This is a genomic window from Brevibacterium sp. FAM 24630 (assembly GCF_049804075.1).
Taxonomy (GTDB): Bacteria; Actinomycetota; Actinomycetes; order Actinomycetales; family Brevibacteriaceae; genus Brevibacterium.
Map to the genome: position 1 here is coordinate 115344 of NZ_JBNBZD010000008.1, position 54954 is coordinate 170297.

At 65.0% G+C, this 54954-nt stretch carries 37 protein-coding genes and 1 tRNA gene (1 of these 38 cut by a window edge); 15 read left to right on the forward strand and 23 right to left on the reverse strand.

Annotated elements, in window-relative coordinates; genetic code table 11:
* From ACPUD7_RS08380 to mraZ, 4 genes are all read right to left on the reverse strand, one after another.
* Positions 1-1399, reverse strand: partial view of a peptidoglycan D,D-transpeptidase FtsI family protein gene (locus ACPUD7_RS08380; protein WP_425119612.1) — the 5' portion only. Its footprint begins 383 nt before the window's first position; the window shows 1399 of its 1782 coding nt (coding positions 1-1399); it begins with the start codon at positions 1397-1399; its stop codon lies off the left edge, out of view.
* Positions 1400-1474: 75 nt separating this feature from the next.
* Entirely contained in the window at positions 1475-2032 is a 558-nt protein-coding gene (locus ACPUD7_RS08385) for a hypothetical protein (protein WP_425119613.1), read from the reverse strand.
* On the reverse strand, positions 2029-2991 hold the full coding sequence (gene rsmH, locus ACPUD7_RS08390) for a 16S rRNA (cytosine(1402)-N(4))-methyltransferase RsmH (RefSeq protein ID WP_135541326.1): 963 nt from the start codon (positions 2989-2991) through the stop codon (positions 2029-2031). The genes ACPUD7_RS08385 and rsmH overlap by 4 nt, the downstream gene beginning before the upstream one ends.
* A 168-nt stretch (positions 2992-3159) precedes the next feature.
* The gene (gene mraZ, locus ACPUD7_RS08395) at positions 3160-3591 is read right to left on the reverse strand and encodes a division/cell wall cluster transcriptional repressor MraZ (protein WP_135541328.1); all 432 of its coding nucleotides are present in this window, start codon (positions 3589-3591) and stop codon (positions 3160-3162) included.
* 511 nt (positions 3592-4102) lie between these two features.
* Between mraZ and ACPUD7_RS08400 the strand changes: the two genes are divergently transcribed.
* Genes ACPUD7_RS08400 through ACPUD7_RS08410 form a run of 3 tightly spaced genes read left to right on the forward strand, consistent with a single transcriptional unit; the run spans position 4103 to position 8980 of the window.
* A complete protein-coding gene (locus ACPUD7_RS08400; protein ID WP_425119614.1) occupies positions 4103-5092 on the forward strand; it encodes an AAA family ATPase in 990 nt (329 codons plus the stop codon).
* A 4-nt stretch (positions 5093-5096) separates the two neighbouring features.
* Positions 5097-6398: a DUF58 domain-containing protein gene (locus tag ACPUD7_RS08405; protein ID WP_135541332.1), complete on the forward strand. Its 1302-nt coding sequence runs from the start codon at positions 5097-5099 to the stop codon at positions 6396-6398.
* Entirely contained in the window at positions 6395-8980 is a 2586-nt protein-coding gene (locus ACPUD7_RS08410; protein WP_425119615.1) for a transglutaminaseTgpA domain-containing protein, read from the forward strand. Before ACPUD7_RS08405 ends, ACPUD7_RS08410 begins: the two co-directional genes overlap by 4 nt.
* A gap of 155 nt (positions 8981-9135) precedes the next feature.
* Here ACPUD7_RS08410 and ACPUD7_RS08415 read toward each other — a convergent pair whose 3' ends face one another.
* From ACPUD7_RS08415 to dinB, 3 genes are all read right to left on the reverse strand, one after another.
* A complete protein-coding gene (locus ACPUD7_RS08415) occupies positions 9136-9717 on the reverse strand; it encodes a YdcF family protein (protein ID WP_425119617.1) in 582 nt (193 codons plus the stop codon).
* Positions 9718-9982: 265 nt separating this feature from the next.
* On the reverse strand, positions 9983-10390 hold the full coding sequence (locus ACPUD7_RS08420) for a DUF3040 domain-containing protein (protein ID WP_135541982.1): 408 nt from the start codon (positions 10388-10390) through the stop codon (positions 9983-9985).
* 131 nt (positions 10391-10521) lie between these two features.
* Positions 10522-11757, reverse strand: coding sequence for a DNA polymerase IV (dinB, locus tag ACPUD7_RS08425; RefSeq protein WP_425119618.1), 1236 nt, complete (start codon positions 11755-11757; stop codon positions 10522-10524).
* A gap of 60 nt (positions 11758-11817) precedes the next feature.
* Here dinB and ACPUD7_RS08430 point away from each other — a divergent pair, with 60 nt between their 5' ends.
* Together ACPUD7_RS08430 and ACPUD7_RS08435 are read left to right on the forward strand one after the other, a co-directional pair.
* On the forward strand, positions 11818-12363 hold the full coding sequence (locus tag ACPUD7_RS08430) for a hypothetical protein (protein ID WP_240690046.1): 546 nt from the start codon (positions 11818-11820) through the stop codon (positions 12361-12363).
* Positions 12360-13703: a polyprenyl synthetase family protein gene (locus ACPUD7_RS08435; protein WP_425119619.1), complete on the forward strand. Its 1344-nt coding sequence runs from the start codon at positions 12360-12362 to the stop codon at positions 13701-13703. Before ACPUD7_RS08430 ends, ACPUD7_RS08435 begins: the two co-directional genes overlap by 4 nt.
* Before the next feature lie 52 nt (positions 13704-13755).
* Here ACPUD7_RS08435 and ACPUD7_RS08440 read toward each other — a convergent pair whose 3' ends face one another.
* Positions 13756-14106, reverse strand: a complete 351-nt coding sequence (locus tag ACPUD7_RS08440) for an Rv2175c family DNA-binding protein (RefSeq protein WP_425119620.1) — start codon at positions 14104-14106, stop codon at positions 13756-13758.
* 125 nt (positions 14107-14231) lie between these two features.
* Between ACPUD7_RS08440 and ACPUD7_RS08445 the strand changes: the two genes are divergently transcribed.
* Together ACPUD7_RS08445 and ACPUD7_RS08450 are read left to right on the forward strand one after the other, a co-directional pair.
* Entirely contained in the window at positions 14232-15431 is a 1200-nt protein-coding gene (locus tag ACPUD7_RS08445; protein ID WP_425119621.1) for a lytic transglycosylase, read from the forward strand.
* Positions 15428-17497 (forward strand): protein kinase domain-containing protein, encoded by a 2070-nt coding sequence (locus ACPUD7_RS08450; protein WP_135541990.1) that lies wholly within the window; start codon positions 15428-15430, stop codon positions 17495-17497. Before ACPUD7_RS08445 ends, ACPUD7_RS08450 begins: the two co-directional genes overlap by 4 nt.
* Before the next feature lie 169 nt (positions 17498-17666).
* On the opposite strand, the gene ACPUD7_RS08455 is transcribed toward ACPUD7_RS08450, so the two are convergent.
* From ACPUD7_RS08455 to gcvH, 4 genes are read right to left on the reverse strand one after another with little or no spacing between them, the layout of a single operon-like run.
* Entirely contained in the window at positions 17667-19061 is a 1395-nt protein-coding gene (locus tag ACPUD7_RS08455) for a class II 3-deoxy-7-phosphoheptulonate synthase (protein WP_135541992.1), read from the reverse strand.
* A 10-nt stretch (positions 19062-19071) separates the two neighbouring features.
* On the reverse strand, positions 19072-19557 hold the full coding sequence (locus ACPUD7_RS08460; protein WP_425119622.1) for a bifunctional nuclease family protein: 486 nt from the start codon (positions 19555-19557) through the stop codon (positions 19072-19074).
* A 10-nt stretch (positions 19558-19567) separates the two neighbouring features.
* The gene (locus ACPUD7_RS08465) at positions 19568-20713 is read right to left on the reverse strand and encodes an FHA domain-containing protein (RefSeq protein WP_425119623.1); all 1146 of its coding nucleotides are present in this window, start codon (positions 20711-20713) and stop codon (positions 19568-19570) included.
* Entirely contained in the window at positions 20713-21117 is a 405-nt protein-coding gene (gene gcvH, locus ACPUD7_RS08470) for a glycine cleavage system protein GcvH (RefSeq protein WP_425119624.1), read from the reverse strand. The genes ACPUD7_RS08465 and gcvH overlap by 1 nt, the downstream gene beginning before the upstream one ends.
* A 311-nt stretch (positions 21118-21428) precedes the next feature.
* On the opposite strand from gcvH, the gene ACPUD7_RS08475 reads away from it, so the two are divergent.
* Positions 21429-21502 (forward strand) — tRNA-Pro (locus ACPUD7_RS08475).
* 175 nt (positions 21503-21677) lie between these two features.
* On the opposite strand, the gene ACPUD7_RS08480 is transcribed toward ACPUD7_RS08475, so the two are convergent.
* The 4 genes from ACPUD7_RS08480 to ACPUD7_RS08495 all read right to left on the reverse strand — a co-directional run bounded on the left by ACPUD7_RS08480 (position 21678) and on the right by ACPUD7_RS08495 (position 24713).
* Complete coding sequence (locus ACPUD7_RS08480) at positions 21678-22916, reverse strand: site-specific integrase (protein ID WP_096158832.1); 1239 nt, start codon at positions 22914-22916, stop codon at positions 21678-21680.
* Positions 22903-23115 (reverse strand): helix-turn-helix transcriptional regulator, encoded by a 213-nt coding sequence (locus ACPUD7_RS08485; protein WP_240516312.1) that lies wholly within the window; start codon positions 23113-23115, stop codon positions 22903-22905. The genes ACPUD7_RS08480 and ACPUD7_RS08485 overlap by 14 nt, the downstream gene beginning before the upstream one ends.
* Positions 23112-23738 carry a hypothetical protein gene (locus ACPUD7_RS08490; RefSeq protein ID WP_096158833.1) on the reverse strand — a complete coding sequence of 209 codons (627 nt, stop codon included), beginning with the start codon at positions 23736-23738 and terminating at the stop codon, positions 23112-23114. Before ACPUD7_RS08490 ends, ACPUD7_RS08485 begins: the two co-directional genes overlap by 4 nt.
* 99 nt (positions 23739-23837) lie before the next feature.
* Positions 23838-24713, reverse strand: a complete 876-nt coding sequence (locus ACPUD7_RS08495) for a single-stranded DNA-binding protein (RefSeq protein WP_096160802.1) — start codon at positions 24711-24713, stop codon at positions 23838-23840.
* Positions 24714-25496: 783 nt separating this feature from the next.
* Between ACPUD7_RS08495 and ACPUD7_RS08500 the strand changes: the two genes are divergently transcribed.
* Positions 25497-26903: a salicylate synthase gene (locus tag ACPUD7_RS08500; RefSeq protein WP_096157079.1), complete on the forward strand. Its 1407-nt coding sequence runs from the start codon at positions 25497-25499 to the stop codon at positions 26901-26903.
* A 183-nt stretch (positions 26904-27086) separates the two neighbouring features.
* Here ACPUD7_RS08500 and ACPUD7_RS08505 read toward each other — a convergent pair whose 3' ends face one another.
* From ACPUD7_RS08505 to ACPUD7_RS08535, 7 genes are all read right to left on the reverse strand, one after another.
* Positions 27087-27824: an alpha/beta fold hydrolase gene (locus ACPUD7_RS08505; protein ID WP_096157080.1), complete on the reverse strand. Its 738-nt coding sequence runs from the start codon at positions 27822-27824 to the stop codon at positions 27087-27089.
* Positions 27814-29292 carry an ABC transporter ATP-binding protein gene (locus tag ACPUD7_RS08510; protein ID WP_425119625.1) on the reverse strand — a complete coding sequence of 493 codons (1479 nt, stop codon included), beginning with the start codon at positions 29290-29292 and terminating at the stop codon, positions 27814-27816. Before ACPUD7_RS08510 ends, ACPUD7_RS08505 begins: the two co-directional genes overlap by 11 nt.
* 14 nt (positions 29293-29306) lie before the next feature.
* Positions 29307-30017: an energy-coupling factor transporter transmembrane component T family protein gene (locus ACPUD7_RS08515; protein WP_096157082.1), complete on the reverse strand. Its 711-nt coding sequence runs from the start codon at positions 30015-30017 to the stop codon at positions 29307-29309.
* On the reverse strand, positions 30014-30643 hold the full coding sequence (locus tag ACPUD7_RS08520) for an MptD family putative ECF transporter S component (RefSeq protein ID WP_096157083.1): 630 nt from the start codon (positions 30641-30643) through the stop codon (positions 30014-30016). Before ACPUD7_RS08520 ends, ACPUD7_RS08515 begins: the two co-directional genes overlap by 4 nt.
* Before the next feature lie 237 nt (positions 30644-30880).
* The gene (locus ACPUD7_RS08525; protein WP_073884835.1) at positions 30881-32143 is read right to left on the reverse strand and encodes an MFS transporter; all 1263 of its coding nucleotides are present in this window, start codon (positions 32141-32143) and stop codon (positions 30881-30883) included.
* A gap of 85 nt (positions 32144-32228) precedes the next feature.
* Positions 32229-33968, reverse strand: a complete 1740-nt coding sequence (locus ACPUD7_RS08530; protein WP_425119626.1) for an ABC transporter ATP-binding protein — start codon at positions 33966-33968, stop codon at positions 32229-32231.
* Positions 33965-35782, reverse strand: a complete 1818-nt coding sequence (locus ACPUD7_RS08535; protein WP_073884833.1) for an ABC transporter ATP-binding protein — start codon at positions 35780-35782, stop codon at positions 33965-33967. The genes ACPUD7_RS08530 and ACPUD7_RS08535 overlap by 4 nt, the downstream gene beginning before the upstream one ends.
* Before the next feature lie 171 nt (positions 35783-35953).
* Here ACPUD7_RS08535 and ACPUD7_RS08540 point away from each other — a divergent pair, with 171 nt between their 5' ends.
* The 6 genes from ACPUD7_RS08540 (at position 35954) to ACPUD7_RS08565 (ending at position 54857) form a co-directional block, all read left to right on the forward strand.
* Entirely contained in the window at positions 35954-36658 is a 705-nt protein-coding gene (locus tag ACPUD7_RS08540) for a hypothetical protein (protein WP_073884832.1), read from the forward strand.
* A 280-nt stretch (positions 36659-36938) separates the two neighbouring features.
* The gene (gene glyA / locus ACPUD7_RS08545; protein WP_096157085.1) at positions 36939-38198 is read left to right on the forward strand and encodes a serine hydroxymethyltransferase; all 1260 of its coding nucleotides are present in this window, start codon (positions 36939-36941) and stop codon (positions 38196-38198) included.
* A 25-nt stretch (positions 38199-38223) separates the two neighbouring features.
* Positions 38224-46737 carry an amino acid adenylation domain-containing protein gene (locus ACPUD7_RS08550; protein WP_425119627.1) on the forward strand — a complete coding sequence of 2838 codons (8514 nt, stop codon included), beginning with the start codon at positions 38224-38226 and terminating at the stop codon, positions 46735-46737.
* Positions 46673-48247, forward strand: coding sequence for a condensation domain-containing protein (locus ACPUD7_RS08555; protein ID WP_425119628.1), 1575 nt, complete (start codon positions 46673-46675; stop codon positions 48245-48247). Before ACPUD7_RS08550 ends, ACPUD7_RS08555 begins: the two co-directional genes overlap by 65 nt.
* On the forward strand, positions 48244-53730 hold the full coding sequence (locus ACPUD7_RS08560; protein WP_096157087.1) for a non-ribosomal peptide synthetase: 5487 nt from the start codon (positions 48244-48246) through the stop codon (positions 53728-53730). Before ACPUD7_RS08555 ends, ACPUD7_RS08560 begins: the two co-directional genes overlap by 4 nt.
* The gene (locus ACPUD7_RS08565; protein ID WP_425119629.1) at positions 53727-54857 is read left to right on the forward strand and encodes a saccharopine dehydrogenase NADP-binding domain-containing protein; all 1131 of its coding nucleotides are present in this window, start codon (positions 53727-53729) and stop codon (positions 54855-54857) included. The genes ACPUD7_RS08560 and ACPUD7_RS08565 overlap by 4 nt, the downstream gene beginning before the upstream one ends.
* Positions 54858-54954: the final 97 nt, after the last annotated feature.

Consider the following 54954-nt stretch of genomic DNA (forward strand, 5'->3'; position numbering starts at 1 on the left):
TCGACAGGGCCCGGCCCTGCGGGGAGATCATGCCCTCGACGAGGCGGGAGGGCACGTGGACACCGCCGTTGGCGATGGTCGAGATGACGTCGGTGGTCTGCAGCGCGTTCGCGGCCATGCCCTGACCGAACATCACGGTGTACTTCGTGCGGCCGTCCCAGTCCTTGTACGGGTGGAGGATGCCTCCCGTCTCGGCGGGGAAGCCAATCCCCGTGGTCGAGCCGAAGCCGAACCTCTTCATGTATTCGTAGCGCTGCTCCTCGGTGAGCTTCTCGCCGGCGAGGATGGTGCCGGTGTTCGAGGACTGCGCAAGGATTCCGGCGAACGTGAGCTTCTCGTCGGGGTGTTCGTGGGAGTCGCGGAACTCTTCGTTGTTCGGCGCCTTCCATTTGTCGGGAACCGTGAATTCCTGTTCGGGGGTGACCAGTCCTTGGTCGAGCAGGGCGGCGGCCGTGACCATCTTCGCCGTCGAACCGGGTTCGAAGACGTCGGTGAAGATCCGGGAACCGCGGTCCTCGCCGTCGACCTTGCCCGGAGAGTTCGGGTCGACGGTGGGCGCATCGGCGGCGGTGAGGACCCGTCCGGTCTTGACCTCTTTGATGACGATGGACGCGGATTCGGCCTTGTGCTTCTTCCGCTGCTCTTCGATGGCCTGCTGTGCGTAGTACTGCAGGTCCGGATCGATCGTCGTCTGCAGCCCTTCGCCGTCGACGGCGTCCTTGATGTTGTTGTCCCCGAGCGGGATGATCTCTCCGCGCGCACCGCGTTCGTACTGCTGCTGGCCGTCTCTGCCGGACAGCTGATCGTCGTAGGCCATCTCGAGGCCGGCCTGCGCGGTGCCGTCGGAGCTTAAGAATCCGACGAGATTGCCGGCCACCCCGCCGGCGGGATAGGAGCGCACGGCGTACTCCTCGGCGGAGATGCCGAGGACCTCGAGCTTCTGCACGTCCCGCCAGGTCTCCGATGTCAGTCCTTTGGCCACGGGGTTCCAGCGTTTGTCACCGACGAGTTTCGGGTAGATGAGTCCGGGGTCGGTGTTGAGGGGTTTCGCCAGCGCCTCGGCGGCACCCCATGCGCCGACGAGTTTTCCGTCGACCTTGTATTGGGCGACGTTCTGCTGGTCGACGACGAGCTGGTAGCGGGAGACGCTGTCGGCGAGCACCGTGCCGTCGGAGGCGAGGATCTGTCCCCGATCGGCCGGCAGGGTCTGGGTGACGAGGCGGTTGGACAGGGCCTTCTCCGCAAGCTTCATCGAGTCCATTCCCTGAATGGACACGAGCCGCACGGAGGTGATGAGCAGAGCGAGGATCGACAGCGCGGCGATGAAGCCTATGCGCAGGCGCAGATTGGGTCCTGCGTTCTTGCGCTTCTTCTTCAGTCGGCTCGTGGCTGGGCCCATTGCACTTGTCCTCGGTCCTTGGCATGGTCGGCGAATGGTTCGGTCAGGCCGTTCCCTGGTCCCGGTGAGCTCGGACTACTTCGGTGACTCCTGGCTCGGAGCCGCGATGTCGTTGCTCGGGCTGCCCCCGACGACCGGGAGCTTCTCATCCGATCGTAGATTGGGTCGGAGGTCTTCGCGTGTATCGGCGCGCGGCCCGGGCACGACTGTGGGCTCTTTCTCACCGCTGACGTCGATTCCCGGGACATCGATGATCTTCCCGGTCTTCGCGTCGAGGAATTCCGGGGAGGAGTCGCGGACGAGGCCGAGCTCTTCGGCGGCGAGGGCGATGTTCTGCGGGGACTCGCGGTAGGAGTTGTCCTCGACGAGGCGGTCCTTCTGCTCGGCCAGCGCTTCCTTCTCCGAGGTCAGCTGGTCGACCTTGTAGGAGGTGTGGGACACGAAGATGTTGAGCAGCAGCACGGCCACGAGTGTGGCCACGAGGATCCCCACGCACAGCAGCGAGAAGGGCAGACGCGATTTCGGCAGCTCGAACTTCAGCAGACGCAGCTTCGCCGCGCTGCCTGCTTCTTCGAGGCGGCGGTGACGTTCGGGGAAGTTGTGCTGGCGGGCTCTTGCCGTGGAGTTGCTCACGATCGTGCCTCCCTGATCTTCTGCACTGCCCGCAGTCGGACGCTGGCCGCCCGCGGGTTGGTCTCTGCTTCTGCTTCGTCCGCCTTCTCTGCGCCCCGAATGATCTCGGTCAGCCAGGGTCGGAGGTCTTCGGGGACCACCGGCAGGTCCGGCGGCGCCGAGGAGGTCGTGGCCTTGCGCAGCGTCTTCTTCACGATGGTGTCTTCGAGCGACTGGTAGGACTCGATGACGGCCACTCCCCCGATGTGCAGGGCTTCCAGTGCCGCTGGCAGCGCAGTGCGCAGCACCCCGAGTTCGTCGTTGACCTCGATGCGCAGGGCCTGGAAGGTGCGTTTGGCGGGGTGGGACTTCTTCTTCGTCTGCGGGATCACCCGGCCGAGCATCGCGGCGAGCTGGTCCGAGGTCTCCCACGGTGTGTGTTCACGGTCGGTGACGATGATCTTCGCGATCCTGCCCGCCAGCTTCTCTTCGCCGTATTCGCGCAGGATCCGTCGCAGCTCGGCTTCGGAGTAGGTGGCGAGCACCTCGGCGGCGGTGAGCTCCTGCGTGCGATCCATGCGCATGTCCAGGGGCGCGGGCCGGGAGTACGAGAATCCGCGATCGTCTTCGTCGAGCTGCAGGGAGGACACTCCGAGGTCGAGCAGGATCGCGCTGATCGCGGCGATGCCGAGGTCGTCGAGGACTTCGGGCAGCTCATCGTCGACGGCGTGGACGATGTCGGTGCGATCGGCGAAGGGGGCCAGGCGTGTGGTGGCGATGTCGATGGCCTGCAGGTCGCGGTCGATGCCGACGAGGTGGACATCGGGAAAAGCCTGGAGGACGGCTTCGGAGTGGCCGCCCATGCCCAGTGTGCCGTCGACGACGACGGGGGTGATTCCGGCTTCGCGAGCGGCCTCGACACCGACGCCGATGAGTTCGACCACGCGTTCGAGGAGCACCGGTACGTGCTGAGCTGTCATGCGTTGGTCCTTCGTCAGTGGGTGGTTCGGGGGTGCGTGCTGCTGGAGCCAGAACCTTGCCCGCCGCGGCCCTGCCACCGGGGAAGTGTGTCAGGACGTCCGAGCTTCGGAAACGGGGAAGTTCCCCGAAACTCGAGCACGGCGGGCAAGGATCAAGCCCGAGCAGAATCAGATCACTCCGGGGATCACCTCCTCTTCGCGTTCGGCGAAGGCCTGCTGAGCGCCGACGAGGTAGTCCTCCCAGGTCGGTGCGTCCCAGATCTCGACTCGGTTGCCCATGCCGATCACTGCGACCTCCCGATCAAGTGATGCGTACTGCCGCAATATGTTCGGGACCGTGATGCGCCCCTGTTTGTCCGGTTGGTCCGCAAAAGCCGCCGACAGGAACACACGCTGGTAATCGCGGGCTTCCTTATTCGTCTTCGGCGCGTTCTGGATTCGCTCGTGCTCGGCTTCGAACTCCGTGGTGGGGAACAGGGTGAGGCAGTTCTCCTGGCCACGAGTGAGGACGAGTCCGGGCGACAGCTCCTCGCGGAACTTTGCGGGCAGGATGAGGCGACCTTTGTCGTCGAGCTTCTGCATATGAGTGCCCAAGAACATGTCGTCTCACCCCTTTCGGAAACCCATTGGCTCCGATAGCAACCACAGTACTCCACTTCCCTCCACGTATTCCAGCCTCCAGTCCGACCGACGTAGAAACTCTTATGTTTTCCCAGGTCAGATAGGTGGAGGAAAGTGGGGAAAATTTTCCGTCGGTGCGTCGCCGGCGTGGTCGAAAGCCATGAAACCGTGGTCCCCTGGTGCCGGTTGACCGCTTCGGAGGAGGCCGGTCGAGTGGCCGAGATCCGCGAGTTCTCGCGGATCTCACCGGATCCTCCCGCCGAGGTGGAGCACAGTGGGGAGGAAAGTGGAGGGTCCGCGTGGAGGAAAGTGGGGAGAGCAGTGGGGAACGAAGTGGGGAGGGTTCCGGGGAGTGCGGTGTGGAGGGGTCCGGGGAGCGCAGTGGGGGAGGTCGCGGGGAGGGTTCTGGGGACGGTTCTGGGGAGGGTCCTGGGGAGCCTGAAAGAAGCTCGTGTGGCTGGGGCCGCGGGCATGAGGAACAATGGAGGGTATGTCGATCAGCCAAGAAGGTACACAGACCAATTCCGTGATCGGTGCCGAACACATCGAATGGGTGCAGCACCTGACCTCGCGGGCGCGCACTGCGATGAACGCGGTGCTCGAAGGCAAGGACGAAGCGGTCGGGCTCTCGCTCATCGCGCTGCTCGCCGGCGGCCATGTCCTCCTCGAAGACGTTCCGGGGGTCGGCAAGACCCTCCTCGCCCGTGCCATGGGCAAGGTCGTCGACGGCTCCGTGCGCCGCATCCAGTTCACTCCGGACCTGCTGCCCACCGACGTCGTCGGCGTCAACCTGTTCAACCAGGAGACCCGCCACTTCGAGTTCCGGCAGGGCCCGGTGTTCGCGAACATCGTCATCGCCGATGAGATCAACCGCGCTTCGCCCAAGACCCAGTCGGCGATGCTCGAGTGCATGGCCGAAGGACAGGCGACGATCGACGGGCAGACCTACCAGATGCCGACGCCGTTCATCGTCGTCGCCACCCAGAACCCGATCGACATGGAGGGCACCTACGCCCTGCCCGAGGCGCAGCGCGACCGGTTCCTCACCCGGATATCGCTCGGCTACCCCGCCACGGCCGATGAAGTCGACCTGCTGGACAATCAGATCCAGAACGATCCGCTGGAGTCCGCGACGGCGGTGACGAACCTCGAGCAGATCACGCAGGCACGCACCATCGTCCGGCACGTCTCGGCGAGTCGTCAGCTGCGCGAGTACATCGTGGCGATCCTCCAGGCCACCCGCGATGATCAGGCGATTCTGCTCGGCAGCTCGCCGCGCGGCGGCGTTCATCTGCTGCGTGCTGCCAAGGCCCGGGCGGCACTGTCGGGGCGCACCTTCGCCACCCCCGATGATGTGCAGGCTCTGGCACCGTACATCCTCGCCCACCGCATCATCCCCCGCGATGGCGACGACTCGGATCTGGCCGCGGACCTCATCGGCCGCGTACTGGCCCGCGTGCCCATCTCGGCGAACCAGTGACGGCATGCGACTGAGCACCTCGGGAATCATCTTCGTCCTTGCCGGGGCGGCCCTCATCATCACGGCCTACCGCTTCGCCCTGCCCGGACTGCTTCCGGCCGGGCTGCTCCTGCTCGGGCTCGTCGTGCTCTCGGCGCTGCTCGTCCTGTGGGGCACCCGACGCGTGTCGATCGCGATGAGCACCAACGTGCATGAGGTCTCCCTGCCGGGCGGCCGGGACCGCTATCCGCTGGCGGCCGAAGGCAAGGAGGTCGAGATCGAGGCGCAGGTGACCAATATCGGTCAGCTCGCGATCCCCTCGGCGACCATCGACTTCGTCGCCGCCGAGGGTTTCGGCGACTCCACCTCCGGTGAGGTGCCGGCCTTGAGCCAGCGGGCTTCGCAGACCGTGCTCACCTCGTTCACACCGCACCGGCGTGGGGTCTCCGGCATCGAGTCGGTGCTCCTGACCGTCTTCGGCCCCTTCGGCCTGGTCAAGATGAAGCGGAAGGTCCATGGGGCCTTCCCCGTCGCCGTGTCCGTTCCGCACCTGGGCGCACGCATTCCGAAGGATTCGTCGATCCGGCCCGCCCGCCTCGACGACGGCAAGATCCGCTCCGGACACACCACCCGCGACTTCCACACGCGTGAGTATGTGCCCGGTGACGATCTGCGGCACGTCCACTGGCCCTCGACCGCGAAGTCCGGTGAACTCATGGTCCGCCACGAGGCCGATGAGGAGACGCTGTACGCGCTCATCCTCGTCGACCTCGCCGCCGATGCCGACGCCGCGGAACCCAGTGACCTCGAGATCGAATTCCTGCTGGCGGCGACAACGGCTGCCGGAACCGCTTTCCTGCGAGCCGACTACGAAGTCAATGTCGTCGCCCCCAGCTACCAGATCAGATTCAAAGGAGCGCGCGACATCGACAAGCTGCGTCTTCTCTCCGCCCTTGTTCGCCCGGGCAGAGTCGAGCTTCCCGCACATGACAACCCGAACCACATCGTCATCTGTTCCGTCGGTGATGAGCGCGGTCAGGAGCTCGCCTCGCACTTCTCGCGTCGCGTGCCCGTGACTCTGCGCACGCTCAGCGAGATCGGCGACATGACGATGATGGGCCTCAGCGAGGACCTGCCGGAGTCATGGACGACGTTCGAGTCGAAGCGCCCGACCGCCAGAGGGCAGGGCAAGGGAACGGGCGGACGCCCAGGTACCACCGGTAGGCCGGGCACGAACTCCGGCGCGCAGGGCGCTGGCTCCGACCCAGCGGGCGCGGCTCCCGGCACGTCCGGGACGAGCTCCGGAACAGAGGGGGTGCGCCGATGAGCCTCGATGCTCCTCCCACGCGTTCGCATGGCGATTCCGCGGCCGAACCACCGTCTCAGTCTGCTTCCGATGCCGTGACGACGAACGATTCGCGTCCGCCGACCGGCTGGCTCGAGGCGATCATCGTATTCGCTGCGATGACGCTGACCGCTGTGGCCGTGTCCGCGGTGTTCAAGGATTTCGCCTGGCTGGCGCCCGTCCTCGTGTCGGTCGGTCTCGTCGTCCTCGTCGGCGCCGTGTTCCGCAGCGTCCCGGTGCTGCGTTCGAGCGGCACCGCGGTCATCGCCCAGTGTGCGGCCGGGCTCGTCGCCGTCTTCGTCGTCTGCGCGAAGGGCACTCTGCTGCTCGGCTTCATCCCCACGGGCAGCTCGTTCGGGAAGGTCATCGACCAGCTCTCGGCCGGTGTCAGCGATCTCTACGCGACCGCTCCCCCGGCCGCGAGCACCCCGGGCTTCACCGCGATGCTCACGATCGCCTTCACCCTCATCACGATCCTCATCGACGGCCTCGTCGCCGACCTCCGGGCTCCGAAGGTCGGCGGTGTGCTGCTGCTCGTGCTGTGGATGATCCCCGTGTACTTCGCCTCACAGGAGGTGCGGTGGTGGCATATCGTGGCGATCCTCGCAGCCTTCCTGCTGCTCATGCTCAGCCCGTATCTGCCGGCCACACGCTGGCGCGGCGGGATGACCGCGGTTCTCGCCGGTGCCCTGGCTCTGGCGATCGGCCTCGGTCTGCCTCTGCTGCTGCCGCCGGTGCCGAGTCTGCCCGACCGAGCGTCGAAGGGGCAGGGCGATCTGACGGTGACGAACCCGTTCCTCAATCTGCGGCAGAACCTCGGCGATCGTGACGATGCGACTCTGTTCAGCTATCAGACCACCGGGGAGGACTCCGATCCGGTCCGACTGACCTCGATCGATGACTTCGACGGAGAGAACTGGGCGCCGAGCCCGTTCAGCCTCGATCCCTTCGCGATCGCCACCGACGGGATGCCCTGGCCCGAGGGAATGCCGCGGGATAAGAACTTCAAGGAAGAGACGATCGACGTCGCCATCGGCGATGAGTACGACCAGCAGTATCTTCCTTCGCCCTATGCTCCGCAGCAGCCCGAAGGCGTGGACCGTCGATGGATCTTCGATGAGAAGACACTGACCGTGGTGGGCAATGGCGAGAAGACCGGCGGTCTGCAGTACTCGATGGACTACCTGTCGCCGAATCCCGACGTCAAGGACCTCCAGTCCGCGACGCCCGTGGACAAGAAGGACTTCGACACCGAACTCGAGGTTCCCGATTCCCTGCCTGCCAGCGTGCAGGAGACCGCCGAGCGGGTCACCGCCGATGCGGAGAACCAGTGGGAAGCGGCAGTTCTGCTGCAGGCGTACTTCCGCGGCGGCGACTTCGAGTATTCGATCGACGCCCCGGAGCGGGCCAGCGGAGACGCGATCTCGGACTTCCTCGCAGACAAGAAGGGCTACTGCGTCCAGTTCTCCTCGGCCATGACGATCATGGCGCGGACGATGGGGATTCCGGCGCGCATCGGCGTCGGCTTCGCCGGAGGTGAGAAGGCCGACGGCGGTTTCGATGTGAGCATGCAGGATTCGCATGCCTGGCCGGAGCTCTATTTCGAGGGCGCCGGTTGGGTCCGCTTCGAGCCCACGCCCGGTGGACCAGCCGGTGATCCTCCGAAGTGGACGCTGGCCAGCGGTACCGCTGAGAACGAGGACAGCGACGAATCGGAGTCGGCGAGCCCGAGCGAAGAGCCGACAGAGGAGACCTCCGCCGCCGGGAACGACGAGTCCGAGGAGGCAGGCGATGAGGAGACGAGCACTCGGGCCGCCGAACCGGCCGGGGCAAACCTGACCACCTACGTGTGGGTGGGCGTCATCGTGCTCGCTCTGCTCCTGCTCGCGGCCATTCCCGCCATCTGGCGGTCGATTCTGCGTTCGCGTCGGACGAAGGATCCGCACGACCTTGAGGCGGTCTGGACGGAGGTGCGGGCCCTGGCCACCGACTACGGGCAGAGCCTGGACCCGAGCCGGACGCTGCGTTTCAACGAGCTCGTCCTCGCGGGAACGCTGCCGACCGCCGCCTCCGGGTCGACCGGTACGACAGGTGGCGCTGGCACAGCAGGTGGCGCCGGTTCGAGCAGGGCAGGTGGCGCCGGTTCGAGCACGGCAGGTGGCGCCGCATCAGGCGGGGCCGGTCCTGCCGCCGTCGAGGTCGACCCCGAGACCGGTGAACCCCTCCGCAGATCCGCCGCCGAGGTGGCCGCAGGTTCCTCCGGCACCACTGAGGAATCCGATGGTCGTGTGGGGGCCGCTGAACGTTCGGATGAACGGCTGCGTCGTCTGCAACGCCCGGCACCGAACGAACCGGATGATCGGGGCCGGGACGATTCCGCGCTGTCGGCTTTCGTCGACGCTCTCGAGGCGAAGCGCTACGGGGCCGCTGCCGAGTCGCTCGACGACTCCGAGGTGCGCGCGCTCATCGATGAGGTCGGTACAGACCTGTCCGAGCGAGCGACTTCTGGCAATCGGATCTCAGCGAAGATCTGGCCGGCAAGTCTCTTCAACCGTCCGAAATGACGACGCAGAAGCGCTGAGGGCCGAGACGCCCCGACTGCAGAGAAGCGCTGACGAGCCGAAGGAGGCGGTCCCGTTCGGGGCCGCCTCCTTCCATCTGCAGACACACGCTTCCCCGCGTCTGCGGACGGCGACAGTTGCCGCACGCACCCGGGCGTCTACAGCGAGTTCGACCGGTCGAGTTCTCGCAGGGCCAGCAATCCCCTGACCGCGGCGATCGGTTTGACGACAGGCAGTTCACCGAACCGATAGTCGCCTCCCCGCACGAGTCGTCGACCGAGGTCGGGCCTCAGCTGCCAAAGATGGTCGCGCGCCTTCTCGGCGTGATGGGAGTTCGACACGATGCTGATCGTCGATTCGGCTCGCAGCTCCTCGTCGATGAGCGGGATCGCGTTGAGGATGTTCTCCCACGTCGTCGCGCTCTGCGTCTCGAGGCGCATCCTGCCGGTGAATCCCAGCTCCTCACGAGCGAAGCGTTCGAGGATCATCGCTTCGGGCCGCCGTCCGGCGACGGCTCCCCCGCAGAGGATGAGCACGGCCGATCGCGCCCGCGGGTCGACGGTCCGCAGCCCGGCACGGACTCGGAATCGGTTGATCCCATTCGCTCGTTCGCCTCGGTTCCCATAGCCGAGCACCACGATGATCTGATCACCACCAGCCACCCATTCGGCTGTGCCGGCAGCGCGTCCGGCCACCCATTCGGCTGTGCCGGCAGCGCGTCCGGCCACCCGTTCAGCCACTCCGCCAACTGCGCGTCCGGCCCCTGGCCCGGCCGCACAGCGATTAGCACGCCCGGTCGCACGGCCAGACACACCACGACCGTCCCCGAGCCGCCGACGACTCGACCTCTGATGAGTCAACTCCCCGAAGGAGAAAGCGACTCCCGCCACTGCACCGACGATCCCGGCACAGAATGCGAAACGCGCGAACCCCTTGCGGACGAAGTCGGCGGGCACAGAAAAAGGCACCCTCATTCTGAGAGTGCCTTGATCGTGAGGATCGGGGTCATTCGCCGCGCTGGCGCTTTTCCCACCGGTCTTCGAGTCGGCTCATGAAACCGGCATTGCCCTTCTCGCTGGTCTTCGCTCCGGCAGTCCGGCCCTCCGTCTGCGTCGTGTGGACGTGACCGGGACGGCTGAACGCCCAGTACATGCCCGCGACCATGAGACCGAATCCGACGACGCCGAGGGCGATCCACCAGGTCGAGTCCGACACCAGCGTGATCGCGAGGATCGTCGCTGCGAGTCCGGCCAGAGTGACGAGGATGCCGAGGACGAAGCGCTTAGCGGAGAATCCCGGGCCCGTTGCCGCGGCTTGGGTTTCCGAGATATTGCGTGCAAAACGAGGGTCTTCACTGCGCAGCTGCTTCTCCAGTTGATCCAACAGCTGCTGTTCGTGATCGGAGAGTGGCATCTCGAACCCCCGTTTCCCTACTCAAGTCTTTGACTCAATCATAGTCTCTGAGCACCGAAAAAACATCTCGGGGGCCGCTGATCGCCCGGATTCCCACTGGGTCTTCAGACTATGGTCCAGCTCACCGTCTGTCAGGGCTCCTGCCGCTTGCGCAGAAGTGAGGCCTGAGAGATCGCCTCGGTCCCGAAACGCCGCCTCACCTCGTCCAGGGCCACCTCCGCTTCTCGGCCCGAATGCTCCGGTTCATCCAAGGTGGCCTGCCGTCCCGTGACGGCGAAGTCGATGAGGCCGGCCGCTCGCACCCCGAGCAGTCTGACTCCCTGCGTCCGCTGCTCGCGCAGCTTGCGCATCGCCGGCCGCAGCGCCTCGTACATCTCTCGCGCCAGATCGCTCGGAGCCGAGAGCGTGACCGACCGCGACAGAGTGGTGAAGTCGCCGAGGCGGTATTTCAGCCCCAAGGTCGTCGCGACCTTCCCCTCGGCCCGGACGCGGTAGGCGACCTTGTCAGCCAGTCGCAGCAGCTCATGTTCGAGCACGTCGAGGTCCCAGATGTCCTCACCGAAGGTGTTCTCCGCGCTGATCGAATGCTCTTTGGCCTGCCGGTCGAATCCACCGGAGTCCTGACCGTGAGCGGCCCGCCACAGCTGATGGCCGTGAGCGCCGAAGACGCGTCCGGCCCACGCCTCGTCGACGGCCGCGAGGTCGCCGATGAGCCGAATACCGTAACGGGAGAAGCCCTGCTGCGTCTTCTCCCCCACCCCGGGCAGGGCTTCGATGGGCATCGGGTCGAGGAACTCCTGGGTCTTCGCCACCGGAACGAGCAGCTGACCGTTGGGCTTCGCTCGGGTCGAAGCGAGCTTCGCCACGACCTGGCTGCCGGCGATGCCCACCGAGGCACTCAGGCCCGTGCGCTGCCTGATCTGCTCCCGCAGCCGCGTGGTGATCTCCAGGGGCGAGCCGAGGCGGCGCACCGCACCGGAGACGTCGACGTAGGCTTCGTCGACGCTGACCTGTCGGACATCGGGGGTCACCTCGGCGACGAGGTCGAAGACCTGGCGGGAGAAGGAGGAATACAGGCCGTGCGAAGGCGGGATCACCTCGGCGAAGGGGCACAGATTCATCGCCCGGGACATCGGCATCGCCGCGTGGACACCGAACTCGCGGGCCTCATAGCTGGCGGAGACGACGACGCCGCGGCCGCTGCGACCGCCGACGATGACGGGGCGACCGATGAGCTGCGGACGGCTGAGCAGCTCCACGGAGACGAAGAACGAATCCATGTCGAGATGGAGCATCGTGGCACCGACGTCGTCGGTGCCCAGTCGACTGAGGTCACCTCCGGATCGCGCCAGCTGCTTCCGACTCATCGCCTGCCCCTCGCGTCAGTTCCTTTCGGCTCCGCCGAACAGTCCAGGTACTCTTGAATCATGGTATCGCGCACCGCTGTCATGACACTGCCCATCGCCGCCGCTCTTGCCCTTGCGGGCTGCTCCGGAGCCGATGAGGGCACGACCGACTCGACCCCGACGAGCGAACAGACCTCTTCTGCACAGGCGACTCCGTCGGACTCCGAGACGGCATCGGCCGAAGCCTCGGAGGAAGCGACCGGTCAGGATCCCGACACCTCGAACGACGTCAAGGATCTGCCCGACTACGTCAAGCCCTACCCGAAGTCGAAGGTCCTCTCGGCCTCGATCGTCAAGGCACACAACGACAAGGACACGAAGCAGCCCGAACAGGTCAGCCTCGTCGTCGCTGCGAAGGCCGAGGCCAAGGACATCTTCAAATTCTACGACGAGGAGCTCGGCAAGGCCGACTTCGAACCGCTCGGCGACGAGGTGAAGACGAAGAGCGCCCGCGTGCAGAATTTCAAGCACAAGGACAACGACAGCGTCCTCGTCGTCACCGTTGCCGACGACTCCGCCGACAAGGCGCAGTCGATCGTCACCGTCGGCGGAAACATCGTTTCATGACCGACGACCAGTCAGTGACGCGGGACGAGACCCCTGAGTCGGGTCTGCCTGCGTCGGCAGCTTCCGGCCCGTCTGCATCCGCTCGTGCCGGACGGCAAGCACCGGCTTCCTCCCGCCCGTCCCCACTCGTCGCCGCGCTCGATTCGCCGCAGAGCATCGCTGCCGCGGTGTCCGCTCAGCTCGAGAGCTTCCTGGCCGAGAAGGCCGCCGAGTTCGAGTCCATCTCCCCCGATGCGGACGCGATCGGCGAATCGCTCATCGCGTTCACCCGCGGCGGCAAACGGATCCGCCCCGTCCTCCTGTGGTGGGGCTTCCAGCTCGCCGGAGGACCCGTCGGCGACGCTGCTTCGGAAGGCAGAGATGCCGCGGAAGGCGGCGCCGAGGTGGCCACGGGCTTGGCACAGGCCGCCGGATCGCTCGAGCTGCTGCATGCGGCGGCGCTCATCCACGATGATCTCATCGACAACTCGGACACCCGTCGCGGCGAGCCCGCACTGCACCGACAGTTCGAGGCCCGCCACAGGAAGTCCGGTCTGCACGGCGACGGTGCTTCGTTCGGCGTCTCCGCGTCGATCGTCATCGGCGATATCTGCCTGGCACTGAGCGAAGAGCTGTTCGAACGTGCGCAGGAGACGTTGGGCAGCACCCGGTTGGTCCGGGAGCTGCGCGGAACCGTCCGCCGGGACGTCATGGTCGGTCAGTACCTCGATGTCCTCGCCGAGGTGATCCCCCTCGACGACGCTCGCATCGCCGATCGTGCGTGGGAGGTCCTGAGCTTCAAGTCAGCGAAGTATTCGGTCGAGCAGCCGCTGCTCCTTGGTGCGGCTCTGGCCGGGGCCGAAGAGGATCTGCTCGCCGAGATCTCCGATTTCGGCCTGCCTCTCGGCCAGGCGTTCCAGCTGCGCGACGATGTGCTCGGCATCGCCGGAGACCCGCAGGCCACGGGCAAACCCGCCGGTGACGACATCAGGGAGGGCAAACGGACGGTGCTCATCGCCGAAACCGCGACCCGGATCTCCCCGGCGCAGTTCGAGGTCCTCGCCGCGCGCCTGGGCGATCCGGACCTCTCCGATGCCGACGTCGCCGAATGTGTGGAGATGATCACCGCGTCAGGCGGCCTCGGCGCCGTCGAAGAGTTCATCGCCGCTCAGCACGCGAAGGCCGCAGCGATCGTCGATGCCTGGGCGGCTGCGGGGGAAGCGGACTCGACCGACTCGACCGCCCCGCTTTCTGCGGGGACAGCGGAAGTGTCGGCCGCCTCGGCGAGTATCCGCATCGGTTCTGCCGCGCAGGACCGACTCCGGGAATTCGCGAAGGCGCTGAGCTACCGCACCAGCTGAACTGCCTGAGAACGCGAGGGCATGATCTTGAGAATGCGGGGGTCCGGGCTCTTCAGAAGGCGAGGGCCTGGGCGCGGCGGCGCACTTCCTTGCGGTTGCCCACGCGCAGCAGGTCGATGGGACGACCGGGCAGGGAATCGTCCGGGGTGAAGAGCCACACGATGGCTTCTTCGTCGTCGAATCCGGCGTCGGCCAGGGTGTTCAGAGTGCCCTTGAGCGATTTGACCACCTCACCGTCGATGAAGAAGGCCAGCGGAACCTGCAGCACCTTCGGCTTGCCGATTTTGATTCCGCAGATGGCGCCGTCTTCGAGCAAGCGGCGCACCTGGGAGATGCCGAGTCCGGTGAGTTCTGCGATGTCGGGCAGCGGGGCCCAGTCCTGGACGAGTTCTTCGGTATTCACGTGCCCAAGCGTAGCAATATTCGGCAGAAACACCCCGCCATGCGGAGCCGAATGCTCGGGTCGGCGGCGGCCACTCGTTAGGCTGGGGACCGTAGCTTCCCCATTCAACAGTCAATAGGTGACAGATGACACGACCGCGACGGCATCAGCAGGTGCCCATCACCGCAGCTCCTGACATCCGTGCCGCCTCGAAGGTGAATTCGACCGGGCCGATCCCAGGAGCCGAACGCGTCGACCCCGAAAACGACTCCCCTGCCGAGGCTGCCCCCTCCAGCCACCCCACCGGCAACGAAGATTCCGCCTCCGACGAAGAGGCGGGGACCGCCTCGGCGAGTTCCGCGAACTCGAACGCCGATTCGACCACAGCGGATTCGACCGACACGGGCCCGGCCTCAGGGAATCCCGCCCCGACGATGGGTCCGCAATGGATCTCCGGTACGGCCGGTGCGACCGTTCCGGTCACCCACGGCGGACGCACCTACAAATGCAAGCAGGGCGACACCCTCTACGGTGTCGCGAGCAAGCACGGCGTCTCGGTGCCGGCTCTGGCCGAACTCAACCGCATCTCCCCGCGGCAGAACCTCCACCAGGGCCAGGTGCTGTCCCTGCCGGAGAAGAACGATCTGCCCGATGACGATCCTTCGCACGTCGTCGCCCCCGGCGAGACCCTGCAGGGCATCGCCGCACGGCACGGGATCTCCCCGGCGACCCTGCGCCGTGCCAATGCCATGGGCGATGACTCCTACCTCAAGGTCGGCGAACTGCTACTGCTGCGGCCCTCGACGGCTCGTCCGCGCCGCACCGCTCCCGAACCCCCGCAGGACATCCCCCGTGTCGCGGCCAGTGCGCAGGTGCAGGGCATCCGCCCGGCGGTTCTGCGGGCGGCGCGACTGAACAAGTACACCCTGCTGCACCGTCGCCATCCTGCGCCGGCGCAGGCGAGGCTCATCGTCGCCTCGATCGCCGAGGAACTCGGTGCCGATCCTGCGCTCATGCTGGCCGTCGCCGCTCAGGAGTCCGGTTTCCAGCACACGACGGTCTCGGCCGGCAACGCCATCGGCATCATGCAGGTCACACCGCGTTCGGGCCGTTGGGCCAGTGACATCGTCGGGCGCGGACTCGATCTGCTCGACATCGAAGACAACATCGTCGCCGGCACCGTCATCCTCGGCTGGCTCATCGAAACCGCCGAATCCGAGAACGAAGCCTTGGCCGGCTACTACCAGGATCTGCGCTCCGTCCGCGCCGACGGGCTGCTCGCGGAGACGAAGGCCTTCGTGCGCACCGTGCAGATGCAGCGTCAGAGAATGCAGGAGGCTCTGTGACCGCCCGCCGAGATCCCCTCATCGGCACGGTCCTCAACGACCGTTACCGCATCGACGCCAAGGTCGCCCGCGGCGGCATGGCGATGGTCTACCGCGGCACCGATCTGCGCCTCGACCGCGAAATCGCGATCAAGGTCATGCACGAGCACCTCATCTCCGATGAGACGTTCGTCGAACGCTTCCGCCGTGAGGCCATCAACGCCGGTCGGCTCACCCACCCGAACCTCGTGGCCATCCACGATCAGGCCCGCGACGGCGACATCGTCTACCTCGTCATGGAGTATCTGCCCTCGGTGACGCTGCGCCGTGAACTCAAGCACCGCGGCACGTTCACACCCCGGCAGGCCATCGTCGTCCTCGACGCGATCCTCGCCGCCCTCGAGGCTGTGCATTCGACCGGCATCATCCACCGTGATCTCAAACCCGACAATGTGCTGTTGGGCACCGACGGTCAGGTCAAACTCGCCGACTTCGGTCTGGCCCGGGCGGTGACGACGGCGACGACGACGAAGACGCTCATCGGCACCGTCGGCTATGTCGCCCCTGAGCTCGTCACGCGTGCCGGAGCCGACTCCCGCACCGACCTGTACACGGTCGGCATCATGTTCTACGAGATGCTCACCGGCGCTCAGCCTTACACCGACGACGTGCCGATCCAGGTCGCGTACCGTCATGTCCACGACACGGTGCCGCCGCCCTCGGAGGTCGTGCCGCGTCTGAGCCCCCGCTTGGATGCGCTCGTGCTGTGGGCGACGTCGAAGGACCCCGAGGATCGTCCCGCCGATGCCGCTCAGTTCCGTCTGGCTCTGGCCGAGGCGCGAGCGGAGATGAGCGAGGCCGAACTCGATCTCGGCGATCCGGAGGTCGCCGCCGGCGAACACTCCCCCGTGCTCACCGCCAGCATCGACCTCGGCGAGGAGGTCCCGAAGGAGAAGCGCTCCCGCACCGACGAGATCCCGTATCTCGAGGGTGAGGATGAGGACGAGAACGACACCGGCGCCGAGGCGGCCGGGGTCGGAATCGCGTCTGCGGCAGCCGGCATCGGCGGCGTCACCGCCGCAGTCGCGTCCGGCTCCGGGGACGAAACGCACGCAGACGAGGCCTCCGAAGACGAGACGCACGAAGACGAACAGTCCCGAGCAGACGACGATCGGTCGCCTGCCGCAGCGCCTGCTGCAGGCAGTGCTGCGACAGGCGCCTCCGGCGGTGCTGCGAGCGGTGCCGCAGTCGCAGCATCCGCGGGAACCGCCGCGACCGCGGCGTCCCCCGGCCGTCGCCGCCGTCGTCGCGTGCTCACCGCGCTCGTCGCCGTCGTCGCGGTGCTCGCGCTCGTGGCATGGCTGGTCATCGCGAACCTTCCGGAACCGACGTCGATCGTGCCCGGTCAGCTGGCTGGCAAGCAGGTGGACGAAGTCACCTCGCAGTTGGAGGACAACGATCTCAAGGCCGAGCCGAAGGAAGTCTTCGACGACACCGTGCCCGCCGGGGTCGTCATCGGCACCGAGCCCGTCAGCGGCTCCGAGCTCGCACCGGACTCGTCCGTCACGGTCGTTGTGTCCAAGGGCGAGGAGATGTTCGCCGTTCCCAAGCTGGAGGGCCTGAGCCGCTCCGACGCCGAGGCGGCGCTGAAGAAGGCGAAGCTCACGGTCGGCAAGGTCGAGGAGAAGTACAGCGACACGGTCGCGAAGGATGCCGTCATCTCTGCGTCGCAGAAGCCCGGGAAGAAGCTGTCGAAGGGCGAGAAGATCGATCTGGTCATCTCCAAGGGCGTTGCTCCGATCCCGGTGCCCAATGTCGAGGGACTGACCTTCGACGCCGCCTATGCCACCTTGGCCAAGCGCGGCTTCCGTGTCGGCAAGGACGAAGTGTTCTCCGATGACGTGCCCAAGGGCAAGGTCGTGTCGCAGTTCCCGAAGAGCACCGAGTCGAAGCCTGCGAACACGCTCATCATCGTCCGTGTCTCCAAGGGCAAGGAGAAGAAGGAAGAGTCCAAGGACGACAAAAAGGACGAGAAGAAGGACGAGAAGTCCAAAGACGACAAGAAGGACAGCTCGAAGGACAAGTAGAGCCGGCGCGACGAGTCTGATCGGGCAGCCTCTGTCGGACTCGCTCGGATCGAACCGTGCAGCTCTGGTCTCGGCATCGGGCTCCCGATCACCTCAGCAGAATGCCGGTGGCCCCGCAGATGATCTGCGGGGCCACCGGCATTGTCACTCTTCGACCGGAACGGATCGATCAGTGTCTGCGAGTGAGGTATTCGGCGACCTGGAAGGCCATCTCGAGCGACTGATCGTGATTGAGCCGCGGATCGACGAGGGTTTCGTAGCGGCGGCGAAGACCTTCGTCATCGATCTCGGTGGCGCCGCCCATGATCTCGGTGACGTCGTCGCCTGTGAGCTCGATGTGCAGTCCGCCGGGGATCGTGCCCGCATCGCGGTGCGCATTGAAGAAGCCTTCGACCTCGGCCATGACGTCCTCGAAGCGACGAGTCTTGTACCCCGTGTTCGAGGTGATGGTGTTCCCGTGCATCGGATCGCACACCCAGGTCACGTGCGGCAGCTGGTCACCGATTCCGGCGAGCAGCGCGGGCAGTGATTCGCCGATCTGACCGGCACCCATGCGAGTGACGAAGGTCAGACGACCGGGCTCGGCATCCGGGTCGAGCTTCTCGGCCAGGGCCAGAGCATCATCGGCCGTGGCCGTGGGGCCGAGCTTGACGCCGATGGGGTTGCGGACCTTGGACAGGAAGTCGACGTGTGCGCCGTCGACCTCACGAGTGCGTTCGCCGATCCACAGGAAGTGCCCGGATACGTCGTAGGCTTCGCCCGTCCGGGAGTCGATGCGAGTCAGCGCGCGTTCGTATTCGAGGAGGAGCGCCTCGTGGGCGGCATAGAACTCGGTGGTCTTGAGCGCGTCGAAGTCGGCTCCGCAGGCATCCATGAAGCGAATGGCGCGGTCGATCTCGGCGGCCGTCTGCTCGTAGCGCTGGTAGCCGGGATTCGAGGCGAGGAATCCCCGATTCCAATCGTGGACGAACCGCAGGTCGGCGAATCCGCCCTGCGTGAAGGCGCGAATGAGGTTCAGCGTCGACGCGGACACGTGGTAGGCCTTGAGCAGTCGTTCCGGGTCGTGGCGTCGGGATTCTTCGGTGAATTCGTAGCCGTTGACGATGTCGCCGCGGAACGACGGCAGGGTCACTCCATCTCGGGTCTCCATATCCGCTGAGCGGGGCTTCGCGAACTGGCCGGCCATGCGTCCGATCTTCACCACGGGCATCGATCCGCCATAGGTGAGCACGGCTGCCATCTGCAGCACAGTCTGGACCCGGGCTCGGATCTTGTCCGCTTGGGCTCCGTCGAAGGATTCGGCGCAGTCGCCGCCGGCGAGGACGAAAGCCTCCCCACGCGAAGCCGCGGCGATACGCTGCTTGAGCACATCGGCTTCTCCGGCGAAGACGAGCGGAGGAGAGGTGCGCAGGTCTGTGAGCACCTCGTCGAGCGCGGCACTGTCGAGATAGGTCGGCTGCTGCTTCGGATCCATTTCGCGCCAGTCATCGAGACCGCGCAGATTGTCATTGCCGGCAGCGGCGATTTCTCTGTTGGACAGGACCGGATCGGTGTGGAGGCTCAATGTTTCACTTTCATGGGTTTTCGGAGCCGGTTTCGAAGTCCTCGGCCGAAACGTTGTCGAGGAAGTCTCTGAACTGCGCGACTTCCTCTTCATCGGCTTCGGGGGCTTCGATTCCGGATTCTTCAAGCAATTGGGATTCGACGTAGACGGGGCAATCGGCGGTCAACGCCAGTGTCACCGCGTCCGAGGGACGTGCGGAGATCGACTTCCCGTCATTCGTGTGCAGTTCCGCCAGGAAGATCTGACCGTCTTTGCCGGTGATCGTGACGTCTGTCAGCTCTGCCTCGTACTTGGTGAGCACGTCGAGCAGCAGAGCATGCACCATCGGACGCGGCGGAGTCAGACCCCGTTGCGCGATCGACAGAGCATTGGCCTCGATCGCACCGACCCAGATCGGCAGATAGTACGCGGGCTCGCTGGCTTTGAGCAGGAGGATCGGTTGATTGGCGGGCATTTCGATGCGGACGCCGACAACCTCGACTTCAACTTTTGACATTATCCCCCGGTCAGGAGCGCGGACGCTGCTGGAAGATCATTCGGAACTTACCGATCTGCACATCGGCTCCGTTCTGCAGTTCGATGGAGTCGATGAGTTGCCGGCCCACATACGTACCGTTGAGCGAACCGGTGTCCCGCAGTGTGAAGCCGCTGGGAGTCCGGATGAACTCGGCATGCTTACGCGAGACGGTGACGTCATCGAGGAAGATGTCCGCGTTCGGACTGCGTCCCACGGTCACCACATCGGTGTCGAGCAGAATCTGTGAGCCCGAGTCCGGTCCCGACACGACGACGAGGAGAGCATCGGCGTCCTGCAGACCTTCGAGGTCGGGCACCGGGTGGATCTCACCGGTATGCGGATCGAGGATGCCCTGGAACTGCTGGCTGCCCGAATCGCTCATCTGGTCGCGTTGTCCTCCGGCCGGAGCCCCCTGAGGCTGGCCAGACTGCGGTTGGCCCGATTGGGGTTGGCCGGACTGCGACTGGCCGTAATTGCCAGGTTGGGGCTGGTTGCCCGGTTGGGGCTGGTTGCCCTGCGGCTGGCTGGGATCGTACTGACCGGCGCCGTTGTAACCGTATTGCTGCTGGCCCTGGCTCCCCTGGGGCTGGCTACCCTGCGGCTGGCCGGACTGCGGCTGTCCATAGCCCTGCTGAGGATACTGGTTCTGCGGCGGCTGATACTGCGGCTGTCCCTGACTGCCCTGGCCGTTGTTCGCATAGGGCTGGTTGGCCGGCTGGGAGGCCCCGAAGTTCTGGGCGTTGCCATAGTTCTGGCCACCCTGCGGGGTGCCGCCGAAGTTCTGACCGCTTTGTGGAGTGCCGCCGTACTGCTGTTGTCCGTTGCTGTACTGCTGGCTGGCCTGTGGAGTGCCCCCGTACTGCTGACCACCTTGTGGGGTGCCGGCGTACTGCTGACCATTGCCGGCCTGCTGGCCGTTGCCGTACTGCGGTGCCTGCGGGGCGCCGTCGGCAGGCTGCTGCCCGAAGGGAGGGGTGTTCGGCTGACCGTTCGGGTCGACCTGCTGATTCACGCGGGTCGCCGAGTCGTCGCCGCTGCCGGCGCCGAACGGAAACTTCTTCGACTGCGGCACCTGACCGTTGTCGTACCAGGGCTGCGAGGGGGTCGGACGATTCTGATCGTTATTCTGCGACATTATGCCTCCTCGCTCTGAATGAGCTCTTTGTATTGCTCGCTGTCCATCAGCGATTCGACCTGCTCAGGTTCGCTGAGTTCGACAAGGTACATCCACCCGTCTTCGAAGGGCGATGAATTGACGATCTCCGGTGAGTCGTCGAGCGACTCGTTGACCTCGGTGACGGTCCCGGAAACTGGGGAGATGAGGTCTGAGACGCTCTTCGTGCTTTCGACTTCGCCGCAGGACTCACCAGCAGTGATCGAATCACCGACGGCAGGCAGATCGACATAGACGACATCGCCCAGCTGCTCCTGTGCGAAATCAGTGATACCCACACGGACAACCGCATTGTCCTCCGTAGTCGCAATCCACTCATGGTCGCGCGAGTACCGCAAAGACACTGGATAATCCAGATCTGCCATGTCGACTCCTCTAGTTTGTCGGTGTACCAAGCATAGCCGCCTGGTCCACTTTCATAACAATCACGAAACGGAAATGTTACCGAGTCACCGAAACTGGCGACGCCAGCCCCTGGTTCTTCGGTATCCACCTGGGATGATACCTGCTTTTCGAAGGTCACGGAACGTGGTTTTGGCAGTTGGCCCCTGATCGGTATAAGCTGGTTCTCGTTGCCCACGAGGGAGTACGGTAACGGGCTATGGCGCAGCTTGGTAGCGCGCTTCACTGGGGGTAAGGTGGCTTAGCCCTGGTTTGCCCGGGAACAAATGAATAGCGGGCTGTGGCGCAGCTTGGTAGCGCACATCACTGGGGGTGATGGGGTCGCAGGTTCAAATCCTGTCAGCCCGACGTAAAAGCCCAGGTCAGAGCATGTTTCTGACCTGGGCTTCGTCATGTCCGGGATCGTCCGCGATCGCCGTTGGCTCCTCTTGAATCTCTCGCCCGCGCCCTCTCCGGAGGGTGTCTGAAGGCGCCCAAGTTGATCACCCGGGACCAAACCGGGACCAGAAGCCCATTTTCGGCCTCACAGGCCACGCTCGTCGGGACCAGGCTTCGCCTTCGCGTGCCTCTTGCCCGAGGGCCGTTCGGGCGCCTCGGTCTGGGCGTCGAGGAATCGGTTGGCCAGCTCCCCCGCCTTGGCGATATGGCCGAGATCGGGGTGGAGGTAGCCCTTGGTCGTGTCGATCGATTTGTGGCCGAGGATCTTCTGGAGCACGTGCAGCGGGATGCCGGCATCGGCCATCCAGGTCGCTCCCGTATGCCGCAGACCATGCCGCGACAGCTGCGGCAGCCCCATCTCGGTCACGAGCGAATCCCACTTCGTGGCCCGGCTGACGTTCGCCGTCGTGATCACTCCTCCGCGCACGCCGATGAGCACCCGGTCGGTCGGCTCCTTCTCGGCCGTCAATCGTTCGAGGACGGGCACGAGCGGGCGCAGAATCGGCACAGGCCGCTCCTCCCTGCCCTTGGTCTGCTTCGTCACGAGCCCGCTCGAGGAAGGGAAGGTCTGCTTGCGGATCGTGACGATGTTCGCGTCCCAGTCGACGTCCTCGACCCAGAGACCCGCGACCTCGGAACTGCGCGCCGACAGCAGCGCACACAGCATCACGTAGTCGGAGTACGGCTGGCCGGCCTCACCGCAGGCCTCGGCGAGCTTGGTCAGCGTCTCCAGGTCCTTGATCGCGTGCGCGCGCGGAGAGGTATCGGCGGGGCTGCTGAAGTCGAACACCGTGCTCTTCCCATAAGAGCGACGGGAACGGTTGCGTGCTGGGTTCTTCTCGATCAGCTCATCCCGAACGGCCTCGTCGAGCACGCGCACGAGTGCGGCGACCGAGGACTTGATCAGCGAGGGCGAGAGCTTCAGCTCCCAGTCGTCGATGGTCCGGTCGATCATGCCGGTGCTGATCCCGGCTACCGGCACATGTCCCATCGCCGGAATCACCCGCAGCCGGAGTCCTGCCCAGTAGCCGGTGGCGGTCGAGGTCGGGTCGAGGCCGCGCTTCCAGCGGTCGCCGATCTGCTCGATGTAATCGCTCAACGTGATCGTCAGGTCCACTCCGACCTTCGCTGAGCGTTGCAGCTGGTCGAAGAAAGCCTCGGCCGCTTCTTCGTCGGGAACGACCAAGGCCCGGGTGATGCGCTTCTTCGTCGCCGGGTCGGTCCACCGTGCCCTGGCGCGGACGCCGGAGGCGCGGTGTTCGATGTCGGTGGAGACCTTCACCCCGATCGGCGGGAACGTCGGCGGTGTCTCAGGTGCGCTCATGGGTCTGTTCCAGGGAAGCCAGCCAGGCCTCGACGGCCTCGTACCGGTAGCGGGCGATCCCGCCCATCTGCATGAACGGTGGCCCCTTCTCATCGACGCGCCAGCGCGACAGCGTCGACTCGGAGACTTTCAGGTAGGCGGCGACCTCCCGGCTGTCCATCAACGGGGAGACGAGGATCTGCCCGGTCGGCTCGGTCACGGCCGCTCGCTCCACTCGGAGTTCACGATCTCCTGGACCTCCGCGTCCTGGGCACGCTGGCGCTCGAGCACCTGTTCTTCGACGAAGGAGACGAAGTCCTCGTTCCGGTTCTCCACCGGGTACTCGGTGCTGTCGGTCGGGGTGAACCCCTCGGCCTCGCCGCCGGGCCAGGGAGTGATGCGGGTGGCCCGATCACGGTCGAGCCGGCTGCCGGAGATGGTGACCCAGTCGCGGAGGCGTTCGCGGGCGGCGGCGAACTCGGCGTGGAAGACGACACCCATGTTGCCCTTGGCCTGCTGGTCGTAGCAGGTCAGCCACTGCTGCCTGAGCGCGGAGAGTTCCCAGATCATCTCCCAGTGTCGATGCCACATCGGCGGAATGATCTGTGGCGGCAGCCCATAGGTATGGCGCAACCAGTCCACGAACTGGTTGAGCTCGAGGAGCTCGTGCTCGAGATCCTCCGGACTCAGGCGGGTCCAGTCGATGGTCCGCGGGACGCTGCCGAGCTGCGCGCGGAGGTCTTTGGCGTACTCGCGCGAGACCATCTGCTTGACCTGCTTGAGCACTTCCGGGGGCAGATCGGAGATGTCAGCAGGTTCGTCGGGGTTCGTCGGTGTCGGCACGATGCCTCCCGGGTCGCAGGGTCACGAAGAAGAAAGGTGCGCGACGGTCAGCGGTGAGGGCGGCGTGGGGTGCCGACCGCCGCGCGGCCTGAGGGGGTCTTACCGAGACATCGCCTCGTGCCCGGGCGGCTCCGCGCGGGCCGGAGCGGGCTCAGCGGCGACCTCGTTCTGTCGCTGCGCGAGCACCTCGGCGACCGGGTCACCTGCCTGCCCGGCCTGGGGCTGCTGCCCGTCCGGCGGGCCCGCATTCGGTGCCGCCGGTGGCGCCTGCGCCGGGGCCGCAGCAGGAGCCTCCTGCTGGGCAGGAGCGTTCTGCGGCGGCGCAACGGGCGGCTGCGGAGCGACCGGCTGCTCGGGCGCCGCCTGTTGCTGTGCGGGCTGCTGGGGAGCCTGCTGCGCGGGCTGGGCAGGCGCCGTCTGGGCCGGCTGCTGCTGGGCCTGTGCCTGCTGGGCAGGAGCAGCCTGCGCGGGTGCCTGTTGGCCGAGCTGCTGCTGCGCGGGTGCCTGCTGGCCGACGGACTGCTGGCCCGTTGCCTGCTGCTGGGCTTTCTCGCGGGCGGCTGCGTCCTGGCGGGCTGCCTCGCGCTGCATCCCGTCGCGCTCGGCCGGGTACCGGTCGGGGCCGCGGTGGACGGTGTAGGTCGTGACGTTGTTGTCGTGGCCGATGTGCGAGGCGAGGAAATACTCCTCCGTGACCTGCTGCCCATCTCGGGTGGCGGTGTATTCCTTGTTGGCGCCGAAGGCGACGATGTCATCCCCTTTGCGGAACTTCTCGTGGGCGCGCTGCGCGGAGGCACCGAACATGACCATCCGGGTCTCGAGGGGCTCGAGTTCCTGCAGGACCCCGTTCTCATCGATCTGGGTCTGCGGGATCCCGACCCACGCGGAGAACCGCGGATCGTTGTTGACGGTCATCGACAGCTGCGGCCTGGACTTGATGAACCCGGAGATGCCGGGGCCGGTGGGAACGGGCATGATGTTTCCTCTCGCTTCGAACCCCGGCGGTCTCACCGGGGCTGCCCACCAGGTATGGGCCTCTCCCGGCACACCGCGACAACGACCATCCGGTCACAGGACAGTCATGCCGCGGATGGCCTCTCCGTGCCCGGCCGGGTGCCCGCGCGCAACAGCTCCTCGATCTCGGCGCGATCGGTACCCAACTGGCCAGCGTCGGCACGGGTGGGCCAGGCGCGGAGTTTCGTGATGATTGGGCGGGTCCAACAATTGTCTTGGAGATCGTCACGGCCGGCGTGTTGCCGTCCAGTGTTGGAGTCAGTGCCCTCATGGATTCCGCATATACTTCTGTCGCAGAAGCGGTCAAGGTCGTCAACTTGACCAGTAACACCGCTGACGTCGGTCACGATATGTCCATGCCCGACCTGACCCGCTTTCCTGCTCCGTGCGTAGCTGGCGCCGCAGAGGCCGTGGCAGCGCGAAGCCACGCAAGCATTCGCTGCCCAACCTTCTGTGTTCGAAAATCAACGACCAGGCTGTCGAGCGCAATAATCTCTATCTTCAGCACCATTAGATGCATGGCCCGCGATCCCGCAAGACGAACGGGCTCCTCAGCCACAAGTGCTCGCCTCACAGAGGCCGGAGCCGATTCGGGGCTGGAACCCGCCGCCGATTGAACAGGCGAGTCAGGTAAGGTTATACTCACTTCACATTTGTGCGCTGTACAGACACACCTACGCAGCACGGTCAGATGCTGTGCAGACTGTTCGATGAGCGGATGCTCGAGGGGAGGGCCCAAACCCGATGAGAGACCCACTGGCCGACGATCGACGACTTGACGACATCCTCAGTGACGGACTGGCCGAGGCCTTGGAGGACTGGGCTTCGCGAACACCGAAACTCGTGCACGAGGCCGACACTGCGCTGCATTTCGATCCAGCAAGTGCTGCGATCAAGCTCGCACAAGGAGGCGTTGGGGAACAATATCTCGTCTACGAGAGGGCGGGAACGTGGTATTTCGCCGCCGGACCTGCTGCTGAGGTGAGCGTCAGTAGCGACACGCTACACCTGCGGGTCGGCCAATGGCACCGGAGTATCCCCGTAGACGATCCCGTTGAAGCTGTCGCAACGGCATTAGCGTCCGTTCACAGGCATGGACCATCACGGTGCTACGGGTGGGCTTCTTTCGAATTGGCGTTCTTACTGTACGAGGATCGGCCTGGTGCAGGATCGGATACACTCATTCATCTAATGTTGCCTGAGGTCGAAGTGCAGCTCGACGGAAATGCAGCGCGCACCCGAACCTCAATTCCGGGAATGATTACTCGGATTACCGCACTGCTGCGTACCGAACCTGATACGTCCGACGCCATCTCGATCTCGCTCGAGGAACCCGACTTTGCGAATTATCAGAAAAAGGTCAGCATGGCAATCGCCAAGATCAAGAGCCGCGCCTTGGACAAGGTTGTTCTCTCGAGGGTCGTGCCACTTCCCGCTGAGCCCAAGATCGACCTGCCGCAGACTTATCTGTCAGGTCGCCGCGCGAACACGCCAGCGCGTTCGTTCCTTATTGACGTCGGCGGGTGGAAGGCAACTGGGTTCAGCCCTGAGACCATTGTCGAGGTTGACCCGACTGGACGTGTGCGTACACAGCCGCTGGCTGGTACTCGCGCGCTGCATCACCATCGTGAAACAGATAGTCGATTGCGTTCAGAGCTACTCAGCGACGCGAAGGAAGTGCATGAACACGCGATCTCTGTTCGTCTCGCTCTCGACGAGACACGATCGGTGAGCATACCGGGCTCGGTGGCCGTTACAGAGTTCATGGACGTAGAAGAACGTGGATCGGTGCAGCATATCGCCTCTCGCGTCACTGGGCAGCTGCAAGAGAACATGTCGTCTTGGTCGGCATTCGCAGCGCTCTTCCCAGCCGTGACCGTTACCGGCGTTCCGAAAGGGGCTGCGCTGCGAGTCATCCGAGAACTCGAGGGCGAGGAACGCGGCCTTTACGGCGGAGCGGTTCTCCTGGCTGACACGCAGGGTCAACTGGATGCCGCGTTGACACTTCGCACTGTCTTCCAGCGTGACGGACGAAGCTGGCTTCGTGCCGGTGCGGGTGTCATGGGCGAGTCCACGCCCGAACGTGAGTGGGAAGAAACCTGCGAAAAGCTACGCAGTATCGCCCCCTATCTTCGTGGACTGCGAATGTGAGTCCAGATCGTCCATCGTCCTCAGTGCACGGCGAAGAACGCTGATAGCAGGAGCCAGACGCGCGCCGTCGCCGATGCTCACTTACATCCGGAGCACCGGACCCTTGAACGGCCGTTTGCTGTGCCGCGTCCGTCCGCACACCCGGTGACTTTCAAGTTCCACGGCCCACACGATCGACCTCTTTCAAACCCATATGAATCGAGCTGTGCTGGACGAACCATCGTCTTCGATCTCTGCATTGATGATTTCGGCAAGATCAGTCGGACGGGAGTACCACGCGCTGTGGCCACTATCTACGGTGAAGTGACGCGTCCGTTTGGGGAGCGAGTTCACATACTCGTGTTGCATTCGCGGCTTAATGGCTCGATCGCGGGTTGTGAGAACATAGCTGACTCCGACGTTCTCTGGAATCTTGTAGCGCAATTCGGTGTCGAGTATCTGCACTGGTTCAGGAACGAGGCTATCAAGGAGTCGGTCTTGGTCCTCACGCGACAGATCATTGCAGAACACCGCTCGGGCCATCCATCGTGGCATGATCGTCGTTTTGTCTCCGCTCAGAAGGAATCTGCCAAACCATCGCAGAGGCGCAGGCAGCATATCCCAGAAACACGAGCCCGATGGGGGAACTACTGCAGCAACGAAGACAATTTTCTTGATCTTTCTCGGAGCCCGTTCCGCGGCCGCCAATGCGACTATCCCGGCCAGTGAATGGGCAACTATGACAGCTTCTCCTGGTTCATCGTTGATGGCGTCGACGATGGCTTCGGCAAATCCGTCTAGTGTCGGCGGCTGCTTCCCTGCCCCGGGTCGGCCGGGCAAGTTGATAGCAATCGTCCGATGCCGCAGGTGTGGGATCACCCTCTCCCAGCACCAAGCGCCGTGCATCCCGCCGTGGACGAGCAGAGAGAAACTACTCGTCATGTCTAGCCGTCTTCCTATTGAGGTGGTCCAGGGCGAGTCCGAAGGTGTCCGGTTCGAGTGGGACGTCTGCTGTGAGAGTTTGATCTCGGACCAGGAGCATTCTGGTGCAGGCCTTCCGGATGAATTCTGGATCGTGAGTGATCACCAGAATCGTTTTACCGCGCTCGGCCTGTTCGGTGATGCAGTCGACGACGCGGCGGAGATTTCTCCCGTCGAGTCCCGAAGTCGGTTCATCGAGCATGATGAACTGTCGGTTTTGCATGAGCGCTACAGCAATGGTCAGGCGTTGCTTTTGCCCACCGGACAGCGAGCCTGGGTGTCTGTTCCGGTACTCCCACAGCCCGAGTTGTGTGAGAACCCGTTGCGCTTGGGCCATAGAGTCGGGGGTGGACTTGGCGCCGTGCGTCATTTCTCCGAGCACGCTGTCTGAGAACAACTGGCTGTCGGCGTCCTGCATGACGAACCACGTGTTCAGGGACCGTTTGGCTCGGCGGGAATGGGCTCCGCGCAGGCAGATCGTACCCCTGCCTGCGCGCTCGAGTCCGCACAGGGTGCGGCCGAGCGTGGTCTTCCCGGCGCCGTTCGGTCCGGCGAGTGCGACGACTTCACCCGGTTGCAAGGTGAACGACAAGCTCGTCAACAATGATGCGCCGCGCCCTTTCCTGCGGACCGTGAGGTCTGTGACTTCGACGGTAGGGTCGCCGCCGAGCGAAGTGTGGGAGACATGCCGTGCCCCCGGTTCCGTGGTGCGGAGAACCGGGTCACGCAGGCCGAGTTCTTCGAGCGTGGCCTGTGGCAGGTTCTGCAGCTGGGCAGGGGTGTATTCGTGTCGGATGTCCCCGTCGTCCATGTAGACGATCCGGTCGGCGAGGTGCATGAGGTAGGTGAGGCGGTGCTCGGCTATCACGATGGTGCTGCCGGACTCCTTGAGCGTCGTCAGCACGCCTGCGAGTTCTCGGGTGGCGTCGAGATCGAGGTTGGCGGAGGGTTCGTCCATCACATAGAGGGGAGGGCGTGTGCCTGCCGCAGCGGCGACCGCGACCTTCTGCTTTTCGCCGCTGGAGAGGGTGAGGAGTGCGCGATCGAGGAGATGGCTGACACCCAGCCGGTGCGACAGGTCCTCGATGCGTGCCTGAATGTCTTCGGGTGGGAACCCGTAGTTCTCACATCCGAATGCCAGCTCGTCACGCACGACCGGTGCGAAGAACTGGGTCTTCGGATCTTGGAACACGCTGCCGACGAGCCGACCGTACTCCCACGATTGCAGTTCGCGGGCGTTCGTTCCATCGATCTGCACGCCGCCTTCGAGTTCCCCGCCGTAGAACCCGGGGACGAGCCCGTTGAGGACCCGGGTGAGGGTGGTCTTGCCACAGCCGCTGGGCCCGGTGAGGACGACGAACTCGCCGCGGCTGACTTGGAAGGACACGTGGCGCAGTTGCGTGGCCCCGGCCGTGTACGAGAAACTCACGTCGTCGAGGTGGATCATATCGATGTACCTGTCACGAGCTGGTCTGCCAGCACCCATCCGAGCGCCGTGATCGCGCATGCCGCGGCGATCACGTCGACCGGTTGGAAGCGAAGCTGCCGCAGCGATGTTCGGTGACCGGGGTTGTCGGCCCCGCGGGTGGCCGCAGAGACCGATAGGTCGTCGGAGACCTTCATGCTCCGCATCAGCAGAGGCACGTAGATCGATTCGACGACCATCATAGGGTGTGCCGCAGTTCGCCACGACAGCGCGGACAAGCCACGCAGTTTCATCCCGTCGCGAATCGATGCGAACTCCGACCTGATCGTCGGCAGAAAGCGCAGAATGACCGCGCAGGGAAGCACGAGCGCACGAGGCGCCCGGAGCCGCTGCAACGCCCCGACGAGCTCACCTGGCGGTGTCTCGGCAAGGCATTGCACCAGCATCGCGACGGGCATGATCCGTGCTGCGAAGAATACCATGAAGCCGAGCATCAGCCCTGGCCCGGTCGCATACTCAACGATTCCGTACTGCACCAGATACAGCAGCACGAACACGCATACGCCGGTCATGGCCTGCAGCCACATGCCCGTGAGCAGCAGATAGGCCGATGCTCCGGCGACGAGACAGAACAGGCCCGCTGCGTCTACGAGGAGCGTGAGCACGCTGCACAGCAGGAGCAGGAGCATTGTCGTGCGCGGGTCGAACCGCAGCCAGCCTGGTCTCATGCGGCGCTGATGATCCCGGCCTTGACGAAGTGCTTTGACAGGAGCTTCCGCCCCATCCAGTGCCCGAGCAGGGCCAGGACGGCACCGGCGATCACGGACACTGCCACCGCACCCGGGGAGGTCGCGAAACGAAGGAACAGTTCGGCCGAGGCGCCCATGCTCTCGAACTGGTCATAGTAGGTGTCGCCGAAGAGGTAGATGGGCAGGTAGGAGCCGATCGAGAACATGATTCCGAAGATCATGTAGGTCACAGCGTTGAGCATGCCGTTGCGGTACGCTCGCGGTCGCCACAGAATGGTCTCGCAGATCAGGCCGGCGGCCAGGTAGAAGGGGATCATGTAGAAGAACCCCGGCAGCGCGGAGATGATCGCGATGATCAGGTAGAACAGCACAGCGGTTCCGCGCTTAGCGACTCGATAGCTCATCAGGACATACACCGGGGCTGAGAACAGCGCGCACAGGCCGCCGACGACAGGGTAAGCGAAGCCATAGATCGGGGTGAGGATCATGCCGATCACGGTGTTAATCACCATCGCGAGGACACCGCAGATGCCAATGGTGACGAGGTCTTTGACCCCCAGCCGCCTTCGCGGCGAGGTGGAATTGTCCCGGGTTGAAGTGTTCATAGCGGTCCTTTCGAGCAGTGTTTAGGCAGGAAGTCACCAGTAGGCATTTGGCGCGAGACCGTACCGTCGAATTGGTGCGTGCCGGCCCTCGACCTCCTCGATCCGTGAGGAGCCAGGCTCATATGGAGGGCGAGTCTAAAGCTGTGATCCACTCCGATCGTGTCCCCAGCGTTCCTGGCTCGGCCACTCACCGAAGCAGGCTCCAGGCTCCCGGTGATGCCTGCCACGACGTTTGCCTCAACGTTCATGGCCGGCGTCCTGCGTTGGCACGTCCGAATTCGTCGCATCGCCTTCGGGCGGAGTCGGGATGCGTCGGAATCGGGGGTGAAGGAGAACGAACACGGAGACGATGGCCATGATGGCCGCGCCGACGATGATCGGCAGAGAGGTCCAGACGCCGTACAGGACGGTACCGGCGGTGGGTGCGACGACGAAGGTGAGACCCATGTTGGCGGCGATGAGCCCGGCCAGGCCTCCTTGTTCCTCGCGGGAGACCAACAGTGTTGGTCCGGCGGTGTAGCCGGGCATGGCGGTACCCAAGCCCAGGCCGATGAGGGCGATCGATCCGAAGAGGGCGACCGGCCCGGCATCGGGGATCAGCACGAGGAATCCGAGCAGCGCAACCACGCCGCCCACACGCAGCAGGGTGGCCGGGCCCCATCCCGTACTAGGAACAACGACTGTCTGGGCGAGGATCATGCCGATACCTGCGGCCAGGAGGGCCGCGCCGGTGAGCACTCCGGCTGTCTTCGCGTCCAGGTGAAGTCGGTCTTGGACTATGAAGCCCGTGACGATCTGGATGAACCCCAGGGCGGTGAACATGCCGAACCCGGCGAGCAGGAACGGCCACACCCGCGAGTCTGTCGGCCGGACGCTCGTAGGCTTCTCGATCAGTGTGGTGCGCGCCTCGGGGCGCAGCCGAAGGGCGACCAGCACGAGGCCGAGGGCGAGGAGCACCGGGACGGAGAGGATCGGGGCCATCAGCCCGAAAGCGGCGAGCAGGCCACCGACAACGGAACCGGCGATCTGAGCCACGCCCTGGACCGCGCCCACACCGGCCATGCCCTTGATCCGGGTGGTCTCATCGGTGGTGACATCAGCGATGTAGGCCTGCGCGGTTGGTTGGATAGCAGCAATGGCGGTGCCGAACCCGATACCGCGCAGCACGACGAACAGCGCGAACAGAACGGTGCCGCTGAGAGCGCCGATCATGCCGACCTGGGAGATCAGCGCGAAGGCTGCCGTCGCGATCGCACCGAGGGCCAGCGCCGCGAGGAGAACGCGTTTGCGTCCCAGCGACTGCGACCGGCGCCCCCATATCTGAGCCGTGAGCACCACCATGATCGCTGCTGTGCTGATGGTCACCCCGACCTGCCATTCGGCCAGGCCGACCTCGCGTGAGAGCGGGGCAATGATGGGGTTCAGCGTCATCTGCGCCAGGTAGGCCAGGAACACCGCCGTTAGCACCAGCTTGATCTGCGCGGGGTTGCTTGTCGTCATCCTCGGGGGTCCTTCAGTGCATCCGGGTCGGTCACGATGACGGCGTAGCATGTGTGCGCACACCGCGCTGTTCTCGCGTGTCGTTTCATGAGGCGTCGGTGGGGTGGGTGACGCGCCAGCCTTGGGCCCGTTCGCGTTCGGCCCAGAAGTCGGCGTACAGACCTGTGCCGGCGACGAGGTCGGTGTGGGTGCCGTGCTCCACGATCGCGCCGTCATCGAGGACGAGGATCTGGTCGGCTCCGGCGATCGTCGTCAGGTCGTGGCTGACGATCAGCATGGTTCGGCCTTCAGACAGTGCGGCCAGGCCGGCGTGGACGGCGATCGCGTTCTCCGGATCGAGCGATGCGGTGATCTCGTCGAGAAGCACGATGGGCGAGTCCTTGAGGAAGGCTCGCGCGATGGAGACGCGCTGACGCTCTCCGCCAGAGAGCGCGACTCCGGCCTCGCCGACCTGCGTGTCGAGGCCGTGGGGCATCCGGTCGATGATCTCGTCGACGCGGGACAGACGGATCGCCTCGTGCAGTTCGTCGTCAGTGGCCTCCGGGTTGCCGAAACGGATGTTGGCCTCGATCGTGTCATCGAGCAGGTAGACGTTCTGTTGGACCACCGAGAGCTGCTCCATCACGGTCTGTACCGGCAGCAGCCTGGCATCGACACCGCCAATGCGCACAGTGCCTGCGTCGGGGTCGAAGAACCTGGCGGCCAGCTGCAGGATCGTGCTCTTGCCCGATCCTGACGGCCCTACCAGAGCGGTAGTGGTTCCCGGGTGCGCCGAGAAAGTCACCTCGTGCAGCACTTGTCGACCCCCGGGATATGTGAAGTCGACGTGGTCGAAGGCGAGTTCTCCGGCCTGTTCGATGCTGTCTGTGCCCTCGGGTTGCGCGGGTTCGTCGAGGACATTGTCGATGCGATCCAGGTCGTGACCGGCGAGCCGGAGCGCGGAGCCGAGGTCGGCGGCGTCGATGAGTGGACCGGTGAAGCGTGCGGCGGCGAACAGCACCACGGCGGCGGTCGCCGCGCTCGCCGCGCCGGTGAGGGACTGCCACACGGCGATGACGAAGACGGCGGCGAACATCAGCTGCACGGCGGTCGCGAAGCCGATCAGGCCGGGCAGGCTGGTGCGCAGCGAGCGGCGGGAGGCTTCCTGTTGGGCGCGGTGTGCTCTCGCCAGCATGCCGTTGCCGGCCTGATCGGCCCGGAATGCCCTCATCACCGGCTGGGCGCGAGTGAACTCCACGACGCGGCTGGCCGCCTCAACCGCCGCCTGGTCGATCTGATCGGCCGAGCGCTCAGCGAGCGCGGCCGCCCACCGGTACACCAGATACAGGAGTGGGGCGGCGATCAGCATCGTCAGCGCCACCGGCCAGTCGATGAACAGCAGCCCTAGCGCGATGGTCATGGGCGTAACGACGGCGGTCACCAGCGGCTGGATCAGGGTCGAGGCGGCCGTCCACACGGCGGTCGTGCCCTGGGAGACTGATTGCGAGAGTCTTCCGGTGCGATCGGAGGAGAACCAGCCCACCGGCAGCACGCCGAGGTGGTCGATGATGCTGCGGTGCAGGCCGCGCATCAGGGCGAGCCCGATCCGGGATCCCAGCACGCTCTGGATCGAGAATGCGATGCCCGCGATGACAGCGGCACCGATCACCGAGAGGATCCACGGCCAGCTCGCAGAAGCTTCACCTGCGAGCAGGTGGCGTAGTGCGGGGATCGCCAGCAGCAGCGCGACGCCCTGGAGGATCCCGTAGGCGACGCAGACGGTGAGGAAGGCGCGCATCTTCGCCCGGTCGTCCGATGCGAGGATCGGCAGCAGCTTGCGGATCATGCGGTCGTTCCTTCCTGGGCGTTCCACAGAGCGGCGTAGAGTCGGCCATGGTCCAGCAGTTCGTCATGGCGGCCGGTCTCGACGACCCGGCCGCCCTCGAGAACCACGATCTGGTCCGCGTCGGTGATCGTGCGCAGCCGGTGCGCGATGACGAGGACCGCACGGCCTGCGATCAGCGTTGACAGGGCGTCCTGGACGGCTGCTTCTGATTCGGGATCTGCGAAGGCGGTGGCTTCGTCTAGCACCACGATGGGAGCGTCAGCGAGCATGGCCCGTGCGATGCACAGCCGCTGGGTCTCACCGCCGGACGGAGTCACCTGCTCGTGCACGATCGTGTCGTAGCCATGCGGCATGGACATGATCACGTCGTGGATCTGCGCCGCTCGCGCTGCCGCCTCCACGGTCGCGTCGTCAGCGTCCGGGGCCGCTAGGCGCAGGTTGTCGCGCACGCTCATGCGCAGCAGAACGTTGTCCTGGAACACGAATGCGACTCGCCGGTAGATCTCTTCGGGAGCCGCGTGCCGCAGGTCGACTCCGCCGATCCGGATCGCACCGTCGGTGACGTCCCAGAACCGGGGCAGCAGCCGCGCCAGCGTGGACTTGCCGGAGCCCGATGGGCCCACCAGTGCTGTGACGGTGCCGGGTCGCAGTACGAGGTCGATGTCCGAGAGCACGTCGGTCTGCCCATCGTAGGAGAATCGCACGCCGTCGTACTCCACCACGGCACCCTCCGGGGTGCGTGGATGCGCGACCTGCGGTAGTACCGGGGTGCGGAGCAGGTCGCCCAGCCGCGCCGCTGCCGCGGTGGCGGTGCGCATTGCCTGCGCCCCGATCCCCATGTTCAGCACCGGTGCACCCAGTCCGACCCCGATCATCAACGCCAGCAGCACCTCGGCCGGCGCCCCCCACCCTGAATGGACGAACCAGGCCCCTGTCGCGAGCACCAGGGCGATCACCGTCGGCGGTGCCAGTACCGCACTCGCCAGCGCGTTGACGCGTAGCAGTGGTCCCATCCAGCGTTCGAAGAACACGGCCAGCTCGTCACCGACTGCGTGGTAGCGCTCCTGAGTGCTGCGCGTCCGGCCGAATGTCTTCACGACCGCGATGCCCTGCACGAACTCCACGATCCGGGAGTTCACCCGGCCCAATGCCTCGTCCCAGCGTGCCGCGTTCTCCGTGTTTCCGCGCATCATCACGCTCAGTCCGACGAAGTACAGCAGCACCGGCACCAGGCACACCAGGCCCAATCGCCAGTTGACGACGAACAGCAGTACGAATCCCGCGAGCGGGGCCACTATGGCTCCCACCAGGTCGTTGATCGCGTGTGCCACCAGATGATGCACGTCGTGCACGTCATCTTGCAGGCGGCGCTTCACCTGACCCGAGGAGCGTTCTCCGAACCAGCCCAGCGGCACCCGCCACAGCCGATCGGTCAATCGTTGCCGAAGCGCCTGGCCCACCGTTCCGTCCGCTCCGTGAGTGATGGTGTATGCCGCCCCTGTCGCGGCAGTGCGCACCAACACGCCGATCACGGCGATGACCGCCCACGCCCACACCACGTTCCCGCTCGCGCCTGCCGGCTGCAACAGTTCCTCGACGATCCGATAGATCGCGACATACGGCACCAAGGACGTCAGCGCGCCAAGCGCTTGGAACGCCCCCGCCAGGATCAGCCGCCCACGCACCGGAGCGAGCAGCGAGCCGAGGCTCTTGTCACTACCAGCGGCTCTCGTCTCGGGCTCAAGCGTATCCGGCGCCGACTCGGATTGAGCGTCGGGCAACACAGCCTGAGTAGCGGTCGCATCATCGGGCATGAGCCATCCTTTCAAGCATCCACTCATCGACGGTCTGCACGGTCCCCGATCGCGGGCCCTGTGCAGTGCACAAATCTTTGAAGTGAGTGTACCGTTACCCGGCGCGTTTGTTCAACGGACAACTACGCCGGGTATCGTGGTGGCACGACACTCCGCGGATGGGAGCCGAGCATGACAAAGCCGAAGGCAAAGAAGAGCAAACGCCAGCGCGGACCGCGCACCGCCGCGGACGAAGCCCCCTTGACTACAGAGCAGATCATCGAAGCCGGAGTCCGCCTCACAGCCGCCCGCGGCCTAGCCGGGTGGTCCACTCGGGACCTCGCGAAAGAGGTCGGCTGCTGGCCGACGGCGATTGCGCACCGCGTCGGCCCACGCCACGAGGTCGACCGCGTCATCGTCGACGCCGTCATGTGCTCAGTCGACTTACCGTCACCAGAACTCTCGTGGCGACCGTGGTATCAGCAGCTCCTCACCTCGCTGCACGACACACTGTCTGCGCACCCCGGCGTCGCCCGCTGGCTCGGCATGGCCGCCACGACCGTCCCTGCGGCGGTGCTGATGATCGATACCGGGGTCAGCAAGCTCGCTGAGGCCGGCTTGGGCGACGAAGCACCCGCCGCACACATCATGCTATTGAATACCGCCGTGCACCTGATCGCCTCCGAAGACGAGCGAGATGTCGACCCCAAGCTTCAGGACGCGATCCTCGCAAGCCTCGGCATGTTGTCCGAGGACAGTCAGCATCCAGGGGCGGCAATGTTCGCGGACACGCTCGCCCATGCCTTTGACCTCGATAGGCTCTACAACTACGCAGTCGAGCGTGCACTCGACGGCGTCGCAGCCCGCATTGCGACGAGACAGCCGATGAAACCATAGGCAACATCTCATTAGGGTAGCCTCACCTAAAGGCATCGGGTACACTAGCACCGATCGATAATTTGTGCACTGCACACCTGGCATCGGATTGTCGGTCCTACCCGGCGCGGACACCCTCCCCAGGCGGATCTCCGGTCACCCGCGCTTGCCGAGCCCATCGGAGGTGATTGCCTTGTCCGCGACAGACAGCACTGACGCCTGGCCGCCGGACTCCGATGAGTCCCTTCGGTCAACTCGCAGAGCGTCGCCGCCAGCGCACAACGATCTCGACGAGTCACTGATGGACGCAGACCCCCAGCTGCACACCCTCGTGTCGGAGGAAATGTCACGTCAGCGGCAGACGTTGGAGATGATCGCATCGGAAAACTTCGCGCCAGTCTCCGTGCTTCAGGCGCAGGGTTCGATACTGACAAACAAGTATTCCGAGGGATATCCGGGCCGTCGCTACTATGGCGGATGTGCCCATATCGATGAGATTGAACGTCTCGCGATTGATCGGGCTCGGAAGCTGTTCTCGGCCGACCACGCAAATGTGCAGCCGCACTCTGGAGCTCAGGCGAACGCCGCTGCGTTCGGCGCCCTGATGAAACCTGGTGACACGGTGATGGGTTTGGCCCTTTCCCACGGCGGGCACCTCTCACACGGCACGACAATGAATGCTTCAGGAACCTTCTACAAAGCTGTCCGATATCACCTGGATTCCGATACCGGGCTGGTGAACTTGGAGACCGTGGCCCGTCTCGCGCGCCAGCATCGACCGCGAGTCATCGTTGCAGGGTGGACAGCCTATCCGAGGACGGTTGACTGGGCCGGGTTCCGACATACCGCCGACGAGGTCGGCGCCTTTCTCGTCGCGGATATGGCACACCTTGCTGGCCTGATCGCAGCCGGTGTGTACCCCTCGCCGGTGCCGTATGCCGATGTCGTCACCAGCACGACCCACAAGACTCTCGGAGGTGCGCGCGGTGGGCTGGTCCTCTGCCGGGGCTCACTGGCCGACCGAATCGACGCGGCTGTTTTCCCCGGGCACCAAGGCGGAGCGCTCAATCAGAGCATCGCCGCCAAGGCTGCCACCTTCCATCTCGCCGGCCGACCTGGGTTTGTCGAGCGCCAACGGCGAACACTTCAAGGCGCGAAGATCATCGCCGAGCGGCTCTGTCAGCCCGACATCAGATCATCGGGGATCCAGGTGGTGACCGGTGGCACTGACTGTCATCTCGTGTTGCTTGATTTGTCCGAAGCAATAGAACAAGGCCAGTTCACCGACGGTGCAGACGCAGAACAGTATCTGGAGAGTATTGGCGTGACAGTCAATCGCAATACGGTTCCGAACGAGACGCGCACATCCCGTCGACCTTCTGGGCTTCGGCTGGCCACTTCGGCCCTTGCGACTCGCGGTTTCGACGACTCCGCCTTCGCCGAGGTCGCCGAGATCCTGGCCGACGCCCTAACCCGAGCGGAGAACGGTCCCAGCCTCGCGAGCCGCGTCTCCGCACTGGCCAACCGGTATCCGCTCTATGCCACAACCAGCCTGCCCTGAGCACCCATACACTTCAAGGAGATCCATGTCGTCCAACGTTGATCGAGCTGTCCCGCTAGGGTCATCGTCTGAGGCCGACGCGCGTCCGTCGGACATCATCGCGGACTTGATTGCCGCGCGGCTCGGCTGCGATGTCAGAGCTCTCAGCGACGATGCCGAGCCGTTGAAGCTCGGCCTCGACTCGCTCGGGATGATGTCCGTCATCAACCAGGCACGCCGACTGGGAGTATCGGCCACCTTTGAGCAGCTCGCGGAGCGCCCGACTTTCGGCGCCTGGCGGCAGTTGCTCGATGCCCCGCGCGCCGAGCCCGAGGCTGTGGACCCGGCACCACCGGTGAGTCCTGGCGAGCCGTTCGACCTGGCGCTCATGCAGCATGCATATTGGGCCGGACGAGACGCGGACATGGAGTTCGGAGGTGTGGCAACGCATCTGTACAACGAGTTCGATGGCCCCTGCATCGATACGGACCGACTCGACAGAGCCGTGCGGCTGCTCTTAGAACGCCATGGGATGCTCCGAGTCGCGATCGGCGACGACGGGCGGCAGCGTATTCTCCCGCAGCCGGCGTGGCCGGGCCTCACCATTCATGATCTGCGTGACCTCGATGACGCGGAGCAGGCTGCCGCGTTGGAACGTGTTCGTCACGAGGCCTCACATCGACAACTCGATATCGCGTCCGGACAAGTATTCGATGTCGCGGTGTCGCTGGTGAGTGAGAGCAGAACGCGATTGCACGTCAATCTCGACATGATTGCCGCCGATGCAGCCAGCTTCAGGGTCCTCATGGCCGATCTCGCTACCTACTATCACGACCCGGACTCCGTACTGCCGAGCCTGACGTACAGCTTCCCTCAGTATCTTGCCGACCGCCGTCAGGCGGAACAGTCCGAGACTCACACGCGGGAGTATGCCGAGGCTCGCGACTGGTGGCAGGCACGGTTGCCCACACTGCCTGGTGCTCCTGACCTGCCGCGTCTGAGGCAGACACCCGGGCGGACGCCGACGCGCGTGCAGCGGCTGCACCACTGGTTGAACCCGGTTGAACGCGAACGGTTGGAACATATCGCGCGAAAGCATGGCGTGACGCCGGCAATGGCATTGGCGACCGCCTTTGTCGAGGCCATTGGCGGGTGGGCCACCGATCCGCAGTTCCTGCTCAACCTGCCCCTTTTCGACCGTGCAGATTTACACGCCCAGGTGCCACAGTTGGTCGGAGATTTCAGCAGCTCAGTGCTGTTGGCCGCAGATGTCACGGACCGTATGCCGTTTGCCGAAAGAGCTGTTCGTCTACAACAGGAGTTGCGAGCGGCGATCGATCACCGCGCCTATCCCGGCGTCGAAGTGCTGCGCGATCTGTCCCGCCTCGCCGGAGGAGAACGAGTCTTGGCACCCGTCGTGTACACGAGTGCGCTCAACCTGGGAGAACTGTTCGCACCGAACGTGCGGGAGGTCTTCGGTGATCCGGTCTGGCTCGTTTCACAGGGGCCGCAGGTATGGCTCGACGCGCAGGCCACGGAACTCGATGGTGGCTACCTGGTGAACTGGGACGTCCGTGAGGGCTTCTTCGCCCCCGGCGTGGCTGAGTCGATGTTCGGTGCGTACCGGGATGTGCTGTCCCAGCTCGTCGCAGACGACGCCGCCTGGCAACGCCCCATTGACGACCTACGGCCCCCTGCGCAGGCAGCCCGACATTCCGCTGTCAACGAAACCGGCGCACCGCAACGGGCCAACATCCTGCACGAGCCCTTCTTCCGGGTGGCCGCCGAGTGTCCTGACGCGACTGCGCTTGCATGGGAGACCGCCGAGGGGCCAGCCTCCCTCAGCTATGGCGGTCTGTGTGAGCAGGCCCTGCGTGTGGCCGGTGCTTTGGACGCCTCCGGGATCAGTGCCGGCGACCTGGTCGCAGTGAGCCTGCCGAAGGGTCCAGCACAAGTGGCAGCCGTTCTCGGTGTGCTCGCGGCCGGCGGCGCCTATGTACCGATCGGCGTCGATGAGCCGCCTGCCCGACAGACGGCGATATACCGCGCCACTCCGATGGTAGCCGTCATTACCGACGCCAACGCCCATCTTCCAGAGGATCTGCCCGGTAGCCCGGCCATCGTACGAATCGCTGATGCTCTGGAAGCCACCCCGCTGTCGGCAGCCCGTCGTTCTGATCCCGATGGGCCAGCCTATGTGCTGTTCACCTCCGGTTCTACAGGCACTCCGAAGGGAGTGGAGATCACCCATCGTGGGGCAAGCAACACCATCGAGGATCTCAATGACCGGTATGAGGTCGGCCCCACCGATGCTGTGCTTGCCGTGTCCGCGTTGAAATTCGACCTGTCTGTCGTCGACATCTTCGGATTGCTCAGCGTCGGTGGAACCGTCGTCCTCCCAGATGAGGCCCGCCGCGCCGACCCTGATGCGTGGATGCAGCTGATGACCGACACGCCGATCACCGTCTGGAACACCGTGCCCGTGCTCCTCGATATGCTGCTCACGGTCGCCGAGTCGTCCCCGCCCGCCGCCCGACTGGTCGCCAGCTTGCGGCTAGTGATGTTGGGTGGTGACTGGGTGGCGTTGGATCTTCCGCGCCGACTGGCGCGTTTGGCCCCCGGCTGTCGGTGCGTTGTGCTCGGAGGGGCGACCGAAGCATCGATCCAGTCGGTGCTCTTCGACGTCAACGACATCGATCCTTTGTGGCGGTCGATTCCATATGGGCATCCGATGCGCAATCAGAAAGTGCGGGTCGTCGATGGACAGGAGCGTGATCGCCCAGACTGGGCCGCGGGCGAACTCTGGATCGGCGGGGCGGGTGTCCACGGCCGCTACCGCGACAACGACGAGCTGACTGCGCAGAAGTTCGTTGAGCGGGACGGGCACCGCTGGTATCGGACCGGTGACCTCGTGCGCTGGCGAGACAGCGGCGAGTTGGAGATTCTCGGGCGTACAGACTTCCAAGTCAAGATCGCCGGTAATCGCATTGACCTCGGCGAGGTCGAATCCGCGGTTGAGCAGTATCCCGGCGTTCGGCGGGCAGTCGCGACCGTCATCGACGCGGAGAAGAGACCGCGGATCCGCGTGCTTGCCGTCGTCGATGACCCTGAAAACCATGCGCCGGACCTTGACGCGACCATTCGCGAACGGGCCAAGAAGTATCTCCCTGAGGCGATGGTGCCGGAACTCATCGTGAGCGTGACCAGCCTGCCATTGAACAGCAACGGCAAAGTGGACCGTCAGCGGGTGGCCGCTCTCCTGCAGGAGGCCGCTCCTTCGGCGGACGTCGACGGCGAACCACCGCAGGGGCCGGTGGAGGGGGCAATCGCACAGGTGTGGTCCGAGCTGTTGGGTATCACTGTGTCGGGACGAGACGATGACTTCTTCCGACTCGGCGGTGACAGCCTCACCGCGACCCGTTCGGTGGCCCGACTGCGCACCTACACGTTGCCGGGCGGCGTAGCGATCGCTGAATGCACCATATCCGGCCTGATGCGGGGCCGCACGGTGAGAGGGTTCGCATTGACTCTTCGCACGACGCAGGCAGGGCCGCGCTCTGAGAACGCGGTACTTCGCGCCCGCCCTGAGGCCCGCTTCGAGCGCTTCGCGTTGACACCCGTGCAACATGCCTACCTCGTCGGGCGTGACGAGACGCTCGCCCTGGGCGGAATCGGCGCGAACTTCTATCTCGAGCTCGATGGTGACCGTCTCGATCATGAGCGCTGGGAGAACGCGTGGCGGCACCTGGCAGAGCGCCACGACATGCTGCGAGTCACGGTCCGGGACGGACGCCAGCAAGTGGTCGAACAGATGACCGTGACCGAGCTTCCCCGACTGACCGCACCCACTCTTGAAGCCGCACGAACGCTGCTGGAACCCTTGCGGCGGCGGTCGTTCGATCTGGCCAGTGAGCCGCCCTACGCTGCCATGGCCGTCGAGTACGGACCGTCTGCACGTGTCAGGGTCGGGATCGTCGTGGATCCGATCGTGTTCGATGGGCGCAGTGTGAAGACACTTCTGTCTGAACTGGCACATCTGTACGACGATCCTGACTTCGACCTGCCGCCGTTGGGTCTCACCTTCCGTGACTATCTCACCGAAGTCGCCGTCGATCCGGACGACAAGGCCCGCGCTGAGGCGTACTGGGACCGTGTGGGTCCCGAATTGCCGCCAGTTCCTCTACTGCCCCTGGCTTCGGCCCCTGCGGCCCTCGGGCGGCCCCGCTTTGCGCGCGTCGCCCACCGGGTGCCCCGTGCACGTTATCGGCTCCTGCGGGAACGAGCGGCCTTGGTCGGGCTCACACCTTCAGCGCTCCTCCTAACTTGCTACGCACAGACGCTGTCGCGGTGGAGCGCCCGCCCGGAGCTGACGCTGAACCTCACCTTGTTCGACCGCCAGCCCGTGCACGACGATGTCGATTCCGTCATCGGCGACTTCAGTTCGCTGCTGCTGCTCGCACATCGTCCTGATGGGCAGGACGATCTCGTGAACCTCGCGCGTCAGGTGCAGGACGAACTCGCCCGGGCACTTGAGCATCGCAGTGTCTCGGCAGTGGAAGTGCAACAGCGGATCGCGCTGACTGAGGGGATCACCCAGGCCATCTTTCCGGTAGTGTTCACCAGCACCCTCGGCATTGGCGGCGGGCTCCTCGACGACGCGCCAGGCGGGTTCCCAGCGTACGCCGACGGCGCATCACAGACCTCGCAGGTGTGGCTCGATCATCAGGTAGTTGAGCAGGCTGGGGACTTGCTACTCAGCTGGGACTCGGTAGAGGGGCTCTTTCCGGAGGGACTCGTCTCGGCGATGTTCGAGGCCTACCTCGGTCTCGTGGACACGTTCATCGACTCCGCAGACGTTGACGCGATCCCCGCAGACGTCGCACTGCCAGCGGCGCAACAGGACAGCCGTGCTCGCGTCAATGCCGTGCCCAGCCTCGCGCCACAGGCGAATGCCTTGCATGTCGAGTTCTTCGCCAGGGCAGCCAAGCAACCAGCGGCTGTCGCGTTGCGCTGGGGACTGCCTGGCGCATCCGAGTCGGGATCTCTCACCTACGGTCAGCTCGCCGAGCGGGCGCTTCGCCTGGCCCGGCATCTTCAGCAGAACGGAGTGAGACGCGGCGACGCCGTTGCCGTGAGCATGCCGAAGGGACCAGACCAGGTCATCGCGGTGCTCGGAACGCTCGCCGCCGGCGCCAACTACGTACCGATCGGAGTCAATCAGCCCACCGCCAGGATCGAGCGCATCACGCGAACCGTGCAGCCTCGGTTGTTCCTCAGCAGCCTGCCCGACCTGAACGACCTCGCCCCACTCCCGGAACCTTCCCCGACAAAGGCTTCGGAGACGGCGTACACGATCTTCACCTCGGGCTCCACCGGCGAACCCAAAGGCGTACAGATGAGCCATCGAGCCGCCTGGAACACGATCGCCGACATCAACGCGCGGTTCGGGATTACAAAGGCTGATCGGGTTCTGTCGATCTCTGCGCTCGAATTCGATCTGTCCGTGTATGACATCTTCGGGCTTCTCACCGCTGGCGGGGAGGTGATCTGTGCGCTGGAGCACCAGCGGCGTGACCCTGACGAATGGCACGGCCTCGTCCGTCACCACGGCGTGACCGTCTGGAACACCGTGCCGCAGCTGCTGGACATGTACGTCACCGCGGCAGCATGGCACCCAGACACCAGCTCGAGTCTGCGGACCGCTTTCGTGTCCGGGGACTGGGTGCCACTCGACCTGGCCCATCGCCTCGCAAAGTCTGCTCCAAACGCACGGCTGATCGCGATGGGCGGCGCGACCGAAGCAGGTATCTGGTCGAACTTCTACCCGGTCGCCGACGGTATCGACGGATGGCCGAGCGTGCCCTACGGAACTCCGCTCGGCGGGCAAGCGTTCCGGGTGGTCGACGGTGTTGGACGGGACTGTCCGGATTGGGTGCCCGGTGAACTGTGGATCGGAGGCGACAGCCTGGCCGACGGGTACTTCGGGGATCCGCAGCGAACACGAGAACGCTTCCCTGTCGTGGGCGGCCACCGTTGGTACCGGACCGGTGATCTCGGCCGGTACCGGTCGGCGGGATTGCTCGAGTTCCTCGGACGTGACGACGGTCAGGTCAAGGTGCGCGGGCATCGCATCGAACTCGGCGAGATCGAGACGGCCTTGCGGGACCACCCCGATGTTGTCAGCGCCGCCGCCGTGGTGCTGCGGGGCACAGCTGATCGGATTGCCGCCGCGGTTGTTGCCCCCTCGGCCGATGACGAGCGAGACGCGGATGGCGGCCTCAATCTGGACGCGATCGCTCGGCATGCTGCGGGTCTCCTCGCACCCACCATGCGCCCAGACGTTGTCGTCGAGCTTCCGGCCATCCCGCTGACTGCCAATGGCAAACTCGACCGCGACGTAGTTGCCACCAAGATCCTCGCGATCACGAACGCGGAACCCGGAGCACCGGCCTCGCCCGAGCCAAGCAGTCGGTCCGATGAGCGTGTGGAGCAGGTGGCCGCGGTATGGGCGGAGGTTCTCAGCCTGCCGACCTTGCCCGCACCATCTGACAGTTTCTTCGCCCTGGGTGGCGACAGCCTCGCCGCTACCCGGGTCGTGGCTCGGCTACGGGACGCGCCGAGCACGGGCAGGGCACTCGGCGGTGTCGGAGTCGGAGCGCTCTTCGAGCATCCGGTGCTCGCCGACTTCGCCGAACGTCTACGCCCGGCCATCTCAGATGCTCCCCCGTTGCAGCTAGAACCGGATCTGGCCCAGCGGCACGAGCCTTTCCCGCTCACCGACGTGCAACTAGCCTATCTGCGTGGCCGCGCTCCGGGGATGCCGCTGGGCAACATCGGCACGACCTACTACCTGGAACTAAGCGCCGAGAGCGTGGACACTGGCCGCTGGCAGCAGGCCTGGCGTCGCATGATCGACCGACACGACATGCTTCGGGTGATCGTCGAGGGCGAACAGCAGCGCATTCTCCCGCCGGAGGATCTACCGGCTCCACCGGTGAGCATCGGCCGCGCCGACGATGAGCAGTCGGCCTCGGCCAGGCTCCACGAGCTGCTTGCACGTTCCTCGTTCGATCTGTCGACGTGGCCGACGTTCGCGACCGCGCTCATCCGTCATCCCGGCGGAGTGCGCGTGGGAATCGCAGTCGACTATCTGCTGCTGGACGGGTTCAGCGTCCAACTTCTCCTCACAGAACTCGCCGCGTGCTACCTCGACCCGGAGACGTCGCTTCCCGAGCTTGACGTGTCTTTCCGTGACTACGTCCTCGCAGTGGACACTTCCCCGGCAGACCGAGAAGCATCCGTCTCGTACTGGACGGACCGGCTGGAGAGCCTGCCACAGGCCCCGCACCTACCGGTAGCCGTCGATCCGGCACAGATCGACGCGCCCGTCTTCCAACGGCGTGCCGGACGGTTGGAAGCCGAGCAGTGGACCCAGGTCAAGCAGTGGTGCCGGCAGGCCGGCGTGACGCCATCCTCGGTGCTCTTGGCCTGCTATTCGCATGTGCTCTCTGCGTTCAGCGCGCGGCCCGAGCTCACGCTCAATCTGACCCTCTTCGACCGTTCCCGCGTTCATCCGCACATCGACCGCGTGCTCGGGGATTTCACGAGTCTCACGCTCTTGGAGCATCGCCCGACCGCTGAGGAGAGCCTCGCCGATGCGGCACAACGGCTGCAACGCCAGCTCGCCTCAGACCTCGATCACCGGGGTGTCTCGGCGTTGTGGGTCCAGCGAGAGCTGGCCCGAAGAACCAGCCCTACCGAGGCCGCGATGCCGGTCGTCTTCACCAGCACGCTGGGCCTGTCCGATGACGTTCTCGACCGGCTCCGTCCACCATTTCCCACATTCGTCGGCGGCGCGTCCCAGACCCCACAGGTGTGGCTCGACCATCAAGTCATGGAACAATCCGGAGCCTTGCTCTATCACTGGGATGCCGTTGAAGGTCTGTTCGCCCCCGGACTCCTGGACGACATGTTCGAGGAGTATCGGCGCCTGTTGGAACAACTTCCGAACGCCGACCTGTCTGCTGTCAGGACCCGCACGGCTGAATCCGCTCCCAGCCTCACGACCCCAGTGGAAGTCGCGGCCATCGACGCGTCCCCGAACGGGGATGCTACCCTCTCACAAGACCAGGTCGGCGCGATATGGGCTGACGTACTCGCTGTCGCTGAGGTCAACACTCACGACAGCTTCTTTGCCCTCGGGGGCGACTCCCTCCTGGCCACCAGGTTGATCGGACGCCTGCTCGATGCCGGGGCGACAGGAGTGCAGGTCGCCGATATCTTCACCCGCCCCGTGCTCGAGGACTTCTACACCGGCCTCGCTACGCGGACCCCACGTCAGGATCGACGGCGGCGAGTCGTGCCGAACCCGGCGGAGATGACCGAGCCGTTCGAGGCCACCGACGTGCAACGCGCGTACTGGGTCGGCCGTCATAGCGACCTCGCCCTGGGGCGGGGTCGGTGCCTACTACTACAGCGAGTTCGACGGCGCCAAGGTGGACATCAGCCGCCTCGAGCAGGCGTGGAACACTCTCGTACGCCGCCATGCCGAGTTGCGTAGCGTGTTCACGCCCGACGGCCGACAGCAGTTTCTGCCATCTGACCAGACGGTTCTGCACGTGCCACACACGCAGCTGGACGCCACCACTGCGCCCGAGGCCGTGAACCAGGAACTGGACACACTGCGCGATCGCCTCTCGCATCGCGTGCTCGACCCCGGCCGATGGCCCCTGTTCACGGTCGAAGCGGTCACCTACCATCAGCTCGGTCAGCAGCGCACACGGGTCGGCATAGGACTGGACAACATCATCCTCGACGGCCTGTCGATGATGATCGTCTTTTCCGAACTCGAAGAACTCTACCGCGATCCCGGTGCCTCACTGCCCGAGAGGGAACTGACGTTCCGCGACTACCGCGTTCAGGTTGAACCATCGGACACACAACTGCGCGCCGATCGACAGTACTGGCAGGAACGTCTGGACAGCATCCCGCCTGGACCGCAGTTGCCAACACTGGTCGACCCCGACACAGTGACGCAACCCCGTTTCCGGCGCTGGCAGCGCCGCATCCCCGCGGAGACCTGGAAAGCGGCCCTGCAGAACGCCCGCCACCTGGGGCTCACCCCAGCGGTGGTCCTGTTGTCCAGCTACGCGGAAGTGCTCGGCCGATGGAGCACCAGTTCAGAGTTCAGCGTGAACGTGACGCTGTTCGACCGGCAGGAAGTTCACCCGCATATCGATCGCATTCTCGGTGACTTCACCTCGCTGCTCCTCGTCGAGATCAGAACCAGGCCCGGCGACACGCGCGGCGTACGGGCTATTCGCCTCCGCGATCAGCTGGCCTCCGATCTAGAGCATCGCTCGGTCTCAGCAATCTGGGTGCAGCGTGAACTGGCCCGCCGACGCGGTGCCGTGGCCGGCGCCTCAGTGGTCTTCACCAGTGGTCTCGGGCTGGGTACGGCGATGTCCCTCGATCCGGGGCCTGGCTTTCCTGACCGGATCTGGGGCATCTCGCAAACCCCACAAATCTGGCTCGACCATCAGGTTTCGCAGACTCCCGACGGAGAGCTGGTTATCCAGTGGGATGCCGTAGAAGGGTTGATTGCGGCCGAAGCCATCGGGTCCATGTTCGACGAATATGCCCGGCTCGTCTCAGCAATCGCCGATCCGGGTTGGGCCGACTCCCGTCCAGGCCTACCGGCAGCATCCGCGTCCCACCTCGCCCAACCAGCATCGTCTCCTCAGGGGCCCGTCTCGATACGAGGCGAGAGTTCCCCAGTCGCCGAGGCAGGCAAGCCCCGCCCCGGCGTCGAGTCGACTGTTGCCCGGATCTGGGAGGAGCTCCTCGGGTCGACCGGGATCGATCGTGTTGCTGACTTCTTCGGTCTGGGCGGCGATTCCCTCGTCGCTACCCGCATGGTTGCCCGAGTGCGCGCTGAGGTGGGGATCGAACTGAGCCTTCGCGAATTCTTCGCTGACCCAACGATCGCCGCGGTGGCTGCGACCGGGATGGGACCACATGGTGGGCAGATGCAGGCCGGGACTGAGGATTTCGAGGAAGGAGAGCTGTGAACGCCAACGCACTGATTACCGAACTTGAACATGCCGGGGTGCATCTCTGGCTTGACGGCGACAAGCTCCGGTTCCGCGGGCCCCGCGGTGTCATGAGCCAGGAACGACGCGAGCAAGTTTCCGCACGACGTGACGAGATCATTCAGCTGTTGCGCCAGCAGGCATTGCCCGAGGCCATCCCCGAGCCGGATGCCTGTCATGCGCCCTTCCCCTTGACCGACGTGCAGGCCTCATATCTGCTCGGGCGGGTGCGGGGGAACCGACTCGGTGGGGTGGGGTGCCACAGCTACATAGAGATCTCTTTCCGCTCCCTGGACGTGGACCGCCTCGAACGCGCATGGCAGGCAGTCATCGATCGGCACCCGATGCTTCGTGCAGTCATTTTGCAGCGTGGCGAACAGCGTGTGCTGCCAGAGGTACCGCGCTACAGAATTGCGGTCACGGACCTACGTGGCGCTGATCGGGAAGCGTGCCAGTCGCATCTGACGCGAACGCGCGCCGAAATCGATCACACCGTGTACGTCACGCATGAATGGCCCCTATTCACACTCCGGATCACAAGGCTGCCGGATCAAGACATCCTGCATCTGTCGATCGACATGCTCATCGCCGACTTCGTCAGCATCCAACTGCTCCTGGCTGATCTCGACCGAAGCTATTCCGGGGTCGACACCGATGAGCCGAGAGTCACGTTCCGCGACTATGTGTTGGCTCATCGCCAACTGCCTCAGCATCCAGAGTGGAGGCGCGACCGCAGTTACTGGCTCGACCGCATCGATACCCTCCCCTCGGCACCGGAATTGCCCGCGGCTGGAGATGGCACACCCGTCGCCGGCCCCGCCCCTGTCGAGGACTCCCATCCTCGCTTCACCCGTCGAACGCTGCGGTTGTCACCGCAGTCGTGGGCTGCACTGCGAGAAGCCGGCCGCAACCACGGACTCACTCCCTCGGGAACACTGCTGTCCGCCTACGCCGAAGTGATCGGGCGCTGGTCACGACACGACCGGTTCTCCCTCAATGTCACCTTGCAGGGGCGCCTGCCCCTACATCCTGATATCGATGCTGTCGTAGGCGATTTCACCTCGGTGATCCCCTTGGCCGTGGATCATTCGGCCGCGACCTACGTCGAGCGGGCCATGGCCGTGCAGAATCAGCTCGCCGACGACCTCGACCATCGAATGTTCTCCGGCATCGAGGTCCTGCGTGAACTCGGTCGCCGTCACGGGTCCGAGACCGCACTCATGCCCGTCGTGTTCACCAGCGCACTCGGGCTCACCCGCACAACCGAGTCAGACACAGGTCCCACCGAGGGCACTGCAGACGGTCTCATGACGGAAGCGACCGCCCGCTACGGCATCAGCCAGACTCCACAGGTTCACTTGGACTGCCAGGTGCTCGAAGACCGCGGCGGCCTCGTCGTCAATTGGGATGTCCGCGACGGCGCCTATCCAGCGGGCGTCATCGAGGACATGTTCGCCGCGTTTGAGTCACTTCTCCACGTCCTCGCCGGAGGGCCTGCGTCTACCGAGGGACCCAGTGATCGGGACCCCGCTTCACTCCAAACATGGGAACTGCAGTGCCCCATACCGGTGCCGGAATCCCAACTACGCACCCGGGAAAACCTCAACCGCATCACCACCCCCGCAGCTCCCGGACCGGACGCCGGGCTCGTACATAGTCCACTCCTCGCCGCCGCGCACCGCACCCCGGACGCACCGGCGATCATTGCGCCGGACACAACCCTGACGTACCAGGAACTCGTCAGCGCCGCCGCCCAACTGGCAACCCTGATCCCAGACCACGACTCGCCGGTTCCAGTAGCAGTGGCGCTCGACAAGGGGGCCACGCAGATCGCGGCCGTGATCGCCGTACTGCTGGCCGGACGACCCTACCTGCCTCTCGATCCACGACAGCCGCTTACACGGCAGATGAGCATTGTTGACGACGCCGGCGTCGACGTGCTGCTCACGGACGGCGCCGATCCTCACACATGGCCCGATGCCCTCACTGTGGTCCCCATCGACCATATCCCTGCCCCGGACACAGCCGCCCTGGTCCCGGCCGGCAGCACCGGCCCGGACGAGCTCGCGTATGTGATCTACACATCAGGTTCGACGGGCCGCCCGAAAGGCGTCGCGGTGTCCCATCATGCGGTTCGGGCGACACTCGACGATATTGTCGACCGATTCCAGTTACACCCGCAGGACCGTGTGCTCGGTCTCTCCGGTTTGAGCTTCGACCTGTCCGTGTTCGATATCTTCGGCACCTTTGCAGCAGGGGCCGCGGTCGTGTTGCCGGAGTCGCACCGGCGCGGTGATCCCGCTCGCTGGGCCCAGCTCATCGATGACCATGGTGTGTCGGTGGTCAATAGTGTTCCGGCTCAGCCTCAGATGCTCGTCCAGTACTTGCGCTCGCAGCCAGAGAGCGGGCGTGCGCTTCTCGAATCGGTGCGCTTGATCATGATGAGCGGAGACTGGATACCCACTTCCTTGCCCGGCGAGCTCTCGGAGGTGTTGCCGCAGGCGCACCAGGTCAGCCTCGGCGGGGCGACCGAGGCATCCATCTGGTCGATCTTCCATCCCATAGCCGAGGTCCCGCCACATTGGCGCAGTATTCCGTACGGGGTGCCGTTGCTGGCCCACAGCTTCGCCGTCCGTGACGAACACGGCCATGATCAGCCCGATTGGGTACCCGGTGAGTTGTGGATCGGCGGGGACGCTCTTGCCACCGGTTATTTCCGTGACGCCGACCTGACCGCTGTCCGGTTTATCACCGATCCGCTGTCCGGGGCTCGCATGTACCGCACCGGCGATATCGGACGGTATCTACCCGGCGGGATCATCGAGTTCCTCGGCCGCGAAGATCAGCAGGTCAAGATTCGAGGGCACCGGATCGAACTGGCCGAAGTGGAGACGGCGATGCAAACCTTCCCACCGGTCGCTGCCGCTGCGGTCATCGTTGACGGTGACCGGGCCCTGGAACGTCGGCTGGTCGGTTTCTACACTCGCGACCATCAGCGCGAGGCTGCTGTACCCGATCAACAGCTCGCAGTCGCCGCGAAGGATGCTGCCGCTGGCATCGTGAATGGAACCGACCCGGATCGGCTGGCAGAGTTCGCGGACCGGATGGACCGGGCAGCTCGGTTGTCCATGACATGCGCCCTTCGTGAACTCGGCCTGTTCTCTGACCCCGAGGTCGCGTACAGCACCGAAGGGCTGCTCACGCAGTCCGGGGCCACCCCTGCCAACCGACGGGTGGTGCGGCGTTGGCTGCGGATGCTCGCTGCCGACGGTCTCGTCACCCGCACGCCGGAGGGCGACTGGACCAGATTGGCCCCGGTGACGCGCCAGGATGTCCAGGATGCGTGGGACTCAGTGGAGCAGGCGCATCATGGCTTGGACGACGGGGCCGAGCTCATCACGTTCTTGCGTTCGTGTGCCCAGGAGCTGGCCGACCTGGTGCGCGGCGAGGATTCTGCCCTGTCTCTGCTGTTCCCGCACGGCGATATCGGAACGGCCGAGGCGGCGTACAAGGACAACATCATCAGCAGATACGTCAATCAGGCTGTGACGGCCGTGATGAGGACACTTGCCGACCAGCACACGGGAACTCTGCATGTGCTCGAAGTCGGTGCTGGCGTCGGAGGGACGACCGCTGACGTCGTCACGGCACTCGCCGGCACACGAATCGACTACTTGTTCACTGATCTGTCGCGGTTCTTCCTTACCGACGCGCAGCGGCAGTTCTCCAACGTGCCGGGGATGCGATACGGGATTTTCGACATCAATGCCGACCTCGACGGACAGGATGTCGAACCAGGCAGTTACGACGTGATCCTGTGCGCGAACGTCCTGCATAACGCCGCGTCGGCCGATGTGGTCATCGACCGGCTTCGTGCCCTCCTCGTTCCTGGTGGGCGACTCGTGTTCATCGAGACTGTGCGCGAGAACACATCGGTGATGATGTCGATGGAGTTCTTGATGACCTTTGACGACACCACACGCCCGGACTTCGCCGATGCGCGACACGGGCAAGATCGTATCTTCCTGACTCGCGATGAGTGGCTTGATGTTCTGCACCGGGCAGGCGGGGCCATTGAGGTCTGCCTCCCCGATGATCGGGTCATGGAACAGTTCGGGCAGGCCGCATTCTGTGTGCGGTTCGGCTCCGACGTCGACGGCGTCCAGGATCATGGCCTCTCCGAGTGGCTGTCCGAACGGTTGCCCGAACCGATGGTGCCCTCACGCCTGATCCCGGTAGATGCGCTCCCACTCACGGCGAACGGGAAGGTCGATCGAGCTGCTCTCGCCGCGCGTGTGCCACGCTCGCAGCCTGCCGCCATAGGAACCAGCGATGCACCGCGTGACGACCTCGAGCGGCGCCTGGCCACTATCTGGGCGGAGTTGTTGGGGCTCGAGACTGTGGGCCGAAATGACGACTTTTTCGCCCTCGGCGGTGACTCGCTGCTGATTGCCCGGCTCGCTGAACAGTTGCGGACTTCGGTCCCGGAGGCCTCTGACATCACGTGGGAGGCACTGATCCCGGAGCTGATGTCACGGCCGACGGTCATGGACCTCGCCGCCCAACTGCGCCGTGCCGACTCCCCACGACCCCTGCGTGTATTGCGTGGCGCCTCCGCCACGTCGGAGCGTCGGCGGGTGCTGGTGCATGACGGAAGCGCGACCCTGCTGCCATACCGGTCCCTGATCGCTTCGCTCGATTCCGATGTTCCACTACTCGGCCTGGCCCCGCCACGGCTGGACGAATACCTCGCCCGTCCAACCGAGAACCTCGTGACCGGGCTGGCAGAAGAATACGCAGAACTACTGGCCGGAGGTCCTCCGGTCGAGCTTATCGGCTACTGCATGGGGGGCATGACCGCACTGGAATTGGCACGCGAACTCCGCCGCCGCGGGACACATGTCCAACGCCTCACCGTGATCGGCAGCCACCGCGTTCCCTACTTGGTCGAAGAGCCCGGACTGGTCGAGTACGGGTATGCCAGGTTACGCGGCATCGACCCGTCCGCCGTGGGCCTGCCTGCCGATCCTGGTGCTGTCGGCCACGAAGTACGGGTGGCGCTGGACCGGCATGGGCTCGTGCCCAAGGGCAGCCTCGACGCAGTGCTCGGGTCCTATCTCACCGCTACCCGCGCCGAGCGCGTCTCCGCACTGGCCGCGCAGACCGGAGACACAGCCGAGCAGTTAGATCAAGGGCTCACCGTGTTCACCCATAGCATCACCGGGGTCGTTCAATGGCGCCCGGACCCCTACGACGGGCCGGTGGAGTTCTTGAGCCATGCCTCCGACGTGCCCTTCCTCCCTGGCGTCGTGGACGAGCCCACAACCTTCTGGCGAGAACTGTGCGGCCCCTCATTGACCATCCATGACATCCCCGGCGACCACTTCGCATGCTTGCACGATCCCCACGTCGACACGGTGGCGGCATGGATCGAGCACCGAGACCAGCAGGCCGAACGATGATCGGCATCATCGGCGCCACCGGGATGGTCGGCGCAGCCGTTGCAGAGCGACTCCACTCAGCTGGCTTCCCGATTCGACTCGGCGGCCGTCGGAGGTCAGCGATCAACCATCCAACGCACGCTGACATCGAGAGCACACAGGTGGACATCACCGACCCGGTCTCCCTCGATGCCTTCTGTCGGAACTGCTCGGTCGTCGTCAACTGTGCTGGCCCGTCCTACAGGATCCTGGATACCGTCGCTCGCGCTGCCTTCAGCAATGGAGCACATTACGTCGATCCCGCAGGCGACGATCCCGTCTACACTCGTCTCGAACAACCCCCTGGTCCACAGAGGGCAGCGGTCGTCTCTGCCGGGCTCTTGCCCGGCGTCAGCGCTATGATTCCGTCCTGGCTCGCCACCCGATTCGACGAGCCCATCCGTCGCCTTTCCTGCCTCGCTGGCGGCATCGCACCATTGTCCGATGCCGCCGCTGCAGACTTCCTCCTCAGCGAGGAAGCGGGAATAGGCCAGCCGCTGGCCGACTGGTCCAATCATCAACGCCGGACCGCGGCTCTACGCCCAATCCGACAAATCAATCTGCCGTTCTTCCCCGGCAGCGTATCGGCATTTCCGTACCTGCCAACTGAACTCGAGCGAGTGTGTCACCGGTACAAGGTGCCGGAGGCACGATGGTTCAACATCTTCCCAGCCGGTCAGGCCGAACAGGTCATCGCCACGCTCGGACCCATACCTGATACCGGCCTCGACGACGCCGTCGCTCAACTGCGAAGCGCCGTCGTACACGACATGCAGGGCCAGGCTCCATATCACAGGATCGTGGTGCAAGCCGCCACCGATGCCGGTGAAGTCCGCACCACGGTCCTCAGCTGCGAAGACGGGTACCAGGTGACCGCGTTCGTCACTGCCACGGTGGCAACGCTTGTCCACTCCGATCAGATCCCAAATGGCGTCTATCGGGCCGAGGATATCCTCGATCCATCCGACATCATCACATCCCTCCACGGCCTACAGGGTGTTTCAGTGATCGAGATCGGTCCTAGCCTTGAACTCATTGATCCCACCCAGGCCCAGACTTCCACGCATGAGGAGGAAGGAGTGTCAAGTCCCGGTTTTTGTGGAGGATGAACGGTCGTTCAGTGATCAGGCAGCATCGGCAAGCACTTCGTTGTCCTCGAAGTACTCGGCTTCAACCTCGGCCGGAGTACGGTACCCCAGCATCGAA

Bases quoted from the DNA above. Each gene is read 5' to 3' on its own strand.
- rsmH (WP_135541326.1), bottom strand. From the start codon at position 2,991: ATGACAGCTCAGCACGTACCGGTGCTCCTCGAACGCGTGGTCGAACTC.
- mraZ (WP_135541328.1), bottom strand. From the start codon at position 3,591: ATGTTCTTGGGCACTCATATGCAGAAGCTCGACGACAAAGGTCGCCTC.
- ACPUD7_RS08400 (WP_425119614.1), top strand. From the start codon at position 4,103: ATGTCGATCAGCCAAGAAGGTACACAGACCAATTCCGTGATCGGTGCC.
- ACPUD7_RS08405 (WP_135541332.1), top strand. From the start codon at position 5,097: ATGCGACTGAGCACCTCGGGAATCATCTTCGTCCTTGCCGGGGCGGCC.
- ACPUD7_RS08410 (WP_425119615.1), top strand. From the start codon at position 6,395: ATGAGCCTCGATGCTCCTCCCACGCGTTCGCATGGCGATTCCGCGGCC.
- ACPUD7_RS08420 (WP_135541982.1), bottom strand. From the start codon at position 10,390: ATGCCACTCTCCGATCACGAACAGCAGCTGTTGGATCAACTGGAGAAG.
- dinB (WP_425119618.1), bottom strand. From the start codon at position 11,757: ATGAGTCGGAAGCAGCTGGCGCGATCCGGAGGTGACCTCAGTCGACTG.
- ACPUD7_RS08430 (WP_240690046.1), top strand. From the start codon at position 11,818: ATGGTATCGCGCACCGCTGTCATGACACTGCCCATCGCCGCCGCTCTT.
- ACPUD7_RS08435 (WP_425119619.1), top strand. From the start codon at position 12,360: ATGACCGACGACCAGTCAGTGACGCGGGACGAGACCCCTGAGTCGGGT.
- ACPUD7_RS08445 (WP_425119621.1), top strand. From the start codon at position 14,232: ATGACACGACCGCGACGGCATCAGCAGGTGCCCATCACCGCAGCTCCT.
- ACPUD7_RS08460 (WP_425119622.1), bottom strand. From the start codon at position 19,557: ATGTCAAAAGTTGAAGTCGAGGTTGTCGGCGTCCGCATCGAAATGCCC.
- ACPUD7_RS08465 (WP_425119623.1), bottom strand. From the start codon at position 20,713: ATGTCGCAGAATAACGATCAGAATCGTCCGACCCCCTCGCAGCCCTGG.
- gcvH (WP_425119624.1), bottom strand. From the start codon at position 21,117: ATGGCAGATCTGGATTATCCAGTGTCTTTGCGGTACTCGCGCGACCAT.
- ACPUD7_RS08480 (WP_096158832.1), bottom strand. From the start codon at position 22,916: ATGAGCGCACCTGAGACACCGCCGACGTTCCCGCCGATCGGGGTGAAG.
- ACPUD7_RS08495 (WP_096160802.1), bottom strand. From the start codon at position 24,713: ATGCCCGTTCCCACCGGCCCCGGCATCTCCGGGTTCATCAAGTCCAGG.
- ACPUD7_RS08500 (WP_096157079.1), top strand. From the start codon at position 25,497: ATGAGAGACCCACTGGCCGACGATCGACGACTTGACGACATCCTCAGT.
- ACPUD7_RS08505 (WP_096157080.1), bottom strand. From the start codon at position 27,824: ATGACGAGTAGTTTCTCTCTGCTCGTCCACGGCGGGATGCACGGCGCT.
- ACPUD7_RS08515 (WP_096157082.1), bottom strand. From the start codon at position 30,017: ATGAGACCAGGCTGGCTGCGGTTCGACCCGCGCACGACAATGCTCCTG.
- ACPUD7_RS08520 (WP_096157083.1), bottom strand. From the start codon at position 30,643: ATGAACACTTCAACCCGGGACAATTCCACCTCGCCGCGAAGGCGGCTG.
- ACPUD7_RS08525 (WP_073884835.1), bottom strand. From the start codon at position 32,143: ATGACGACAAGCAACCCCGCGCAGATCAAGCTGGTGCTAACGGCGGTG.
- ACPUD7_RS08530 (WP_425119626.1), bottom strand. From the start codon at position 33,968: ATGATCCGCAAGCTGCTGCCGATCCTCGCATCGGACGACCGGGCGAAG.
- ACPUD7_RS08535 (WP_073884833.1), bottom strand. From the start codon at position 35,782: ATGCCCGATGATGCGACCGCTACTCAGGCTGTGTTGCCCGACGCTCAA.
- ACPUD7_RS08540 (WP_073884832.1), top strand. From the start codon at position 35,954: ATGACAAAGCCGAAGGCAAAGAAGAGCAAACGCCAGCGCGGACCGCGC.
- glyA (WP_096157085.1), top strand. From the start codon at position 36,939: ATGGACGCAGACCCCCAGCTGCACACCCTCGTGTCGGAGGAAATGTCA.
- ACPUD7_RS08550 (WP_425119627.1), top strand. From the start codon at position 38,224: ATGTCGTCCAACGTTGATCGAGCTGTCCCGCTAGGGTCATCGTCTGAG.
- ACPUD7_RS08565 (WP_425119629.1), top strand. From the start codon at position 53,727: ATGATCGGCATCATCGGCGCCACCGGGATGGTCGGCGCAGCCGTTGCA.